The following is a 54,660-nucleotide window of genomic DNA, read 5'->3' as shown; positions in this document are numbered from 1 at the left end:
CCAGCTGATCCACGACGTGGCGCTGCAGAACCTGGACGTGACCTTCGCGCTCGACCGCGCGGGCCTGGTGGGCGCCGACGGCGCGACCCACGCCGGCAACTACGACCTGGCCTACCTGCGCTGCATCCCGAACATGGTGGTGATGGCCGCCTCGGACGAGAACGAGTGCCGCCAGATGCTGACCACCGCCTACCACTTCCCGGGCCCGGCCGCGGTGCGCTATCCGCGCGGCGCCGGCGTGGGCGCGGCGATCCAGCCCGAGCTGACCTCGATCGAGATCGGCAAGGGCGTGTTGCGCCGCGAAGGCAAGGACATCGCGATCCTGGCCTTCGGCTCGATGGTGGCGCCGAGCCTGGCCGCCGGCGAGGAACTGAACGCCACGGTCGCCAACATGCGCTTCGTGAAGCCGCTCGACGTCGAGCTGGTCAAGCGCCTGGCCAAGGACCACGCCTGCATCGTGACGGTGGAAGAGGGCTGCATCATGGGCGGCGCCGGTGCTGCTGTCGCGGAAGCGCTGGCGGCGGAAGGCCTGGCCAAGCCGATGCTGATGCTGGGCCTGCCGGACAAATTCATCGACCAGGGCGACCCGGCGGCGCTGCTGGCCTCGGTGGGGCTGGATGCCAAGGGCATCGCGGCGTCGATCCGCCAGCGGTTTGCGGGTGGGGAGCCGAGGCTGGTGGTGAACAATATCTGACGTTAACGTCGAAATGTGAAAAGGGGTTCCTGCGCAAGCGGAACCCCTTTGTCGTTTTAAGTGCCAGCCTAAAAGCCGTCATCCCCGCGAAGGCGGGGACCCAAGTTCGCGTGAGTGGCTGCGGCGCGAACTTGGATTCCCGCCTTCGCGGGAACGACGGTTTGGGGGCTAACGCAGAGAGCAGTGAAGCGGTGTGCTAACGCTCAAGCCTTCCCAAACAGCGTCTCCGCCCGCTGATACAAGATCCACGACGTCGCAATATACTTGTCCCCGCTCTTCGGCACATGCCCCTTGTGCGTATGCGTGAACCCCGCCGGTGCGATCACCAGGCGGCCCTTCTTCGGCGCCACCTTGCGCCCCTGGTAGAGGAACTCGGTCTCGCCGCCTTCCTCCACGTCGTTCAGGTAGAACTGCCACAGCAGCACCCGGTGCAGCGTCTCGCAAGACGCGTTCTGCGGGTAGATCTCGGAATGCCAGTGGTGGTAGCCGCCCGTGCCCTTCAGGTACTTCTGCAGGTTGACGCTGCCCGGACGGTAGAGCGTCTGCATCAGCTCCTCGATGTGCGGCTTGCCCACCTGGTCGAAGTTCTCCATCGAGAGTACGGTCGGCTTGCCGGTCTCCGGATGGGCCAGGGAAGGGGAGAGCGATCCCATCACCAGCATGCGGTAGCGGTCGATGTAGTCTTCCAGATGGCGCGACATGGTCTGCAGCAGCATGCCGGTCGCGTCGTTCCACTCGGGGAACTGGCTGATCGTGATGTCGTAGCTGTCCTTCTTTTCCACGTCCACGCCCATGCCGGTGCGCCCGCGGCCCACCTTGTCGCTGGCGTCGAAGCGCGCCACCAGGGCGTCGCATTGCTCCGGGCTCAGGGCGCCGTCGTATACTCCGATAAAGTCTTCCACTGCTGCGGTCTCCGTTGTGTTTTTTATCGCGGATCTTGATCGAATCAGCCGCGCTTGCGCTCGTGCTGCCACAGCACGTCCGCGCCGCCGGCGAAGCGATTCAGCACGCGCGCCAGTACGAACATCAGGTCCGACAGGCGGTTCACGTACTGACGCGGGTGGGCGTGGATCTGCTCGGCCTTGGACAGCGCCACGATGGCGCGCTCGGCGCGGCGGCACACGGTGCGGCACACATGGGCCGTGGAGGCGGCGCGCGAGCCGGCCGGCAGGATGAATTCCTTCAGGACCGGCAGGTCGGCGTTGTACTTCTCGAGCAGGCCGTCGAGGCGCGCCACGTGCTCTTCCTTGATCATCTGGTAGCCCGGGATGCACAGCTCGCCGCCCAGGTCGAACAGGTCGTGCTGGATCGAGACCAGCTCTTCGCGCAGCTCGGCCGGCATGTCCTCGCACAGCAGCAGGCCCACAAAGGAGTTCAGCTCGTCGACCTCGCCGAGCGCATGGATGCGTGCGCTGTCCTTGCCGGTGCGGCTGCCGTCGCCCAGGCCGGTGCTGCCGTCGTCGCCGGTGCGCGTCGCGATTTTTGAAAGTCGGTTGCCCATGATGTTGTGTAATGTAGAGTGTTAAAAAAACGATAGGCCGAGCATACGACAAAACGTGCCAAATGTGCTTACAATCTGAGCATGTCCGCCCACCATTTCCCTCACGCCGAACGACGCCGGCAGGTCGCCAGTGCGCTGCGTGCGCGGCTTTCCGAAGGCCGCGTGCTGTCCGATCCCGAAGACACCCGTCCCTACGAATGCGACGGCCTGGCCGCCTACCGCCAGCTGCCGCTGATCGTCACCTTGCCTGTCGACGAAAGCGAAGTGCTGGCGATCATGCAGGTCTGCCGCGAGCTCAATGTCCCCATCGTCCCGCGCGGCGCCGGCACCGGCCTGTCGGGCGGCGCGCTGCCGATCGCCGACGGGGTGGTGATCTCGACCGCGCGCATGAACCGCATCGAGCGCGTCGATCCCTACGCGCGCACCGCCGTCGTGCAGCCGGGCGTGCGCAACCTCGCGATTTCCGAGGCGGCCGCACCCTACGGCCTGTACTACGCACCCGACCCATCCTCGCAGATCGCCTGCACCATCGGCGGCAACGTGGCCGAGAACTCGGGCGGGGTGCACTGCCTCAAGTACGGACTGACCGTGCACAACGTGCTGCGCGTGCGCGTGGCCACCATCGATGGCGAGATCGTCGAGCTGGGCGGGGATAGCCTGGACGCGCCCGGCCTGGACCTGCTGGCCGTGTTCATCGGCTCCGAAGGCATGCTCGGCATCGTTCTCGAGGTGACCGTCAAGCTTGTGCCCAAGCCCGCCGTGGCCCAGGTCATCATGGCCTCCTTCGACGACGTGGTCACCGCCGGCAACGCGGTCGCCAACGTGATCGCGGCCGGCATCATCCCGGCCGGGCTGGAGATGATGGACCGCACTTCGGTGCGCATGGTCGAGCCTTTCGTGAAGGCCGGCTACGACCTGGACGCCGCCGCCATCCTGCTGTGCGAGGCCGACGGCACCGCGCTCGAGGTGGCCGAGGAAATCGAACGCATGAGCGCCGTGCTGCAGGGCGCAGGCGCGACCGCCATCGCGGTGTCGCAGAGCGAGGCCGAGCGCGTGCGCTTCTGGTCCGGGCGCAAGAACGCGTTTCCGGCGGCCGGGCGGATCTCTCCCGACTACTATTGCATGGACGGCACCATCCCGCGCAAGCAGCTGGCGCGGGTGCTGTCCGACATCGAGAAAATGGAGCAGACCTTCGGCCTGCGCTGCGCCAACGTGTTCCACGCGGGCGACGGCAACATGCACCCGCTGATCCTGTTCGACGCCAACCAGCCGGGCGAATTCGAGCGCGCCGAAGCCTTCGGCGCCGCGATCCTGGCGCTGTGCGTGGAAGTGGGCGGCACCATTACCGGCGAACACGGGGTAGGCATGGAGAAGATCAATTCGATGTGCGTGCAGTTCGGCCGCAAGGAGCTGGACGCCTTCTTCGAGGTCAAGCGCGCCTTCGACCCGGCCATGCTGCTCAACCCGGACAAGGCGATCCCCACGCCGCACCGCTGCGCCGAATTCGGCAAGCTGCACGTCCACGGGGGCGCCTTGCCGTTCCCGGATTTACCGCGTTTTTAAGAGAATCCATGCAGTCGATCGAACAATTACAGGAACGCGTGCGGGCAGCGGCGGCCGATGGCCGGAAGCTGCGCATCCGCGGCGGCGGCACCAAGGACTGGTATGGCCAGCGCCTCGAAGGCGAGATCCTCGACACGCGCGGCCACACGGGCATCGTCGATTACGAACCCACGGAACTGGTCATCACCGCGCGTTGCGGCACACCCCTGCGCGAGATCGAGGCCGCGCTGGCCGAACGCAGGCAGATGCTGGCCTTCGAGCCCCCGCACTTCGGCGAGGATGCCACCTTCGGCGGCGCCATCGCGGCCGGCCTGTCCGGCCCGCGCCGCTCGTCCAGCGGCGCCGTGCGCGACTTCGTGCTGGGCGCCAGGCTGCTGGACGGGAAGGGCGATGTCCTGTCCTTCGGCGGCCAGGTGATGAAGAACGTGGCCGGCTACGACGTCTCGCGCCTGCTGGCCGGCTCGCTCGGCACCCTGGGCGTGCTGCTGGAGATCTCGGTGAAAGTGCTGCCGCGCCCCTTCGCCGAGACCACGCTGCGCTTTCGCATGGGCGAGATCGACGCCATCCGCAAGCTCAACGAATGGGGCGGCCAGCCGCTGCCAGTGGCCAGCAGCTGCTGGCACGACGGCGTGCTGGCGCTGCGCCTGTCCGGCGCCCAGGCGGCGGTCGATGCGGCCGTACGCTCGCTCGGCGGCGAGGTGATGCCGGACTGCGGGCCGTTCTGGGCCAGCCTGCGCGAGCAGCGTCATCCCTTCTTCGCCGGCGAAGGCGCCTTGTGGCGCCTGTCGGTGCCGCCGACCACCGGGGCCATCGTGCTCGGCGGCGCCCAGCTGATCGAATGGGGCGGGGCCCAGCGCTGGCTGCGCGCAGAGGGTGACGCCGCCACTGCCGAGTCCATCCGCCGCACCGTGGGCGCCTGCGGCGGCCACGCCACCCTGTTCCGCGGCGGCGACAAGGGCGTGGGCGTGTTCCAGCCCCTGCAGCCGGCGCTGGCGAAAATCCACGAACGCCTGAAGTCCTCGTTCGATCCGTCGAACGTGTTCAACCCGGGACGGATGTACTAAGCCATGCAAACCAATCTCGCCGATTTCATCAAGGGCACGCGCGAAGGCGAAGAAGCCGAAGCGATCCTGCGCGCCTGCGTGCACTGCGGCTTCTGCACCGCCACCTGCCCGACCTACCAGCTGCTGGGCGACGAGCTCGATGGCCCGCGCGGCCGCATCTACCTGATCAAGCAGGTGCTGGAAGGCGCCGAGCCGACCCGCAAGACCCAGCTGCACCTGGACCGCTGCCTCACCTGCCGCAACTGCGAAACCACCTGTCCCTCGGGCGTCAAGTACGGCCGCCTGGTCGACATCGGCCGCCGCGTGGTCGAGGAACGCGTGGCGCGGCCCTTCAAGGACCGTGTCAAGCGCACCACGCTCAAGGAGTTCCTGCCGCGCACCGGCCTGTTCAAGCCGGCCTTCATGGCCGGGCAGGCGGCGCGTCCGCTGCTGGCCAAGGACCTGCAGGACAAGCTGCAGCCGGCGCGCCCGGCTGGGCGCTGGCCGACGCGCACGCATGCGCGCAAGATGCTGGTGCTGGACGGCTGCGTGCAGCCGGCGATGGCGCCCAACATCAACGCGGCCACCGCCCGCGTGCTCGACGCACTCGGGGTGCAGCTCATCAATGCGCCGAAGGCAGGCTGCTGCGGCGCCGTGCGCTACCACCTGAACGACCAGGCCGGCGGCCTGGACGACATGCGGCGCAACATCGACGCCTGGTGGCCCTACGTGGAGCAGGTGGAGGCCATCGTCATGACCGCCTCGGGCTGCGGCGTCACGGTCAAGGAATACGGCCATTTGCTGGCGCACGACGCGGCCTATGCGGCCAAGGCCCGGCGCATCTCGAGCATGACCAGGGACCTGTCCGAGATCCTGCCGCCCTTCCAGGACGAGCTGGCCGCAAAGCTGAAAGGCCGTATCGGCAAGCGCGTGGCCTACCATCCTCCCTGCACCCTGCAGCACGGCCAGCAGATCCGCGGCAAGGTCGAGGGCGTACTGCACGCGGCCGGCGTCGACGTGGTGCTGTGCGGCGACAACCACCTGTGCTGCGGCTCGGCCGGCACCTATTCGGTGCTGCACCCGGAGATCGCGCATGCACTGCGCGACCGCAAGCTGGCCAGCCTGGCGGCCACGGGCGCCGAAGAGATCGTCTCGGCCAACATCGGTTGCCTGACCCACCTGCAGTCCGGCACCCACACGCCGGTCACGCACTGGATCGAGCTGCTCGACCGCGCGCTGGCCTGAAGAGTGGTAGCATCGCGCCCTGTTTTGAAAGGAGGCGATGATGAGTTTTATGTTCCAGCTCCTGCGCGAGGACGAGGGCTTGCCGCCGGCCGTCGTCTTCGAGGACAGCACCAGCCCAGGCTTCGTGCCCTTGTGGGAAGAAATCGGCGTATATGAGGCCCTGTACAACAGCGACGGCAAGCGGGCGCGCGAGGTCTCGCGTGCGATCGCCTTCGGCGTGGACCGCGCCAGCGAGGAAGCCGCGCTCACGCGGCTGCTGCCGGCCGGCCTGACGCTGGAGGAGGCGGTGCGCTTCCTGGAGAACGTGCACCGTGGCTGCACCACCCATCCGGTTGCCGAAGTAAAGACACGCTAAAGCAACGCTCTTCCTTGCGTTGGTAGTCGAGTTACATCTTTTGTCTTATCATCGAAGCAAATCTACCGATGGAGAGGTAGTTTTGCTACCTCATCGGATAAGAACAGGAGACTCCCGCATGCACCTGCGCCGCATCGCCGCCGTCCTGGCGGCTTCCTTCACGCTCGGCCTGCCCGCCTGGGCGCAAGAGCTCATCGCCAGCGCCACGTCGCCCGACCAGCAGATCGGCGTCGAGGTGCAGCTCGACGGAGGCAAGCTGGCCTACACGGTCAAGCGCCGCGGCAAAGAGGTGATCGGGCTGTCGCGCCTTGGCTTCAACCTGGCCAATGCGCAGAAACTCGACGGCGGCTTCAGCCTGCGCGAACAGAAAATCAGCGAGCATGACGGCACCTGGGAGCAGCCATGGGGCGAGCGCCAGTTCGTGCGCAACCGCTACCGCGAGCTGCGCGTCGCGGTCGAGCAGAAGAACAAGGGCAATCGCCGCCTCGACATCGTATTCCGCATCTACGACGACGGCATCGGCTTCCGCTACGAATTCCCGGCCCAGCCCCAGCTGCGCGATGTCGAGATCCTCGACGAGCTGACCGAGTTCACGGTTGCCCAGCCGGCCACCGCCTGGTGGATCCCGGCCGGCGAGCTGCCGGGACTGGAAGAGCAGGTGCGCAAGGCGCCGCTCAAGGAGATCGGCATCGCCAATACGCCGCTCACCCTGCGCCTGGACGACGGCACCCACATCGCCTTCCACGAGGCGGCGCTGGTCGACTACGCCTCCATGTGGCTGCGCAAGGTCGATGGCCAGAAGCTGCGCGCCATGCTCGCGCCTTCGTCCTACGGCCCGGCCGTGGTCAAGCACGGCGCCTTCACCACGCCCTGGCGCACTGTGCAGATCGCCGACAACGCGGCGGGCCTGGCCATGTCGGACCTGATCCTCAACCTGAACGAACCGAACAAGCTGGGCGACGTGTCCTGGGTGAAGCCTTCAAAGTTCGTCGGCGTGTGGTGGGAGATGCACCTGCAGAGCGGCACCTGGAACGCGGGTCCCAAGCATGCCGCCAACACCGCCAACACGAAGCGCTACATCGACTTCGCCGCCAAGAACGGTTTCCGCGGCGTGCTGGTCGAAGGCTGGAACCAGGGCTGGGAAAGCGACTGGGGGCACGGCGGCGCGGACTTCAGCTTCACCAAGTCCTATCCGGACTTCGACCTGCCCCGTTTGGCCGCCTATGCGAAATCGAAGGGCGTACGCCTGATCGGTCACCACGAGACCGGGGCCAACGTGCCGGCCTACGAAAAGCAGATGGACGCGGCCTACAAGCTGTATGCCATGCACGGGGTCGACAGCGTCAAGTCGGGCTATGTGCACGAAGCGGGCAGCGCCCTGTTCACGGGCCGCGACGGCAAGCCGCGCTTCGGCCACTACGATTCGCAGGACGGCGTGCGCCACTTCCTGAAAGCCGTCACCGAAGCGGCCAAGTACCGCATCGCGATCGACACCCACGAGCCCATCAAGGACACCGGCCTGCGCCGCACCTATCCGAACTGGATGACGCGCGAAGGCGCGCGCGGCGTCGAGTACAACGCCTGGGGCAATCCGCCCAACAGCGTGGACCACGAGGCCAAGCTGGTGTTCACGCGCATGCTGAGCGGGCCGATGGACTACACGCCGGGCGTCCTGAGCCTGGTGGGGGCGGACGGCAAGGTGTTCAACTCGACCCAGGCCAAGCAGCTGGCCAACTTCGTGGTGATCTATTCGCCGCTGGTGATGGCGGCCGACCTGCCCGAGAACTACGAGAAATACCCGGCGGCCTTCAAGTTCATCCGCGACGTGCCGGCCGACTGGGCGGACACGCGTGTCCTGAATGGCGAAGTGGGCGAGTTCGCGACGATCGCGCGCAAGGCCAGGGGTTCGCAGGACTGGTACCTGGGCGCCGTCACCGACGGCCAGGCACGCACCCTGGCGCTGCCGCTGGGCTTCCTGGAGCAGGGCAAGCGCTACACGGCCGAGATCTACCGCGATGGTGATGCGGCCGACTACCGCACCGAACGCCGCTTCGACCTGGTGACCGAGACCAGGACCGTCACGGCGGGCGACACGCTGCAGCTGAAGCTGGCGCCGGGCGGGGGGCAGGCGATCCGGTTCTCGCCACAACCATGAGGTGATCGGCCAGTACGGTTGGCGGCGTAGCCGCCAACCGTACGGAGGTTTATTGCGCGAGCAGCTTTTCGATATCGCCGCTGATCTCTTCCGGCTTGGTCTGCGGCGCGTAGCGCTTGACGACCTTGCCGTCCTTGTCGACCAGGAACTTGGTGAAGTTCCACTTGATGCCCTCGGTGCCCAGCACGCCGGGGGCTTCGCCTTTCAGGTATTTGTAGAGCGGATGGGCGTCGGCGCCGTTGACCTCGACCTTGGCGAACATCGGGAAGCTGACCCCGTAGTTCTTCTCGCAGAAGGCGCCGATCTCGGCCTCGGTGCCCGGTTCCTGCTTGCCGAACTGGTTGCAGGGGAAGCCCAGCACGGCCAGGCCCTGGCCGGCATAGCGGCGGTGCAGCTCTTCCAGTCCCTTGTACTGCGGGGTGAAGCCGCATGCGCTGGCGGTGTTCACGATGAGCATGACCTTGCCGCGGTAGGCAGCGAGGTCGACGGGTTGTCCGTCCAGGGAGGTGGCCTGGAAATCGTGGGCGGTCATGGTCGTCTCCATCTTGTTTAAAAGAGGGAGTGTATGACAAGGGGGGAATGTTTGCTTTGGGGTGGTTCGGGCAAACCTGGGTCCCCGCCTTCGCGGGGATGACGTGTAGAGGTAGCGGACTACGACGACTGTGGTGGACTGCTGCTCTTGAACGTCATCCCCGCGAAGGCGGGGACCCAAGTTGACTTTCGTCGAACAGCTAAGGAATCAAACCAGACCAAGCGATTCCGTCCCCGCCGAAAAATCCCTGTCCTTCGCATGCTTGCTATTGAGCTTGATGTTCAAGCGCAGGTCATTCACCGAATCCGCATTGCGCAGCGCATCCTCGTAGGTGATCTTGTCCGCCTCGTACAAGTCGAACAACGCCTGGTCGAAGGTCTGCATCCCGAGCTCGCGCGACTTCTTCATGATCTCCTTGATCTCATGGACGTCGCCCTTGAAGATCAGGTCCGAGATCAGCGGGGAATTGAGCAGGATCTCCATCGCCACCACGCGGCCCTTGGCTGCCTTCTTCGGAATCAGGCGCTGCGAGATCAGGCCCTTCATGTTGAGCGACAGGTCCATCAGCAGCTGCTGGCGGCGCTCTTCCGGGAAGAAGTTGATGATGCGATCGAGCGCCTGGTTGGCGCTGTTGGCGTGCAGGGTGGCCAGGCACAGGTGGCCGGTTTCGGCGAAGGCGATCGCGTGCTCCATGGTCTCGCGGTCGCGGATCTCGCCGATCTGGATCACGTCCGGCGCCTGGCGCAGCGAGTTCTTGAGCGCGGCCTCGAAGCTGTCGGTGTCCACGCCCACTTCGCGCTGGGTGATCACGCAGTTGCGGTGCGGGTGCACGAATTCCACCGGATCCTCGATGGTGATGATGTGGCCGTAGCTGTGCTCGTTGCGGTAGCCCACCATCGCCGCCAGCGTGGTCGATTTACCCGAACCCGTGGCGCCCACCATGATGACCAGGCCGCGCTTGGTCATGATCACGTCCTTCAGGGTCTCCGGCAGGTCGAGGTCTTCGAACCTGGGGATGGTGGTCGTGATCACGCGCAGCACCATGCCCACGGCGCCCATCTGCATGAAGGCCGAGACACGGAAGCGTCCCAGGTCGCCCGGGCTGATCGCGAAGTTCGATTCCTTGGTCAGTTCGAAGCCGGCCGCCTGCTTGTCGTTCATGATGGCGCGCGCCAGGTCGGCGGTGTGCGTGCTGCTCAGGGCCTGGTTCGACACCGGCGTCATCTTGCCGTCGATTTTCATCGCCGGCGGGAAGCCCGCCGTGATGAACAGGTCCGAGCCGCCTTTCGCCGTCATCAGGCGCAGCAGGTCGAACATGAATTTGGATGCCTGGTCGCGTTCCATCGCCACTCCTTAGCCTGGGAAGTTTTCCGGAATCTTCGCGGCGGCGCGGGCCGCGGCGCTGGAAATCACGTTGCGGCGCACCAGGTCGGTCAGGTTCTGGTCCAGGGTCTGCATGCCGACGTTGCTGCCGGTCTGGATCGCCGAGTACATCTGCGCGATCTTCGCTTCGCGGATCAGGTTGCGGATCGCCGGGGTGCCGAGCATGATTTCGTGCGCGGCCACGCGGCCCGAGCCGTCCTTGGTCTTGAGCAGGGTCTGCGAGATCACGGCCTGGAGCGACTCCGACAGCATCGCGCGCACCATTTCCTTTTCCTCGGCCGGGAACACGTCGACGATACGGTCGATGGTCTTGGCGGCCGACGAGGTGTGCAGGGTGCCGAACACCAGGTGGCCGGTCTCGGCCGCCGACAGCGCAAGGCGGATGGTTTCCAGGTCGCGCAGTTCGCCCACCAGGATCGCGTCCGGGTCTTCGCGCAGCGCCGAGCGCAGCGCGTTGTTGAAGGACAGGGTGTGCGGGCCGACTTCGCGCTGGTTGATCAGGCACTTCTTCGGTTCGTGCACGAATTCGATCGGGTCCTCGATGGTGAGGATGTGACCCAGCTCGTTCTCGTTCAGGTGGTTGACCATCGCCGCCAGGGTGGTCGACTTGCCCGAACCGGTCGGGCCGGTCACCAGCACCAGGCCGCGCGGCTTGAGCGCCAGCTCGGCGAAGATCTTCGGCGCATTCAGTTCTTCCAGCGACAGGATCTTGGACGGAATCGTACGCAGCACCGCGGCCGCGCCGCGTTCCTGGTTGAAGGCGTTGACACGGAAGCGCGCCAGGCCCGGGATCGCGAACGAGAAGTCGCACTCCAGCACTTCCTCGTACTGCTTGCGCTGGCCGTCGTTCATGATGTCATAGATCATGCCGTGCACGTCCTTGTGCTCCAGCGCCGGCAGGTTAATGCGGCGCACGTCGCCGTGCACGCGGATCATCGGCGGCAGGCCGGACGAGAGGTGCAGGTCCGAAGCTTTGTTCTTGACCGAGAAGGCGAGGAGTTCCGAGATGTCCATTTATAATCCCTGTGCCGTATGGAAGCGGGACGCTTCGCGACGACTGAAAAATATTTCCTATAGAAAATCATTATGTCCATAATCGCCGAGAACTTGCAAGCTGTCGAAGCGACAATCGCAGGGGCTGCGCAGGCGGCGAACCGGCCCCGCTCGAGCATCCAATTATTGGCCGTATCGAAGACCTTCCCAGCGGAAGCGGTGCTGGAAGCGATGGCGGCGGGGCAGCAGGCCTTCGGCGAAAACTATCTGCAGGAAGCGCTCGACAAGATCGATCTCGTCGCGCGCGCGCAACCTGGGGTAGCCGCCGAATGGCATTTCATCGGCCCGATCCAGAGCAATAAGACAAGACCGATCGCGGCCAGCTTCCAATGGGTGCACACGGTCGAGCGGCTGAAGATCGCCCAGCGCCTGTCCGAGCAGCGGCCGCCGGAACTCGGCCCGCTCAATGTCTGCATCCAGGTCAACATCAGCGGCGAAGCCAGCAAGAGCGGCGCGCACGAGGACGAGGCGCCCGAGCTGGCGCGCCAGGTCGCGCAGCTGCCGAACCTGCGCCTGCGCGGCCTGATGGCGATTCCCGAACCCGAGACCGATCCGGCGCTGCAGCGGGCGGCCTTCGCCCGCCTGCGCGCGCTGGCCGAGCGCCTGCGCGCCGGCGGGCTGGCGCTCGACACCCTGTCGATGGGCATGTCGGGCGACATGCAGGCCGCGATTCTGGAAGGCGCGACCATCGTGCGCATCGGCAGCGCCATCTTCGGCGCCCGCCACTACGAATAGACAAGGACAACCATGACGATTGCGTTTATCGGCGGCGGCAACATGGCCACGGCCCTGATCGCCGGCCTGGCCGGACAACTCACCGAAGCCGGCCGCCTGCACGTGGTCGACCCGAACGCCGAGGCCCTGGCGCGCCTGGCGCAGCAGTACGGCGTGAGCGCGGCGTCCGGCATCGACGCCCAGGTGGACGATGCCGACGTGGTGGTGCTGGCGGTGAAGCCGCAGCAGATGCGCGAGGTGGCGGCCAGCCTGGCGCCGCACCTGGACAAGCAGCTGCTGCTGTCGATCGCGGCCGGCATCCGCATCGCCGACCTGTCGCGCTGGCTGGGCGGCTACGGCGCCATCGTGCGCTCGATGCCGAACACGCCCGCACTGATCGGCATGGGCATCACCGGCATGGTGGCCCAGGATGGCGTGAGCGCGGCCCAGCGCGAGGCGGCCGACCAGGTGATGCGCGCGGTCGGCAAGACCGTGTGGCTGGATGACGAGGCCCAGATCGATCCGGTGACGGCGGTGTCGGGCAGCGGGCCGGCCTATGTGTTCTACTTCCTCGAGGCGATGCAGCAGGCGGCGCTGGAGATGGGCTTGAATGCGGAGCAGGGCAGGGAGCTGGCGCTGGCCACCTTCACCGGCGCGGCGCAGCTGGCGGCGCAGTCGGGCGATCCGGTCGAGGTGCTGCGGCAGCGCGTGACCTCCAAGGGCGGGACGACGCATGCGGCGATTACCAGCATGGAGGGGGCGGGGGTCAAGCAGGCGATCGTGGAAGCGATGAAGGCGGCTGCGGCGCGGGGGCGGGAGCTTGGTGAGGAGCTCGGAAAAAATTGAAGTGTTGCCGGCGAGCCGGCAAATGTAAGGAAACTTGGGTTCCGGCCTCCGCCGGAACGACGGTCTTTAGGCAGGTAGTGACGGCATTGATCCTAGCCCGCTGCTTATGCACGTCGTCCCGGCGCAGGCCGGGACCCAAGTTCGCCAGCAAGCTGATAGCGCCTCAGTGAACCTCAAACCCCTTCCACCGCAACACCGGCAGCACCCGCTGCGCAAACTTGTACAGCGACACCCCGGCCGTCACCACGCCAACCGCCCACTTGGGTTTAGTAGCAAGAAAACCCGCCGCCACCCCCGCCACGATCAGCGCCGTCTTCTTGTGCTCACTGACATAAGCCGGCACCACCCCCAGCGTCTCGGGCGACTTCAGCACGGCGAATTCGTGCGCAACGACGGCGCGCTGGGCCGCGCACTGCGCCACCAGCGCCGCACGGCGCGCAGCCAGTTCCTGGGCATTAGCCATCGACCTGCTCTCCTTTCGCAAACCCGACGTCCTTGCGCAGCTCGGCCAGGGTGGCGCCGAGCAGCGGCGGACGCGCCGCCAGGCCGCCGCGCAGTTTCATGACCGCGAAGCCGCAGCCGAGTGCGAACAGCACGGCCATCCCGCCCACCGCCAGCAGGCGGTGCGTGTCCCAGAACAGCACCAGCACGAACAGCACCGCCAGGGCCAGGGCGCCCAGCGCCAGCACCGCGGCGGCCAGCGCCCAGGCGAGGTAGCCGAACAGGCGCTGCGTTTCCTCCTGCAGCTCGACCGCCGCCAGCTCCAGGCGCGTGCGCGCCATGGCCAGCACAGTGGTCCCGATCCGGCCTACGGCTGTGGAAATACTCATTACTTGCGGGCGATCAGCATGCCGACCACGACGCCGACCGCGGCGCCCAGGCCCACCGATTTCCACGGGTTTTCCTTGACGTATTCGTCGGTCGCCTTGGCGGCGTCGACCACGGTTTCCTGGTAGTGGGCCAGGCCGGCCTTGGCGCTGGCCAGGGTCGACTCGAACTTGGCTTTCAGCTCTTCGCCGCCCAGGGCGCCGCCGTTGCGCAGCCAGGCTTCGGCGTCATGGATCACGGTCTTCAGGTCGGTGACCAGTTGTTCGCGGGTGCCGGTTTGGGTAGGGATCTTGTCAATCATGATAAGCCTCTTTGCTTGGTTGAATGAATGCCTTTTGGACAATATTACCTGAATGCATAGTCGAGTGCGACACCGCTGAATAAGGCGGCGCCCAGCCAGTTGTTGTGGCGGAAGGCCTTGAAGCAGGCCATGCGCTCGCGCTCGCGGATCAGGGTGTAGTGGTAGAGCGCCAGCCCGGCCGCCACGGCCACGCCGGCCACGAACCACCAGCGCAGGCCCAGGTACCAGCCGCACACCAGGTCGATCGCCAGCGCGGCGCCGTAGCACAGCATCACGGCGGCCACGTCGAAGCGGCCGAAGGTGATGGCCGAGGTGCGAATGCCGATCTTGAGGTCGTCGTCGCGGTCGACCATCGCGTACTCGGTGTCGTAGGCTACCGCCCAGAACACGTTCGCCACAAGCAGCCACCAGGCCACGGCCGGCACCTGGCCCTGCACGGCGGCGAAGGCCATCGGGATGCCGAAGCCGAAGGCGATGCCCAGGTAGGCCTGGGGGATGGCGAAGAAGCGCTTGAAGTAGGGATAGGTGCCGGCCACCACCAGCGCCACCACCGACAGCTGCTTGGTCAGCATGTTAAGGGGCTGGATCAGCAGGAAGGAAACCAGGGACAGCACCAGCGCCACCATCACCGCCTCCCAGCCGCGGATCTTGCCGCTGGTGAGGGGACGGTCGACGGTGCGCTTGACGTGGCGGTCGAAGTCGCGGTCGGCGTAGTCGTTGATGGCGCAGCCGGCCGAACGCATCAGGGCCGTGCCGAGCACGAAGATCGCCAGCACCAGCATGTCCGGCACACCGCCGGACGCCATCCACAGCGCCCACAGGGTCGGCCACAGCAGCAAAAGGATGCCGATGGGCTTGTCGGCCCGGACCAGGCGGAAGTAAAGCGCCAGTTTGTTCATGGGAGGAATCGCGTCTTGCCGAGCAAGAACTGTTGAGCAGAAGACAGCGATTCTAAAGCTTTTGCCGCAAGCGCGGGCAGGCGGCGCAGCTCAGGAGCTGATGAGCAAGGCTTGCCATACACCAGTGTGGAAGGCGTCGAGCGCGCACCGTCATATCGCGGGGATTGCAGCGCCGGAGACGGGCTGGCTTGCTCTCATGACGAACGAGTTCTGCTCGAGAAGCTCGTCCGGAGAAACGGGGAATCAATAAAAGGTGCCGCTTCGGCACCTTTTATATGATTAGAGCTTACCTTTGACGGTGCACGAAATTTCCTTGGTGCCATCCGAACGGATCGTCACTTTGCACTCATATTCGACGCCGCCAGAAACTTCATTCAGTTCTGCGACATTCAGTTCACGGATGTTTTGTTCAGTAGCTGCGATATGGTTCATTTCTATTCCTTGTTTATCAAATATGTGACGAAAACGCGTCACAGGAAAATATTATGATGAAGGCTTTTTATTGGTCAAGGAAAAAAGCCATACAGTCTTAATTAAACCCAGGTGCATAAGCGAATGGCATAATGCGGTGCGTGCGAATAAAAACTGGGTATGCTGTCGATATATGGAGAAAATGCAGGAGATAGGCTTGCCGATCAGCGTAGCGATATTGTTTGCGGAGGGCAGGATCGAGTCGGGGTAGTGGCGCATTTTCCCTGGGTTCCAGCGCCGGTTGCCATTCATGCGGTATTTTCGCGTGAATGGCAATATAAAAGGTGCCGCGTGGGCACCTTTTACAGGACTTTAGAAAGTGCCTTTGATGGTGCAGGAAATTTCCTTGGTGCCGTCGGATTTGATCGTGGCTTTGCACTCCCATTCGACGCCGCCGGAAACCTCGTTGATTTCTGCGGTGTTCAGTTCGCGGATGTTTTGTGCAGGAGTTGCGATCTGTTTCATTTGTCTTCCTCTTTATTAAATTACGTGACAACAAGTGCGGCCACGGATCAATATTATGGTTAACGTTTTTGGTGGTCAAGGCTAAAAACATGGCCATCTTCAAAAAAATCTGAATGCATAAGCGAGGAGCATAATCAAGGATGTTGAAATCTCATCCGGGTAAAAAGTAGTGGCCACGATGCTCCACTACTTACGCGGAGGTAAATACAATATGGCCGTGGCTGGAATGCCCGGCTTTGCGGCGCGCGTAGCGAATGCCGCGGGAGATACAGTGGGGCCGAAAGGACGCGGATCGTCACCTGATCAATGCGATAGGTCGAAAGCGTCGGGTTTTTGTACCAGTCAGTTAATCGGCGAAGGGAACAGGATATACCGGCGCCGTGAAGGCGGAGGGAGGATTCTTGAAGAATGCGGAAGGATGGAAGCCCGGTGCGCCGCATCGCGGCTCCACAGGTAGCGAAGTCGGCACCGCAGGCGCCGGCTTCGCACCGGGCGAGCGGACAGGCTGTAAAAAAGTCGTCAGATCCGGCCCGTTGCAGCCTGCTACCGGGGCGATACTGAATCGTATTCCCATGCGAGCCGCGAGCCGGCGGATCGCTTACTTGAGACTGATTTGGTGTACCGTGAAATCCGAACTGATAAACTTGGGTTGCCAGGGCGGATTAACCACGCGAATATTCGACACGCCGAGTTTTTTAAATCCATCGACAGAAAAGGTCCATCCCAGGCTTTTCTCGTCCTTCCCGAAGCGTTGCGAATAATAGGGTGTTTGCCCGAGAGTGGTAATGCGTTGATCGACTTTGATCAGCGCAAAAAAATCCCGTTCCTCTTGCTCTTTGCTGGCTACCATCTTCTTGATTTCATCGTCCAGTTGCTTGCGGGCGGCCATCTGCTCTTCTTTTGACATCGCAGCGAAAATGGCCTCCTGTTCTGCATCGAGCTTGAAGCTCTTGCTGCTGAGTCCACCGTGAAATCCTATCACTGCAAAATTGCTGACGATTTTCTTCGGGGCGGCCGTAAAGACATAATTCGCGCAGGAGGAAAAGCAGAATTCCAGAACTTTTACGGTTAACCCATGTTTATGAACCCAGGTCCCAAGCGCGATGCCCGGATCGGTAGGGCCGCCGGGGCTGCGTATCGAAAGCCGTGTCGGTTTGGTGTCGAGGGAGGCAAACAGGTCGAAAACCTCCTTGTTGGCTTCCTGCGAAATTTCCCCGATGTAGTTTAATTCGCCGTTATCGAGGTACACCTGGGTTGCTTTTTCGGCGTGAACCAGTGAGATGTCAAAGGCGAGCGCCAGGAAAATCAAGGATTTCTTCATGAGACAGGCACGGATTAATAACTTGTTCTTGGGTAAAACGATCTCTCGATTCGAGCTTCGCCTGGGTATACTGTCATTACGCGATTTCAGTCCTGACATGCAGCTGGTGCATATCCGCGGCGCATTGCAGCGCACCACCTGCGTTGACAAACTCGTCATTGTGCTTCACACAGTACAGATGCTGAACTGGTTGCGACGTCGTGATTTTACTCAAAGCTGGCGGCTATAAACTATTAAATTCTCACAGTTATATTGCATAAGTCTGTCCCGGGAATGCTTTTCTCGCAATATTTCATAGATTCTTGGTTAAAGACCATGTAAGCCCGACAGGCGACAAATGGCTCTTGACTGGCGGATTGGCCCGTTTGTCGCCGACATTCTTCCGGCGCACTGCTGGCGAGCATCTGCGAGACCTGGACGACAGGCTGCAAGACATGCCGGCTGGCTTCTCGTCTAAGCAAGGGGAAAGACAGGACCTCGCTTCACGTCATGCAGCGATCTTTTTGTTGTCATTGAACCGACATTTTTGTTTGTTTAAATGCATCGGTCCGTGCCATGGGGGTGTGGACGGAAGGCATGCACAAAGATGGCGAGGATCAATGACTGACAAAGAATTGTCGCCGTCGCGACGCAATCTGCTCAAGGGCTTGGCCGGCGCCTCCGCGCTGCCCTTCGTCGGCGCGTTCGCCGCCATGCAGGCCCGGCAAGCGCTAGCCGCCAACGGATCCACCGCGCTGGTCGACAGCCCCTATGGCCCGATCGCCCCGGTCAAGGACCTGACGACCGGCCTGCCGCTGCTGCAGCTGCCTGCGGGCTTCAGCTACAAGAGCTTCGGCTGGCGCGGCGACACGATGACCGACGGCCACGCCTGCCCGGGCGGCCACGACGGCATGGGCGTGGTCCAGACACGCAAGCTCGGCCGCAGCACCGAGCTGGTGCTGGTGCGTAACCACGAGATCGGCGGCACCGGCGCCGCCAATTTCATCAATGCGGTCGGCGTCTACGACGGCGGCAAGCTCAACGGCAGCTCCGACAACGTGTTCGGCGGCGGCACCACCAACCTGCTGTTCCGCGACGGGAACTGGGTCAGCATGAGCCCGAGCCTGGGCGGCACACAGACCAACTGCGCGGGCGGCATCACTCCCTGGGGCACCTGGCTGAGCTGCGAGGAAGTCGGCTCGGACGCGGTCAGCGTCTCGGGCAGGAAGCACGGCTACGTATTCGAAGTCACGGCCGACCCGGCGCTGACGACCGGCCAGCCCATCGTTGGCATGGGCCGTTTCGCCCACGAAGCCGCCGCCGTCGATCCGGCTACCGGCTTCGTCTACCAGACCGAGGATTCCTCGGGCAAGTCGGGCTTATACCGCTATGTGCCGGACATCCGCACCGGGGCGCCGGGCTCGCTGGCGCGCGGCGGCATCCTGCAGATGGCGCGCGTGCGCGGCATCCAGAACGCCAACCTGGCTGTGGCGCCCGTGAACGCGAGTTACGAGCTCGAGTGGGTGCCGATCGCCAATCCGGACGCCAACCGCGGCAACGCCACCGGTCCATCCGGCGTGACCATCACCAATGCGGCCGGTCCCTTCGTGCAGGGCTGGCTGCAGGGCGCGGCGCGCATGAACCGCGGCGAAGGCATCTGGTATGCGCAGGGCAAGATGTACGTGATGGACACCTCGGGCGGCGCGGTGCAGCGCGGCGCCATCTGGGAACTGGACCTGGCCACGCAAGTCCTCACCTGCATCTACTCGAGCCCGAGCCCGCTGGTGGGCAACATGGGCGACAACCTGACTGTCAGCCCGCGCAACGCGATCCTGATCTGCGAAGACGCCTCGACCGCCGCCACCGACATGTACGGCTTCGGACAGCGCCTGATGGGCCTCACCGGCCAGGGCGACGCCTACATCTTCGCCAAGAACAATATCAACCTGACCGAAGCCCAGCTGCAGGGCGCGGGCAAGCTGGCCTCGCTCGCGGGCGACCAGCGCGGCAACGAGTTCGCCGGCGCCTGCTTCGACCCGACCGGCCGCTACCTCTTCGTCAACATCCAGACCCCGGGCGTGACCTTCGCGATCTCGGGTCCATGGGCCAAGGGCCCGCTGTAAGCGCCATCCACCATCACAGGGGAATTCACATGCATTTTCTTAAAATGATCGCCGCCGCCTTCGCGGCCCTGATGCTGTCCGGCGGCGCCCAGGGCGCGGTCCTGCTGTCGAGCTCCGGCTCGCCGGAAAACGCCGTCACCGACTACAGCGCGGCTGGCCTGGTGTCCTTCAACCTCGACCTGAAGAACTTCACCGGCACCACGCTGAACTTCGTGCTGGAAGAGGAAGACCTGCTCGGTCCCCTGCACCTGAGCGCCATGGTGCTGAACCTGCGCGGCCTGCCTTTCCCGCACTTCAGCTTCAGCCTGCAAGGCATTGGCTTCGCCGGCGCCGGCAGCGTGACGCCGGCCTTCGGCGTGCTGGGCAGCGTCACCCACGACAGCGGCAAGGCGGCCATCCGCTTCGTCCAGGCCGAACCGGCCGAGTTCCACTTCGGGAATCCGCTCGGCCTGCAGGGCCAGGCCGATTGGGTGCTGGATACCACCGGCCTGCGCGCGGGCGACAGCTTCGCCATCGTGGCCGAGGTGCCGGAGCCGTCGACCGTGGCGCTGCTGCTGCCGATGCTGTGCATGGGCAGCCTGGCGGTCGCGCGCCGCCGCAAGAAAGACTAAGCAGCAGAAGGAGTGGACATGTTCATGCGCCTGGCATTGCATTGACGCCGTGCGCATGCCAAGATCGCGCGCTTTCGGCCAGGATCCAGACATGTCCATCTCCACCCGCCTCGCATCGCACCACGATCTTCCCCGCATCGCGCAGCTGTTCGACCTGTACCGCCAGTTCTACGAGCAGGCGCCGGACGCGGAGCTGGCCCGGCGCTTCATCGGCGAGCGCTTTCACAAAGGAGAGTCGAAGCTGCTGGCCGCGCTCGACGAAGCCGGCGAGATCGTCGGCTTCTGCCAGCTCTATCCGAGCTTCTGCTCGGTGGAAGCGGCGCCCATCTATGTGCTCTACGACCTGTTCGTCGATCCCGCCGCGCGCAAGGGCGGGGCGGGGCGGGCGCTGCTGCTGGCCGCCGAGGCGCTGGCGCGCCAGGACGGCAAGGCGCGCATGGACCTGACCACGGCCAGGACCAACCACGCCGCGCAAGCCCTGTACGCCTCGCTCGGCTGGGTGCGCGACGAGGTGTTCCTGGCCTACAGCCGGCGCCCGGCCTCCTGACCTTCCTGCTTAGGGCAGGCCCTGCACGCTGCCTTCCTTCGGATAGCCGATCGCGTAATCGACCTTGAAGCGGGCCGTCTCGTTCGGCTTCAGGCTGCGCTCCCAGCCCACCAGGCCGCGCCGCTGCTGCCAGTCCCTGACGTTCGGTTCGGGGTCGAGCGAGATCTTGACGTGCACCTTGTCCGACTGGCTGACCGGCGTCGGCTCCAGCAGCAGGATGTCGACCGGCTGGCGGTGCGAGCTGGTCACCACATAGGTATCGGCGATGCGTTTCTCGTTGTCGCGCTTGAAGAAGCCGGTCTGGCCCGACATCTCGTCGCGGTGCTCGATGGCGACGCGCATCAGGGGATCGCGGCCGAAGGCGAGGCTCAGGCGTTCGCTGTCCTGCGGGTCCCAGTGCAGGGCGCCGACATAAGAGCCGTCGCGGCGCAGCTGCACCTGGCCGGGCAGCCACACGCCTTCGGGGCGCGCCGCATCCGCGGTCAGCACCGCGACCTCGTCGCTGCTGCGCGGCGCGATGCGCACGCGCTGCTTCACGGGCAGGCTTTGCGCACCCAGTCCCACCGAGATCTCGCGGCCGTCCGCGGCCAGGTCGACCCTGGCCGGCACCTCGAATTCGGTGCTGAAATTCCCCTGCGTCTCCAGCACCGGCGCCACGTAATTGTCCGCCGCGATCCGCGAACCCGACACGGCCACCGCCATCGGCGCCGGCGCCGGCGGAGGGGCGGGCGCGTAGGACATCTCGGCGACTACCTGGGGTGGTCGATAGCTCAGCAGCCAGGATGATGGATCCGGCGCCTGGGCCGACAGGCTGGGCTGGCCGGTCGACAGGCGCAGCTTGACCCGGCTCCAGTCCTCGCCCGTCTTTTGCGAGATCGTGGCCAGGCGCTCCAGTTCGATGGTCGAGGCATGCGAGTCGAGCGATGCGCGGTAGGCCGGCTTCCAGCCGGCGCGGTTGACCTGGTAGCTCAGCACCAGCTTGCCCGCCTGTTTGGCCGCGACGGCGATGGTCATGACGCGGCTGTCGCGCGTATTGGCCTGGAGCTTGGCGAGGTCGCGCCTGACGACCTCGAGCTGCCTGGCCAGGGCGCGCTTCTTCACTTCGTTGTTGTGCACACGTTCGAGCGCGTCGGCGCCGCCCTTGCGGATCGCGTCCAGGGTACCGAGCAGCGTTTTCGGATCGCCAGCCGCCCGCCCCGCGCCCGCTTCGCCGCCGCCCAGGCGTTCCAGGTAGCCCTGGACCAGCTGGGCCGATCTGGAATCGGCGTCGATCAGCGCGATCTGGTCCTGCAGCGCCTGCACCTTGCTTTCCAATTCCGCCGCGCGCGGGCTGGGGCTGTCGGCGCGGGGCAGGTCGCGCGTGACCACCTGGCCGACCTGGATGCCGGGATCCGCCTGCAGGCGCACGGAGTCGGTACTGAAGTTCGCCAGCAGGCCGGTGATCTCGACCTGGGTCGCGCCCGGCGCCACCTCGACCACGCGTTCGACGGTGGCGCTGCCCGGATACAGGGTCACGCTGCGGATGGGCGCCTCGATGGCCCAGGCGCTGAAGGGAGACGTCGCCGCGAGCGCCAGCAGGATCGTCTGTTTTTGTATGCTCGGCATGTGTTTTCTCGTGATGAAAGGCAATATTACGAGCGTAACAGATGCACTCGGAAAACACATTCCGGAACCGAACCACCAGGCCGCAAGCTCATCGCGGCTGGCGGCCTCCAGTATTGCCGATCGCCTTGTTGAGCGCCACATAGCGCACGGCCAGGCGCGTTTCGGAGGCAGCCAGCTCGCGGCGCGCCTGCAGGTGGCTGCGCTGGCTGTCGAGCACGGCGACGAAGTCCACGGCGCCGCCCTGGTAGCGCGCCTGCGTCAGGCGGTAGGCCTCGCCGCTGCTGCGCACGCGCGCCTGCAGGTCGTCCGCCTGCCGCTGCTCGGCCGCGTAGGCGCTCAGGGCATCGTCGATCTCCTGCCAGGCCTTGAGCACGACGCGCTGGTAGTCCACGGCCGCTTCCTGCTGTTCCAGCTCGCGCAATCGCACCGTGCTGCGGCGGCGCCCGCCGTCGAACAGGGGCAGGTCCAGGCTCGGTCCGATGGACCAGGTGCGGCTGCCCCATCCGCCGAAACGCTCGTCCAGGTAGGACTCGGCGCCGAAATGCGCGCCCAGGCGCACGCTCGGGTAAAGATCGGCCTGCGCGACACCCACTCTGGCCACGGCGCGATGCAGGCGCGCTTCGGCGGCGCGGATGTCCGGGCGGCGCAGGGCGACTTCCGACGGCAGCCCCAGCTGCAGGTCCGGCAGGGCGGGCAGGGCGCCGCCCGCCTGGTCCGAGGCCAGCATGCCGTCCAGGGCGCCGGGACGCTCGCCCAGCAGGAGGGCGATCTGGTTGATGCTGGCGCCTTCCTCGGCCAGCAGGCCCGGCAGGCGCACCCTGGCCGCGGCCAGTTCGGCGCGCTGGCGTTCCAGGTCGAGGTGGTCGCTGGCGCCGCTGCGAACCCGGGCTTCCAGGAGCCGCAGGCGCTCGCCGAGCGCGTCGACGTCCTCGTGTGCCAGCCGGATCTGGCGCCGCGTGCCGCGCAGTTCGAGGTAGTGGCGCGCCAGGTCGCTGGCAAGGCTCAAGCGGGCAAGGTCGAACAGCGCGGCCTGCTGCGCGACGCCGGCGTCGGCCGCTTCCACGGAGCGCTTGACCCTGCCCCACAGGTCCGGCTCCCATGAGGCGTCGAAGCCGGCCTGGTAGAGCGTGAAGGGCTGGCTCAGCGCGCCCGCCACGGTGTCGCGGTCGGCGGCGATGACGTCGCTCAGGCGCGTCCCGGCGCCGTATTCGCTCTGGCGCTGGCGCTGCACGCCGCCGCTGGCGCCGAGCTGCGGAGCACCCTGCGCCGGCGCCGCCGCGCGTTGCACCCGGGCCTGCGCGAAACGCAACGCGGCGCTGCGCAAATCCGGGCTGGCTTCCTGCGCCCGCTGCTGCAGGCTGTCGAGCATCGGGTCGCCGAAGGCCTGCCACCACTTCGCCGGCAAGGACTGCTCCGTACCGGCGGGGATGCGCAGCATCGGGTCCGCGCTGCGCCAGCTGCTCCAGTCCTCGGGGGCGGCTGGGCTGGGCTTGACGAAGTCGGGGCCCGCCACGCACCCCGCCAGCAGCAGGCCGCAAGCCAGTGACGCCGCCCGCCGGGAGCCTGGAAGGGAGGAGGAAAAAAGGAGAGTGAAAGTACGCATGGTCGACTCGTCAATCAGGAAAGGCGGTGCCGGAACAGCCAGGCCGCGAGAGGCAGGGTAATGGCCGCCAGCACCAGCAGGGGAACGAAATCGAGGGCGACGTCGGCCAGCACGGCGCCCTCCAGGTAGACGCGGCGCACGATGCCGATGCCGAAGCGTAGCGGGTTGGCATAAGTGGCGAGCTGCAGCAACTGCGGCATGTTGCGCACCGGCGTTAGCAGGCCCGAGAGCAGCATCATCGGCATGATCAGGAGGAAGGCATACAGCATGGCCTGCTGCATGGAAAGCGACAGCGCGGAAATCGACAGGCCCACGCCGACCGCCGCGATGGTGAAGACAAGCAGGCCGAGGTAGAGCAGCCCCACCGAACCGTTCATCGGGATGCCGAACCAGAAACGGATGATCAGGAAGATGACGGTCGACTGCAGCAGTCCGATGCCGATCGGCGGCAGGGCCTTGCCGACCAGGATCTGCAGCGGCGTGAAGGGTGTCACCAGCAGCTGGTCGAAGGTGCCTTGCTCGCGTTCCCTGGCCACCGACAGCGCCGCGAGCAGCAGGGTCTGCAGCATGCTCAAGGCCGCGATCAGGCCCGGCATCAGGTTCCAGCGCGATTCGAGATTGGGATTGAACCAGGCGCGCCGCTCGATGCTCACGCTGCCCCGGGCGCCGGGCGGCCCGTTGTAGGCCGCGACGACCGCGTTCACGTAGGCCGCCGCCATGGACGCGGTCGAGGAGTTGCGGCCGTCGAGGATGAGCTGGAGCGGCGCCCGCTCGCCGGCCGCCAGGCGCGTCTCGAAGTCGTCCGGGAAGCCGAGGAAGACGATGGCCTGGCCGGCGTCGATGACGCCGGCGATCTGGCGCGGCGATTCCAGGGTGGCGACCCGTTCGAACACGCCGGTGCCGTCCAGGCGCGCCAGCAGCGCCTGCGAGGCGCCGCTGCGGCTCTGGTCGAGCACCGCATAGGGAACGTGCTTGAGGTCGAAGGTGGCCGCATAGCCGAACAGCAGTGCCTGGACCAGGGCCGGCGCGACCAGGAGCGCGCGGCTGCTGGGCTCCTTCAGGAGCACCAGGATCTCCTTGCGCACTAGCGCGAATACCGGGGCAAGCGTGGCGAACAGCCGGGAGAAAAAGGCGGACATCGTGTCAATCCAGTGACTTGCGCAGCTGGCGCCGCGTGGCGGCGGCCAGCACGAGGGCATAGAGGGCAAGGATGGCAAGGCCGCGCCAGATGGTCGGCCAGTGGTTCCCCGCCAGGAAGAGGGTCTTGACCAGGTCCATGAAATGGGTGGCCGGCAGCGCCTGGCTGATGAGCCGCACGGCGGCCGGCACGTTGCGCAGGTCGAACACGAAACCCGAGAGCATCAGCGCAGGCATGAAGCTGACCAGCAGGGCCAGCTGGCTGGCCTGGAACTGGTTGCGGGTCGCGCCGGAAATGAACAGGCCCAGCAGCAACGACACGGCCAGGTAGAGCATCGAGGCGGCGACGACCAGCAGCAGCGAGCCGCGGATTGGCACCTCGAACAGGAAGCGGGCCGCAACCAGGCAGAAGGCCAGGTCGACGGCGCCGACCACCAGGTAGGGGGCCAGCTTGGCGAGGACCAGCTCCAGCGGGCGCACCGGTGTGACGAACAGCGCTTCCAGGGTGCCGCGTTCCCACTCGCGGGCGATCAGGAGCGAGGTCAGGAAGGCGCCGATCAGGGTGAGCACCAGCACGATCAGGCCCGGCACCAGGAACCAGCTGCTGTCGCCGGCTTCGTTGAACCACATGCGCTGCACCACCTCGACGCCGCCCGCGCCGGCATGGGCGGCGCCGGCGCGGTCGGCGCGCTGCCGGGCCCAGACGCCGAGCACGCCGTTGACATAGCCTTCGATGGTGGACGCCGTGCCGGAATCGACGCCATTGAGCACGAGCTGGATGCGCGCCGCGCCCGCAGCCATCTGCCGCGAGAAGTCGGCGGGGACGCGCACGATGGCGTCCACCTCGCCGGCGCGCAGGCGGGCTTCGGCCTCGCGCATGCCCGTCACCCGGACCGGCGCCACGAAGGGCGTCCCGTGGAAGCCCTGGACCACGTCCTGCGCCGCCGGCGAAGCGTCTTCCATGACGATGGCGAGCGGCGCCTCCCTGACGTCGAAGGACAGGCCGTAGCCGAACAGCAGGATCAAGACCACCGGCAGCAGCAGGCCCACGGCCAGGTTGCTGCGGTCGCGCAGCATCTGGCGGGTCTCCTTGCGCAGCAGCGCGAGGAAGCGGCTGCCGAAACGCGCGCCGTTCATGCCCCGGCTCCGGGCCGTGCGCGTGCGCCGGCGCGCGCCTGCTCGACGATGGCGATGAAGGCGGTATTCATGTCCATCCGCGCTTCGGCGCCGGCTTGCGCACGCACCTGTTCGGGCGTGCCCAGGGCCAGCACCTTGCCGGCGTCCTGGATCGCGATGCGGTCGCAGTACTCGGCCTCCTCCATGAAGTGGGTGGTCACGACGACCGTGACGCCGCCCTCGGCGAGGGCGGTGATGGTGCGCCAGAACATGCGCCGCGCGAGCGGGTCGATGCCGCTGGTGGGCTCGTCGAGGAACAGGACTTCCGGCTCGTGCAGCAGGGCGGCGGCCATGGCCAGGCGCTGCTTGAAACCGCCGGGCAGCTCGCCGCTGGCCGCGGCCGGGTCGAGTCCGAACTGGGCGACCAGGGCCTCCACGCGCTTGCGCAGCGCCGCGCCGCGCAAGCCATAGGCGCCGCCGAAGAAGGACAGGTTCTCGCCGACCGTCAGGTTGCCGTACAAGGCGAACTTCTGCGACACGTAGCCGATCCGCGCGCGGGCCCGGGCGCGCGCCCGGCGCAGGTCCAGGCCGGCGACTTCCAGGTGGCCGCTGCTCGCGGGTAGCAGGCCGCACAGCATGCGGAAGGTGGTGGTCTTGCCGGCGCCGTTCGGGCCGAGCAAGCCGAAGATCTCGCCGCGCGCCACCTTGAAGCTGGTGCTGGCCACGGCGGTGAAGTCGCCGAACCTGCGCACCAGGTCGCGCACCGCGATCACCGGCCCTTCGCCGGAGGCGTGCGCCGCGCCGCGCCGCGCCATCTCCGGCGGGAGCGCGGGGCGCGCTTGCGGCGCACCTTGCTGGTCCTGCTGCTGGCGCAGCAGCATCATGAAGGCGTCTTCCAGTTCATGTGCGCGCGGCGCGCGGCCGGCCTGGCCGAGCAATGCGTCCAGCGCCGGCCCGTCCGCCTGCGCTTGCCGGATCAGCCGGACGGCGCCGCCCTGGGGGACGGCGTCGACCACCAGTTCGCCGGCGTCGATCAGGGCCGCCTGCAGGCGGCGCACCCCCACGCCCGGGGCCGGCGTGGCGGTCCAGGTCAGGCCGCGTGCGCGCTCGGCCAGCGCGGCCGGCGTCCCGGCGGCCAGCAGCCGCCCTTCGTGCATCACGAATACCTGCGCGCAGCGCTCGGCTTCGTCCAGGTAGGCGGTGCTGACGATCACGCTCAGCTGCTCAGCTTCGACCAGTTGCTGCACGATGGTCCAGAGGTCGCGGCGCGACAGCGGATCGACGCCGACGCTCGGTTCGTCGAGCAGCAGCAGTTCCGGCGAGCGGACCAGGGTGCAGGCCAGGCCGAGCTTCTGCTTCATGCCCCCGGAAAGCTTGCCCGCGGGACGCGCGGTGAACGCGGCCAGCCCGGTCATGTCCAGCAGCCTGCCGAAGCGCTCGGCGCGCAGCCGGCGCGGCACGCCGTGCAGGTCCGCATACAAATCCAGGTTCTCCTGGACGCTCAGGTCCTCGTACAGGCCGAAGCGTTGCGGCATGTAGCCGATGCGCGACTGCAGGGCCTGGGGATCCTTGGCCGCGTCGATGCCCAGCACCTCGAGGCGCCCGGCGTCGGGCTTGAGCAGTCCGCTCATCATGCGCAGCAAGGTGGTCTTGCCCGCGCCGTCGGGGCCGACCAGCGCGCTCAGGGCGCCGGCCCGTACCGACATCGATACCGCGCGCACCGCGTGCAGGGCGCCGCCGGGCGCGGCGAAGCGCTTGCCCAGGTCCTCGGCGACGACGATGGCGCCGGCGTTCATCGCGGGGTCCCCGCATCCAGGCGCACCGTGGCGGGCTGGCCCAGGCGCAGCAGTTCCTGCTCGTCCTCGACCATCACCCTTACCTCATAGACCAGGCTGGTCCGGAGTTCTTCGGTCTGGACCGCCTTGGGGGTGAATTCGGCCACCGAGGAGATATACCCGACCTTGCCGGCGACCGGCCGCCCGGGATGACTGTCGGTCAGGACCCTGGCCGCCATGCCCGGCCGGACCCGGCCCAGGTCGGTCTCGCCGACATAGACGCGTATCCATTTCGGGCGCGCCAGGGCCAGCGCGAACACCGGGCGCTGGGGCGCGGCCATGTCGCCCGGCTCCGCCAGCCGCGAGCGCACCAGCGCATCGACCGGCGCCCGCAGTTCGCCCTGCGCGACCTGGTGCCGCAGGAGGGCCAGTTGCGCCTCCGAGGCCTTGAGCTGGGCTTCGGCCGCCGCCACGTCTTCCTTGCGGGCGCCAAGTTCGGCCAGGCCGAGGGCCTGGCGCTGTTCGTCGGCCTGGGCGGCCGCGACCTCGGCGGCGCTGCGCGCGCGGTCCAGGTCCTGGGCGCTGACGCCGCGCCCCCCGGTGCTGGCGGCAATCTCCTGCAGCCGCGCCAGATCCTGCCCGGCGCGCAGGGCGTTGGCCTGCGCCGCCTTCAGGCGGCTGCGCGCCTGGGCGATTTCCTGGGGGCGTAGGCCATTGCGCAGGCGCGCCAGCGCCTGGCGCTGGACCTCGGCCTGGGCCGCCGCCTGCTCCGCATGCAGGGCCAGGGTGCGGGTGTCGAGCGTGCCGAGCAGCGCGCCCGCCTTCACCCGGTCGCCTTCGTCCACATGCAGCGCGGCGATGCGCCCGCTGCCTTCGAAGGCCAGCGACACCTGGCGGATATCGACGTTGCCGTGCAAGACAAGTTCGCCGGCCGGCGCTGGGGCCCGGTGGGCCAGCCAGGCCCAGGTCGCGCCTGCGGACAGGACGAGCAGGGAAGCAAGAGCGATCTTTTTGGTGCGGGGAGCAAGTTTCATGGCGTGCTGGGCGTCGGCCTGGAGTTGAATGTGGTCATTTAATTTAAATCGAATTTAAATTATGCGCCGGCTTTCTTGGAATTTCAATTGAATTTAAATTTTGTCTGAGGGAAAATCGGCGCTAGTTGAATGAGTGGGATGAAACGATGAGAAGGACACCATGAGGAGCAAACGCGAACCCCGGACCGATGGGGAAGCGACCCGCAGCCGCATCCTCGAGGCGGCCGGCAAGCTGTTCAGCATGACCGGTTATGCCGAAACCTCGGGCAAGGCCATCGCGGCCGAAGCCGCCGTCGATGTCGCGTCGATCAACTACCATTTCGGCAGCCGCAGCGGTCTTTACCAAGCCGTCCTGTTCGAGGCCCATCGCCGCCTGGTCGATCTCGCCGACCTGCAGCAGCTGCTCGACAGCCCGCTGGCGCCGCCCGCCAGGCTGGCCAGGCTGATCGAGCGCCTGGTCGACGAGGCGCTCGGCGAGCCGCGTGGCTGGCACCTGCACGTGCTGGCGCGCGAAGTCATGGCGCCGTCCTCGCACCTGCACACGCTGATCCGGGATGCGGTCGGGCCCAAGCTGGCGGTCATCAAGCGCATCCTCAGCGAGATCACCGGCATTCCGGTGGACGACCCGGCGCTGCTGCGCTGCCTGATCAGCGTGGGCGCGCCATGCATGATGCTGCTGGTGGGCGGATCGCACGCGCCCGGCCCCCTGCACGAGGTGTTCAGGATGCCGCGCCAGGCGATCGTGGACCACCTGGTCTCCTTCGCCTTGAGCGGCCTCGAGACGATCGGCCGGGATTACGCGCGGCGGACGCGCTAGGCTGCACGGCGCCGCCCCTGTGGCGCGTGCAATGCGGCTACAATGGCCATCCGGCTGGCTTCCAGCATTCTTCCTTCCGCTCTCATGCACATCTGGGTCGACGCCGACGCCTGTCCCGCCGTCATCAAGGACATCCTGTTCCGGGTGGCCGAACGCCTGCAATTGAACGTCACGCTGGTGGCCAACCAGCTGATCCGGGTGCCCGGCTCGCGCTTCATCCGGGCGCTGCAGGTGCCGGCGGGCGCCGATGCGGCCGATGCGGAGATCGTCGAACGCGTGCAGGCCGGCGACATCGTCGTCACCGGCGACATTCCGCTGGCCTCGCTGGTGCTGGAAAAGGGCGGGCTGCCCCTGAACCCGCGCGGCGAGTGGTACACCAAGGACACCATCGCCCAGCAGCTGACCATGCGCGCCTTCATGGAAGAGCTGCGCGGCAGCGGCGTCGATACGGGCGGCCCGTCCGCCTTCAGCCAGGCCGACCGCCAGAACTTCGCGAATGCCCTCGACCGCGAGCTGGCGCGACGAAAAACGTATCGGTCCTGATAAAAAAGTGATTGGATCAGGTCCCGGGGCTTTCCGTACCATCGGAGCAGCCGCCGGGCGTAGGCTCACGCCCGGCGGGATAACCATACGGAGACCGAGCATGACCCTACGCCGCCTCGCCTGTGCGCTGGCCAGCGCCTCGATGCTGTCCGCGGCCGCCGCCGCGACCGATTTCGCCAACCCGCTGGTACTGCAACGCGCCGACCCCCACGTCACCCTGCATGCGGACGGCTTCTACTACTACACCGCCACCGTGCCGGAATACGACCGCATCGAGCTGCGGCGCGTGCGTTCGCTGAACGAACTGGGCAAGGCGGAGGCGAAGGTCGTCTGGCGCCGCCACGAGTCCGGGCCGATGAGCCGCAACATCTGGGCGCCGGAGCTGCACCACATCGACGGCAAGTGGTACCTGTATTTCACGGCGGGGCGCGCGGACGCGCCTTTCGACATCCGCCTGTACGTGCTCGAGAACGCGGCCGCCAATCCGCTCGACGGGCAGTGGGTCGAAAAAGGCCAGCTGAAGACGGGCTGGGAGTCGTTCGCCCTGGATGCGACGACCTTCTCCCTGAAGGGCCAGCGCTACCTGGCCTGGACCCAGCGCCCGCCGGCGTCAGGCAAGCACATGACGGCCGTGTATATCGCGAAGATGGACAGCCCGCTGTCGATCGCGGGGCCGGCGGTGCTGCTGACCAAGCCCGACTACGGCTGGGAAAAGATCAAGTTCGACGTCAACGAGGCGCCCGCGGTCCTGGCCAGGAACGGGCGCGTGTTCATGACCTATTCGGCCAGCGCCACCGACGCCAACTATGCGCTGGGCATGCTGAGCGCCAGCGACAGCGCCAACCTGCTCGACCCGTCCGCGTGGACCAAGTCGCCCACGCCGGTGCTGGCCAGCAGCGCGGCCACCGGCCAGTATGGTCCCGGCCACAATTCCTTCACCACCAGCCCGGACGGCAAGACCGACATCCTGGTCTACCATGCGCGCAACTACCGTGACATCACCGGGGATTCGCTGCACGATCCGAACCGCCACACGCGCGCGCAGGCGATCCGCTGGCGCGCCGACGGCACGCCGGATTTCGGGGTGCCGGTCGCCGACGCGGTCCGGTAGTTTTGCAGGTTCAGGCCGCGGCTTCGAGCGCCACCAGCTCGACGCCCGGCAGCCGGCATTCGCCGACGGCGCGGATGATGGCGTCGATCGCGGCGCGCCGGGTGAAGCTCTTGCGCCAGGCGATCACCACGCGGCGTGAGGGCGAGGGGGCGGAGAAGGGTACGTAGGTCAGCAGGCCGCTGCGGTCGTGCATGTCGGCCACCGAGGCGCGCGGCAGCACGGTCAGGCCGATGCCGCTGGCCACCATGTGGCGGATGGTCTCGAGCGACGAGCCTTCGAAGGTGCGCTGCATGCCGTTTCCGCCGGCCGAGAAGCGCGCCATTTCCGGGCACACCTCCAGCACCTGGTCGCGGAAGCAGTGGCCCGCGCCCAGCAGCAGCATGGTCTCGAGCTTGAGGTCCTCGGCCGAGATCTCCTTGCGGCTGGCCCAGGGGTGGCTGCGCGGCATGGCGACGATGAAGGGTTCGTCGTACAGCGGCTGCACCGACATGCCGTGGTCGGGCAGGGGCAGCGCCATGATGGCGGCGTCCAGTTCGCCCTGGCGCAGCATCTCGAGCAGCTTGTGGGTGTAGTTCTCCTGCAGCACAAGCGGCATCTGCGGCACGGTGTCGATCAGGTTCTTCACCAGGGGCGGCAGCAAATACGGGCCGATCGTGTAGATCACGCCCAGGCGCAGGGGGCCGGCCAGCGGGTCCTTGTTTTGCTTGGCCAGTTCCTTGATGGCGGCGGTCTGTTCCAGCACGCGCTCGGCCTGCGCCACGATCTGGGCGCCCAGCGGCGTTACCGATACCTCCGATCCGCCACGCTCGAACAGCGTCACGCCCAGCTCGTCCTCGAGCTTCTTGATGGCGACGGAGAGGGTAGGCTGGGCCACGAAGCAGGCTTCCGCAGCATGGCCAAAGTGTCTGGCGCGCGCGACGGCAACGATGTATTTCAACTCGGTCAGTGTCATAAGCGTTTCGTCTGGGAAAGGCGCGCCTGGCGCCTTGCGGGCAGCCGGTCAGCCGTGAATTATTATTTTAACGGGAATCTTAGTCGATATAATTGCCACGCAGGTCAGTTACCTGCACCTTTGAGAAAGAAAAGCCCGCATGTCCTCGACCTTCGGCCCGGCGGAAGCCCAGGCGTACATCCACAAGCTGCTGACGGTGATGCACCACCAGGGCGGATCCGACCTCTTCATCTCCGCGGACTTTCCTCCTAGCATGAAACACCAGGGCGCCATGAAGCCCCTGAGCCAGCAGCGCCTGAGCGGCGAGGTGACGCGGGCGCTGGCCATGTCCCTGATGAACGAGCGCCAGCGCGCCGAATTCGAGGCCGAGATGGAGTGCAATTTCGCGATCTCGCTGCCCGGCGTATGCCGCTTCCGCGTCAACGTCTTCGTGCAGCAGCAGAGCGTGGGCATGGTGGTGCGCACCATCGCCTCCGAGATTCCGAATTTCGAGAAGCTCGACCTGCCGGAAGTGCTGAAGGACGTGGTCATGACCAAGCGCGGCCTGGTGCTGGTCGTGGGCGGCACCGGCTCGGGCAAGTCGACCACCCTGGCGGCCATGATCGACTACCGCAACAGCAATTCGGCGGGCCACATCATCACGGTGGAAGACCCGGTCGAATACGTCCACAAGAACAAGAACTGCCTGGTCACGCACCGCGAGGTCGGCGTGGACACGCATTCCTGGCACAACGCACTGAAGAACACCCTGCGCCAGGCGCCGGACGTGATCCTGATCGGCGAGATCCGCGACACCGAGACCATGGAGCACGCGATCGCCTTTGCCGAAACCGGCCACCTGTGCCTGGGCACCCTGCACGCGAACAACGCCAACCAGACCCTGGACCGGATCATCAACTTCTTCCCGGAAGAGCGGCGCAACCAGTTGCTGATGGACCTGTCCTCGAACCTGCGCGCAGTGGTGTCGCAGCGCCTGATCCGCACGGAGGACGGCAAGGGCCGCAAGGCGGCCATCGAGATCCTGCTGAACACGCCGACCATCAGCGAGATGATCCTGAAGGGGAGCTTCCAGAACATCAAGGAGATCATGCACAAGTCGCGCGAGCTCGGCATGTGCACCTTCGACCAGGCCTTGTTCGAGCTGTACAACAAGGGCTACATCGGCTACGACGAGGCGATCCGCAACGCCGACTCGGCCAACGGCCTGCGCCTGCAGATCAAGCTCTCGGGCGACCGCAAGGGCCCGGACGCGGGCGGCGGCGCCAGGGCGACCGAGCTGTCGATGCAGATCGACGAAGAACCGGAAGACAACGAACCACCCAAGACCTGAACAACATGCCTGACTTCGAAAACAAGATCTGCGCCCGTGCCGAGCTGGCCGCGCGCGTCGCCAAGCTGCCCAAGCCGGTGGTGCTGACCAATGGCGTATTCGACATCCTGCACCGCGGCCACGTGACCTACCTGGCGCAGGCGCGCGAGCTGGGCGCCTCGCTGGTGGTGGCGGTGAACACCGACGCCTCGGTCAAGCGCCTGGGCAAGGGCGACGACCGCCCGCACAACAACCTGGCCGACCGCATGGCCGTGCTGGCCGCGCTGGAGGCGGTCAGCCTGGTGGTGGAGTTCGACGAGCGCACCGCCCTCGAGGTGGTGCAGGAAGCGCGCCCCGAGATCTACGCCAAGGGCGGCGACTACGTGATGAGCGAGATTCCGGAAGGGCAGGCCGTGCTGGCCTATGGCGGGCGCGCGGTGGCGATCGATTTCGAGCATGACCGCTCGACGACCAAGCTGGTGGCGAAGATCCGGGGATGAATCTTATCCGCGGCTGAACCGTAGGGTGGGCGGGTTTCCCGCCCACCTACGGTTAGCTAAAACTCTCTTCCACCCGGCGCCGCATCCGCAAGCAAATCCCCACCAGCCCCACCCCCAGCATCGCCCAGGTCCCCGGCTCCGGCGCCTGCGACATCATGGTCAGCCGCGTATCGCTGGTCCAGAGCAGGTGCCGCTCCTGCGTCCCGCCCGGATTGAAATCGTAGGCGTAATGCATGTCGCCGGTCGTGGTCAGGCGTCCGCCGCCCACCCAGCCTTCGGGGTCGCTGCCATAGGTGCCCACCGCGAACTGCAGGCCCGTATCGGGCGAGAACGAGAACGCGGTGGCGCCGCAGGTGTACCAGTCGTTGCTGCTGGCCGCGCAGGCGATGTAGTCGGTCTCGCCGACCACCAGGCTCAGGAGCTCGTTGCGCTCCAGCAGGCCGTCGCTGTCCAGGTCATTGCCCTTGAAGGAGCCAGCGATGGTCTCGTCGGTCAGGAAGACATTCGCTTCCTGGTCGTAGAAGCCGGCGAAGGAAAAGCCCCAGGAAACGGGGTCGGCATGGGCGGCGGCGCAGCCGAGGAGCAGGGCGCCGGTGGAAAGCAACTTCTTCATGGGATACCTCGAACAGAACAGGGGGCGCCGGGAGTGTGAATTGTGTCTGCCGCGTTTGTGAAAACGTGACAGTGACAAGCGTACTCCCGAAACCCCTAACTGTTGTGTTCGATGATTATCTTTTGTCGCAGCTCTGCCACAAGGCGGGCTTAGACGCCGCCGGCGTAGCCGTTCTGGCGCCAGGCTTCGTAGACGACCACGGCCACCGTGTTCGACAGGTTCAGGCTGCGGTTATCCGGGCGCATCGGCAGGCGGATGCGCTGGGCGGGAGGGAAGGTTTCGCGCAGGGCCGGGTCCAGGCCGCGCGATTCGGCGCCGAAGACGAAGACGTCGCCCGGCCTGAAGGCCGCCTGGGCGAAGGGCGAGGAGCCGTGGGTGGTCAGCGCGAACATGCGCGCCGGGTCGGGCCGGGCATCGGCCAGGAAGGCGTCCCAGTCCTTGTGTACCTTCATGGTGGCGTAATCGTGGTAATCGAGGCCGGCGCGGCGCATCTTCGCGTCGTCCAGGGGAAAGCCGAGCGGCTCGATCAGGTGCAGCTGCACGCCCGTGTTGGCGCACAGGCGGATGACGTTGCCGGTGTTCGGCGGGATTTCTGGTTCGACCAGGACGACGTGGAACAACGTGGACTCCTCAATGTTTATCGTAGGGTTGGCGGCTCTGCCGCCGACGCGTCCGGCCCATGCCCGCATGGCCGTGCAGGCGCGTGTCGAACGCGTCGGCGGCGAAGCCGCCAACCCTAACGGTGTGGCGGCGTGCGCGCGAACACGAAATTGGTCACGCGCACGGCGCCCGCCTGCTTCAGTACACGCGCCAGTTCATCCAGCGTGTGCCCGCTGGTCATGACATCGTCGACCACGCCCACGTGCTGGCCGCGCACCAGGGTGTCGTCCGCCACGGCGAAGGCGCCGCGCACATTGCGCCGGCGTTCCCCGGGCGCGACACCCGACTGCGCCGCCGTTTCCAGCACCCGCTGCGCCAGCCGCGGCGCCAATTCGGCGCCGAGCAGCCGCGCCAGGGGGCGCGCCACCTCCAGCGCCTGATTGTAGCCGCGCCCGGCCAGCCGGTGCGCGCCCAGCGGCACGGGGCACAGCAGATCGGGCGGCGGCAGGCCGGCGCGCCCGGCTTCGCGGTGCAGCGCGCGCGACATCCAGGGCGCCAAGGCCAGCTGGGCGCCGAACTTCAGCTGCAGCACCAGGCCGTCGAGCGGCGCGGCATAGTCGCAGGCGGCCAGCGTGGCGTCGAAGGCGGGCGGCGCGGCCAGGCAGGCGCCGCAGGGCAGGGCGGCGTCGAGCGCGCCCGCCGGATTGGCGCACACCGGGCAGCGCGGCCGCGCGGCGACGTAGGCATGCTCGCAGCCGTGGCAGACCCCGTCCTCCCCGCGCATGCCGCACAGCGCGCAGCAGGACGGCAACAGCCAGCGCAGCAGGGCGCCGGGCCAGCGCCGCCAGGGAGGGACCGCATCAAGCATCGGCTTGCTTCGTCATAAACGAGTAAACTTCCGCCATTATCTCATTTGTACGCACCCCTTCCATGGCTTCTCCTCAATCCCCGTCCACCATGAGCGCGCCGATCGACCTGGCGCGCGTGCGCGCGCTGTTCGCGCAGCCGGAGCGCATTGCGCCCTCGGACTTCCTGCGCCGCGAGATCGCCCAGCGCATGCACGAGCGCCTGCAGCTGGTGAAGATCGCCCCCAAACAGGTGCTGGATGCCGGCTGCGGCGCCGGCGCCGACCTGGCCCTGCTGCAGAAGACCTATCCGGCGGCCCAGATCCTGGGCCTGGATGCGGCGCCCGCCATGACCGCCGCCGCCGGCAAGCCGGCGCCCAGCACCCGCTCGCTCAACCAGATGCTCAGCCGTTTCCTGCCAGCAAAGGCGGGCCTGGACGTCCTGTGCGGGGACTTCGGCAACCTGCCCCTTGGCGCGAACTCGCTCGACCTGCTGTGGTCGAACCTGGCGCTGCACTGGCATCCGCTGCCGGACCGCGTGTTCGCGGAATGGCGCCGCGTGCTGCGCGTGGACGGCCTGCTGATGTTCTCGAACTTCGGCCCCGACACCTTCCAGGAGCTGCGCGCCGCCTTCGCCGCGCTCGACGACGCCCCCCACACTTTGCCTTTCGTCGACATGCACGATTTCGGCGACCAGCTGGTGGAGGCCGGCTTCTCGACCCCGGTGATGGACATGGAGCGCATCACCGTCACCTACGACACGGCCGAGGCGCTGCTGGCCGACGTGCGCGCCCTGGGCGGCAACCCGCTCGACAACCGCCGCCGCGGCCTGGTCGGGCGCGCCGCATGGCGCAAGGTCCTGGACGCGTTCGAGGCGCAGCGCCGCCCGGACGGCAAGCTGGCGCTCACCTTCGAAGTCATCTATGGCCACGCTTTTCTTCCCGCGCCCCGGGCCACGGCCTCGGGGGAGGCGATCGTGCGTTTCCACCCGCCGAAACCGCGCTGATTCAACATGCATACGACAGTCTGCCGGTGTCCCGATTTTCCTTGAATAAAAATTAGCAATTTCAGTATAATCAATCGCTATTTTTCTCTTCCGGACCAGAATAACGCTGAAAAAAACAGCAATCCGGGGAATAAATAGAACTGAATTGCAGCATCCGCAGAGAGACGCCGGTCCCTGCCAGCAGAGCGCTGGCCGGGCTCGGCGTGATGGTTTCCACCATTCCGCAGCGCAATTTTCGCGGGACGACCCGGCAGCCCTCTGCGAACAAGGTTCGGAGCGGCGGCGGTTTGTTCTCGAAAATCGCCGCCGTCTAAAAAATACTTTTATTTTTTTGGGTGGTTGGGGACATACATGACTTATGCATCGCGACTTGGGGCCATGCTGTTCGGCCTCGCTGTAACTGCCGGCATCCCTGCGTGGGCGGCACCGGAAATCACGGGCCGGCCGGTCGAGCACCAGCTCAACATGCAGGCCCCCGTGACCGGCGTCGGCGCCGACATCTATTCCCTCCACAACTGGATGATGATCGTCTGCCTGGTCATCTTCGTGGGCGTGTTCGGCGTCATGTTCTATTCGGTGTTCAAGCACCGCAAATCCCTGGGCCACAAGCCCGCCACCTTCCACGAATCGACCGCCGTCGAAATCGCCTGGACCATCGTTCCCTTCCTGATCGTCATCGGCATGGCCCTGCCGGCCACCAAGACCGTGGTCGCGCTGAAGGACACCTCGAACGCCGACATCACCATCAAGGCCACCGGCATGCAGTGGAAATGGGGCTACGACTACCTGAAGGGCGAAGGCGAGGGCATCTCCTTCCTGTCGAACCTGGCCACCCCGCGCGCCCAGATCGGCCTGCCGGGCGAGGAAGCCACCCAGCAGAAGGGCGAGAACTACCTGCTGGAAGTCGACAATGAAATGGTCGTCCCGGTGAACAAGAAGATCCGCATGGTCTTCACCGCCAACGACGTGATCCACGCCTGGACCATCCCGGCCTTCGCCATCAAGCAGGATGCGATCCCGGGCTTCGTGCGCGACGGCTGGTTCAAGGCCGAGAAGACCGGCGTCTACCGCGGCAACTGCGTCGAGCTGTGCGGCAAGGACCACGCCTTCATGCCGATCGTGGTGCGCGTCGTGACCGACGCCGAGTACACCGCCTGGGTCGACGGCAAGAAGAAGGCGATGGCCGCCCTGGCGGACGATCCGACCAAGACCTGGACCATCGACGAACTCAAGACCCGCGGCGAGCAGGTCTACAGCGCCAACTGCGTGGCCTGCCACCAGGCCAACGGCAAGGGCGTGCCGGGCGCGTTCGCGCCGCTCGAAGGCTCGGAAGTCGTGCTGGGCGCCAAGGCCCACCAGGTCGACGTGCTGCTGAACGGCCAGGACACGCCGAAGTACCCGGCCGCGATGCCGGCCTGGAAGCAGCTGTCCGACACCGAGATCGCCGCCGTGATCACCTACACCCGCAACGCCTGGTCGAACAAGGCCGCGGAAAACATCGTCCAGCCGGCAGAAGTCCTGGCCGCACGCAAATAACGCAGGCAACTGAGTTCGCTTCAAGGATATTGAAATGACTACCAGCACTATCGATCACGCACACGATCACGGCCACGATCACGCGCACGACCATCCGCACGGTCTGCGCCGCTGGCTCTTCGCCACCAACCACAAGGACATCGGCACCCTGTACCTGTGGTTCTCGTTCATCATGCTGCTCTCTGGCGGCGTGCTGGCGCTGATGATCCGCACCGAGCTGTTCCAGCCGGGCCTGCAGTACTTCCGTCCGGAGTTCTTCAACCAGCTGACCACCATGCACGGCCTGGTGATGGTGTTCGGCGCGATCATGCCGGCCTTCGTCGGCTTCGCCAACTGGATGCTGCCGCTGCAGGTGGGCGCCTCGGACATGGCATTCGCGCGCATGAACAACTTCTCGTTCTGGCTGCTGCCGCCGGCCGCGATCCTGCTGGCCGCGTCCTTCCTGTCGCCGGGCGGCGCCACCGCCGCCGGCTGGACCCTGTATGCGCCGCTGTCGACCCAGATGGGCATCGGCATGGACATGGCGATCTTCGCGATGCACATCATGGGCGCCTCGTCGATCATGGGTTCGATCAACATCATCGTCACCATCCTGAACATGCGCGCACCGGGCATGACCCTGATGAAGATGCCGATGTTCTGCTGGACCTGGCTGATCACCGCCTTCCTGCTGATCGCCGTGATGCCGGTCCTGGCGGGCGCGATCACCATGACCCTGACCGACCGCCACTTCGGCACCTCGTTCTTCAACGCCGCCGGCGGCGGCGACCCGGTCATGTACCAGCACATCTTCTGGTTCTTCGGCCACCCCGAGGTCTACATCATGATTCTGCCGGCCTTCGGCATCGTGTCGCAGATCATCCCGGCCTTCGCACGTAAACCCTTGTTCGGCTACGCCTCGATGGTCTATGCGACCGCGTCGATCGCGATCCTGTCCTTCATCGTCTGGGCCCACCACATGTTCACCACCGGCATGCCGGTGACCTCGCAGCTGTTCTTCATGTACGCCACCATGCTCATCTCCGTGCCGACCGGCGTGAAGGTGTTCAACTGGGTGGCCACCATGTGGAAGGGCTCGATGACCTTCGAGACCCCGATGCTGTTCGCGGTCGGCTTCATCTTCGTGTTCACCATGGGCGGCTTCACCGGCCTGATCCTGGCCGTGACCCCGATCGACATCCAGGTGCACGACACCTACTACGTGGTGGCGCACTTCCACTACGTGCTGGTGGCGGGCTCGCTGTTCGCGCTGTTCGCGGGCTTCTACTACTGGGGTCCGAAGTGGACCGGCCACATGTATCCTGAAACCGCCGGCAAGATCCACTTCTGGCTGTCTCTGATCACGTTCAACATCACCTTCTTCCCGATGCACTTCCTGGGCCTGGCCGGCATGCCGCGCCGCTATGCGGACTATGCCACCCAGTTCACCGACTTCAACATGATCGTGTCCATCGGCGCCTTCGGCTTCGGCCTGTCGCAGGTGTACTTCCTGTTCTTCGTGGTGCTGCCGACCATCCGCGGCGGCAAGAAGGCGGACGCCAAGCCGTGGGAAGGCGCGGAAGGCCTGGAGTGGACCGTGCCGAGCCCGGCGCCGTTCCATACCTTCGAAACCCCGCCGCTGGTGAAGTAATCATGGGCACCGAGGCAAACAAGCCCAGCAATCTGAAAACCGCCCTGGTCCTGGGCGGGATTGCGCTGTTCTTCTTCATCAGCGTGTTCGTCAAGTTCACGCTGCTGAGCTGAACCGGGGGCCGGGATGAACCCGACGAGCAGCCGCATCCGCCGCCTGAACCGGACCACCCTCGGGAAACTGGTGGTGGTGGCGGTGATGATGTTCGGTTTCGGCTACGCGCTGGTGCCGATGTACCGCCAGATCTGCGAGGTGCTCGGCATTAATGTGCTGACCCAGAAGGACGGGCTGGTCGAGGCGCCGACGAATACCCAGGTCGACCGTTCGCGCGTCATCACGGTCGAGCTGGACGGCAATGCGCAGGGACCGTGGCGGTTCCGTCCGACCCAGCGCAGCATTGAGGTGCACCCTGGCGAGCTGACCACCGTGGTCTACGAGGTGGTCAACACGCAGGGCAGGGTGGTCAAGGCGCAGGCGATTCCGAGCTACGCGCCGCAGTCCGCCACGCCGCACTTCAAGAAGGTCGACTGCTTCTGCTTCCAGGAACAGACCCTGAAGGCGAACGAGGCGCGCCAGATGCCGGTGGTGTTCTTCATCGATCCGGCGCTGCCGCGCGAAGTGAAGAACATCACCTTGTCGTACACCTTCTTCGAGATCGGCGGCATGAACGGCGCCACGACGGTGGCGGCAAAGTAAGGAAGGGACATGGAGGACAAACCGCACCAGCGCAAGGGAAGTTTCCTGGCTTCGATGAAGGCGGTGTTCTGGTCCTTCTTCGGGGTGCGCAAGCGCCGCGACTACGAGGACGACGCCGCCAACCTGAACCCGGTGCACGTCATCATCGCCGGGCTGATCGGCGCGGCGCTGTTCATCGGCGTGCTGCTGCTGGCGGTGAGGTTCGCGGTGTCGCAGTAAAAGGACAGTGAAAGAATAGGCAGATACGCGTTCCGGCCTCTGGCGCCGAAACGTCTTCCCCGCGAAGGCGGGGATCCAAGTTCTGGTAGAGCAGCCCAACAATTCAAAAAGCAGTTCGATTGAGGAGATGAAGATGAGTTCGCCAACAACCACGCCACACGGCGCGCCTTACTACTTCGTGCCAGGCCCGTCGCGCTGGCCCATGTTCGCCGGCATTTCGATGCTGACCACCATGGCCGGCGCCTCGGCCTGGGTCAACAGCCTGTCCTGGGGCCCGGCGGTCTGCCTGGCCGGCATCGTGGCCATGCTGATCGTGCTGTATTTCTGGTTCGGCGACGCGATCGGCGAATCCGAGCGCGGCATGTACAGCAAGCGCATCGACGTGTCCTACCGCTGGTCGATGAGCTGGTTCATCTTCTCGGAAGTGATGTTCTTCGGCGCCTTCTTCGGCGCGCTGTTCTATGCCCGCGCCGTCAGCATGCCCTGGCTGGCCGACCTGGACCACAAGTTCATCTGGCCCGACTTCGCGCCGGTCTGGGGCAACACCGGCCCGGCAGGCGTGGTCGACAACTTCCAGACCATGGGCCCATTCCCGATCCCGACCATCAACACCGCGCTGCTGCTGCTGTCTGGCGTGACCCTGACCATCTCGCACCACGCACTGCGCGCCGGCCACCGCTCGAAGACGGCGTTCTGGCTGTTCGCCACCATCCTGCTGGGCGCGATCTTCATGGGCTTCCAGGTCTATGAATACATGCACGCCTACTCGGAACTGAACCTGAAGCTGACCTCGGGCATCTACGGCTCGACCTTCTTCATGCTGACCGGTTTCCACGGCTTCCACGTGACCATGGGCGCGATCATGCTGTCGGTGATCCTCTACCGTGTGCTGAAAGGGCACTTCACGGCGGACAATCACTTCGGTTTCGAAGGCGCCGCCTGGTACTGGCACTTCGTCGACGTGGTGTGGCTGGGCCTGTACGTCGTCGTGTACTGGCTGTAAGCGCTACGGATTGACATGCATGGGGACGGTCACGGTGTGGCCGTCCCTATTGTTTTCGTGGGTGTGGGTGATGCGGGTTTGCGGTGCGCTTAACGGATACCGGTCGGCGCGATCCACCCCATCTTGTAGGCCGCAAGCAAGCTCAGGAACAACGCGATCGACAAGCCCACCCGCATCGCCAGCGCATGCACGGTGCGGTTGCTACGGCCCTTGTCGCGCATCAGGAAGAACAGGGCCGACCCCAGGCTGGCAAGGATCAGGATGAAGGCGATGGCAACAAAGAATTTCATGATGGGCCCGGGAAAGGTTGAGGCACCATTGTAATGCGCTTCGCCTTCCATTTCCGCCTCATTCCTTTCATCGCGGCAGTCATCGTTGCCGGCATCGGCATCCTGCTCGGCAACTGGCAGCAGGGCAGGGCGGCCCAGAAAACCGAACTCCAGGCGCGCCAGGCCGCCCGCGCCGCCGAGCCGCCCCTGGTGTTGGGCATGGCTGGCGTTCCCGCTGCGGGCCAGGACGCCGGCGCACTCGAATTCCGCCGCGTGCGCATGCGCGGCGAATTCGTCGCCACCTGGCCGGTCTTCCTCTCCAATCGCCCCATGAACGGCCAGACCGGCTATGTGCTCGCCATGCCGTTTAGAATAGCAGGCGGCGACACGCATGTGCTGGTGCTGCGCGGCTGGCTGCCGCGCCAGGCGGAATATGGCAAGCTGCCGCCGTTCTCCACGCCTGCGGGCGTGGTGACGATCGAAGGGCAGGTGGTCGCCTCGGCCGGCAAGGTGATGGAGCTCGGCGCCGCGCAGGCGCTCAAACCGGGCGAGCTGGTGCAGAACCTGGCGCCCCAGGACCTGGCGCGCGCCAGCGGGCTGGCCTTCGCGCCCTTCCTGGTGCAGCAGAGCGCCCCGGGCGCTGCGGGCGACACGCTGGCGCGCGACTGGCCGGCGCCCTCCAGCGGCATCGACAAGCATCGCGGCTATGCCTTCCAGTGGTATGCGCTGGCGGCCATGGCCATCCTCTTCTTTGTGATAACGGGATTTCGAAGTGGTTCAAAAAAACGTGATTGACCCCGGCGCGGCCGACCCGGCCAAGGCGCGCATCCGTGGACGCTGGAAACTGTTCCTGGTGCTGCTGGTATGCGCCTCGCCGCTGATCGCCTCCTACCTGGCCTACTACGTCATCAAGCCGGAAGGCCGCACCAATTACGGCGCCATCCTCGACCCGCGCCAGCACCCGATTCCCAAGCTGGATTCGACCACCCTGGAGGGCCAGCCGCGCAGCCTGGAGCAAATGGCGGGCAAATGGCTGATGGTCAGGAGCGGCGGCGGCGCCTGCCTGGCCGCCTGCCAGGAGCAGCTGCACGCCATGCGTCAATGGCGCCTGATGCAGGGCAAGAACATGGACCGCATCGAACGCGTGTGGCTGGTCACCGACGGCCAGCCGGTGGATAGCGCGGCCCTGCGCGGGTTCAAGGACGCCGAAGGAGCGCCCGCCGACCTGCTCGAGGGCGTCACGGTGCTGCGCGCCCCCGCCGCCGCGGTCGCCGGCTGGCTGCCGGTGGAGGGCGGCGCCAGCGCCTCCGACCACGTCTACCTGATCGACCCGCTCGGCAACCTGATGATGCGCTTCCCGAAGTCGCCCGATCCGCGCAAGGTGTACAAGGACATCGCCAAGCTGCTCAAGGCCTCGGCCATCGGATAAGACCATGCAAGCTTCCTCGATACTGCAGCTGGCCGCGATGGGCCTGCTGGTCGCCAGCCTGCCGCTGGCCATGGTCTGGATGTCCTCGGATGCGAATAAATACCGCAAGCTGGTCTGGATCGCGGTCTTCCTCACCTTCGACCTGATCGTGTTCGGCGGCTTTACCCGCCTGACCGATTCCGGCCTCGGCTGCCCCGACTGGCCGGGCTGCTACGGCATGGCCAACCCCTTCCTGGCGCACGAGGAGATCGCGGCCGCCGAGGCGGCCATGCCGACCGGCCCGGTCACCGTGGCCAAGGCCTGGATCGAGATGATCCACCGTTACCTGGCGATGGGTATCGGCGTGATCATCATGGCGCTGCTGTTCACCTCGATCATGCAATGGCGCCGCACCCGCCACCAGGCCTTCAAGCCGGCCATGCCCCTGCTGCTGTTCGTGTTCGTCTGCATCCAGGGCGCCTTTGGCGCCTGGACCGTCACCCTCAAGCTGCAGCCGGTCATCGTCACCATCCACCTGCTGCTGGGCATGGCCCTGCTGGCCATGCTGACCTGGCTGGGCGGGCGCGAGGACTTCCTGATCAAGCCCAAGGCAATGACGGGCGGCCTGCCCATCGCCGCGCCGGTGCTGCGCGGCCTGCGCCGCCTGGCCCTGCTGGCCGCCGTGGTGCTGGCCGTGCAGATCGCCCTCGGCGGGTGGGTGAGCACTAACTATGCGACCCTGGCCTGCGACGAATTCCCCCTGTGCGACGGCCAGGTGGTGCCGCCGATGGACTTCGAGCACGGCTTCCACCTGTGGCGCGAGCTGGGCAAGACCGCCGCCGGCCACTACCTGCCGTTCTCGGCCCTGGTGGCGATCCACTGGGTGCACCGCATGTCGGCGCTGGTGGTGGTGGTGGTGCTGGGCCTGGCGATCTGGAAGGCCTTGCCCTATGCCAGCCTGCGCCCGACGGCGCTGCGCCTGGCCCTGGTACTGGCGCTCCAGCTGTTCACCGGCATCGCCACGGTCTACTTCGACTTTCCGCTGGCGATCGCGGTCCTGCATAACGCCGGGGCGGCCCTGCTGGTCCTGCTGGTGACCATGTTAAACTACCGGGTGAAGTTCCAACTCGACATGGCCGGCGGCGCTGCTGCACGATCGTCCGCCGCGATAGCACGCGGCAGGCGCTAAGGTAGACGGCAGCGCAGCGCGGCAAGAAGCCAACCAATGACAACCCAGACAGCCATCCATAAAACCCCGAGCAGGTTCTCGCAGTACTGGAGCCTGACCAAGCCGCGCGTGACCCAGCTGGCGGTATTCTGCGCGGTGATCGGGATGTTCCTTGCCACCGACGGTTTCCCGGGCTGGCAGGTCCTGATCGCCGGTACCGCCGGGATCTGGCTGCTGGCCGGCGCCGCCTTCGCGGTGAACTGCCTGGTCGAGGCCGAGATCGACGCGCGCATGGCGCGCACGGCGCGCCGCGCCACCGCCATGGGCGAACTCAGCCAGACCCAGACCATCCTGTTCTCGAGCCTGATCGGCGGCCTCGGGATGTGGATCCTGTACGCCTTCGTCAACCCGCTCACGATGTGGCTGACCTTCGTCACCTTCGTCGGCTACGCATTCATCTATACTCTCCTGCTCAAGCCGAACACCCCGCAGAACATCGTCATCGGCGGCCTGTCCGGCGCCATGCCGCCCGCCCTGGGCTGGGCCGCGGTGGCGGGCGAGGTGCCGATGCAGGCCTGGCTGCTGGTCCTGATCATCTTCGTGTGGACCCCGCCGCACTTCTGGGTGCTGGCCATGTACCGCCGCGACGACTACGCCCGCTCCGGCCTGCCGATGCTGCCCATCACCCACGGCATGCGCTTCACCGGCCTGCAGGTGTGGCTGTACACGGTGGCCCTGGCCGCCACCACCTTGCTGCCCTACGCGGTGGGCATGAGCGGCCTGATCTACCTGGCGGCCGCGGTCGCGCTGAATGCGGTCTTCCTGCGCCACTCGTGGCGCATCCACCGCCACTACAGCGACATGGCGGCGCGCAAGACCTTCACCTGGTCGATCGTCTACCTCTCGCTGCTGTTCGCGGCGCTGCTGGTGGACCATTACTTCAGGTTCTAGGTTTTCCTCAACACGTTCCGACACAAGGCGAGCGATGAAGCGACTCCTGACCCTCCTGCTGCTGGCCGCGATGGCCGTGTTCAGCGCCGGCTGCGACAAGATGGCCGACAAGCCGGCCGCCTTCAACAACGTCGACGTGACCGGGCTCGACTACGCCAAGGGCTTCTCGCTGGTCGACCACCACGGCAAGCCGCGCACCCTCGAAGACTTCCGCGGCAAGCTGGTGGTGCTGTTCTTCGGCTACACCCAGTGCCCGGACGTCTGCCCGACCACGATGGCCGAGATGGCCGCCGTGCTGAAGGACCTGGGCCCGGCCGCCGACGAGGTGCAGGTGCTGTTCGTGACCCTCGACCCGGAGCGCGACACCCAGGAGCTACTGGCCAGCTACGTGCCGGCCTTCGACAAGCGCTTCCTGGGCCTGCGCGGCGACCTGGAAGCCACAGCGCGCACGGCCAAGGAGTTCAAGGTGTTCTATAGCAAGGTGGCGGGCGCCGAGCCATCGAACTACACCATCGACCATACCGCGGGCAGCTATGTGTTCGACCGCGAGGGCAAGGTGCGCCTGTTCCTGCGCCACGGCCAGGGCCCGGCGCCCATCGCGCACGACCTGCGCCAGCTGCTATGATGGTGTAAACACCACTTCACCGATAAGGCATGGAACAACGCGCAGGCCGCAACTACACCCGAATCGCCATCGTCGTCCTGCTGACGCTGGGCTGCCTCTACGTCCTCAAGCCTTTCCTGGCCGCGATCCTGTTCGCGGCCGCCGTCGTCATCTCCTCCTGGCCGCTGTACCAGCGCCTGCTGCGCGCGATGCGCGGGCGCCGCAGCCTGGCGGCGCTGACGATGACGCTGACCCTGACCTTCCTGATCATCTTCCCGCTGTCGATGGTGGCCTACAACCTGGCCGACGACGTCGCCCGCGGTTTCGAGGAATTGCGCACCCTGGTCGAGCACCGCGAGCTGCTGCCGCCATCCTGGATCCGCGACATCCCGCTGGTGGGCGAAGCGGCCGATACCTACCTGCGCCAGCTGATCGCCAGCCGCGAGCGCATGGTGGAGCTGGCCCAGCGCATGGTGGAGCCGGCGCGCCGCTGGCTGCTGGCCGGCGGCATCATGCTCGGCACCGGCGTAGCGCAGATGAGCCTGGCGGCCTTCGTGAGCTTCTTCTTCTACCGCGACGGCCAGGCGCTGCTCGACGTGATCGCCGTAACCATGCGCAAGGTGATGGGCGAGGGCGCCGAATCGGTCTCGCACACCGTCAGCCAGACCGTGCGCGGCGTGATGTACGGCCTGCTGGGCACCGCCCTGGCCCAGGCCGTGGTGGCGGCGATCGGCTTCTTCATCGCCGGCGTGCCGGCGGTGCCGCTGCTGTCGGTGATGGTGTTCCTGTCCTCGCTGGTGCCGGTCGGTCCGCCGCTGGTGTGGGGCGGGGCTTCGCTGTGGCTGTTCGCCCAGGGCGAGACCGGCTGGGGCATCTTCATGGTGGTCTGGGGCGCGCTCCTGATCAGCGGCGTGGACAACGTGGTGCGCCCGATGCTGATCAGCCGCGGCAGCAGCCTGCCTTTCCTGCTGACCCTGCTCGGGGTACTGGGCGGAGTGATCGCCTTCGGCTTCGTCGGCATGTTCATCGGCCCGGTCCTGCTGGCGGTGGGCTATTCCCTGATGAGCGAATGGACCGGCACCGCGGACCCGATCGTGCGCCAGGACCAGCCCTAGGCCGCCAGCATCCGTCCCAGCCGCTCGAAATCGATCGGCTTCGTGAGGTGATGGTCGAAGCCGGCCTCGAAGGCCAGCCGGCGGTCCTTTTCCTGTCCCCAGCCGGTGGCGGCGATCAGGTTCACCTCTTGCCAGCCGGGCAGGGCGCGCAGCCGGCGCGCCAGTTCGTAGCCATTCATGTCCGGCAGGCCGATGTCGAGCAGAGCGGCCTGCGGCGTGAACGTCGCCGCCAGGTCGAGCGCGGCCGCCGCCGTGTGCACGATCCTGGTCTCGCAGCCGAACAGCTCCAGCGCCATGCCGAGGGTCTCGGCGGCGTCCTCGTTGTCGTCCACGATGAGGATGCGCCTGGCCGTGGGCTGCACCGCCTCCGCCTGCGCGGAGGCCGGGCAGGCGGCGCCCAGCGCAAGCGGCAGTGAAATCTCGAATTCGCTGCCGCGTCCAGGTCCGGCGCTATGGGCGTTCACGGTGCCGCCATGCAGCTCGACGATGCCGCGCACCAGCGCCAGGCCGATGCCGAGGCCGCCTTTCGAGCGGTCCAGGGCCGGTTCGAGCTGCGAGAACATGTCGAACACGGTCGCCAGCGCCTCTTCCGGGATACCGATGCCGTTGTCGCGCACGCTGATCCGGGCGTGGCCGGGATCGCAGTCCAGTTCGAGGTCGACCAGCCCGCCCTCGGGGGTGTACTTGGCGGCGTTGGTCAGCAGGTTGATGACGACCTGCGCCAGCCGGGTCGCGTCGCCGTCGACGACGACCGGCGGCTGGGCGATGTGCAGCCGCAGCGTATGGCGCGCCGCGGTCATGATGGCGGCGACGTCGCCGGCGGCGCTGCGCACCAGCGCGCTCAGCTCGACCGGCTCGCGGCGCAGCTGCATGCGCCCCTGGGTAATGCGCGATACCTCCATCAGGTCGTCCACCAGCCGGGTCATGTGGCGCAGCTGGCGGTCGAATGCCTGCAGCAGCCGCTCGTCGGCGCCGGCGCCGAACTTCAGCTTGAGCACCTCGAGCGCGCTGCGCATGGGCGCCAGCGGGTTGCGCAGCTCGTGCGAGAGGGTGGCCAGGAATTCGTCCTTGCGCCGGTCGGCATTCGACAGCTGCGCATTGAGCTCCTGCAGCTTGGCCTCGGCGCCGAGGCGCGCTTCGAGCGCCGCCTCGGCCGCCTTGCGCGCGGTCAGCAGTTCGCGCTCGTAGGCGCGCCGGTCCGACGCCTTGAACAGCGCCCACTGGTCGAAGACTTCGTCCCCGTCCTGGAAACGCACGATGTTGATCAGCATGGGAAGACGCTCGCCGGGGCGGTTGCGCATCTCGACCTGGATCTCGGCGACCGAGCCCTGTACCTGCAGGATCGGCAGGCAATGCGTGTAATGGAACAGGCGTGCGCCGACCGGCAGCAGGTCGAGCAGGCGAAGCCGCCCAACCAGCTCTTCCTCCTCGTAGCCGAGCCAGCGGCGCGCGGTGCCGTTGGCCCGCAGGACCAAACCGGCCTTGTCGGTCAGCATCAGGCCGCAGGCCGCATGCTCGAACAGGAAGTCGCTTCCGGGGAGGGCGCCGGCCACGTCAGCGCAGCGTCTGGGCGAGGAAGGCGTCGATTGCTTGCGAGCTCTCGGTCGGCGCGCTCAGGTGGGGGCAATGACCGATGTTGTCGATCACGTGGAGGGTGCTCGCCGGCAGGTGGCGGTGCAGGTAGTCGCCTACCGACAGGGGCGCGATCATGTCGTCGCTGCACTGCAGGATCAGGGCCGGCACCCGCGACAGGGGCAGGTCGGCGCGATGGTCGGACAGGAAGGTGACGCGGGCGAAGTGCTTGGCGATCTCGGGATCGTTGCGGCAGAAACTGTCGGTCAGCTCCCGGCCCAGCTCCGGCCGGTCCGGCGCGCCCATGATGGCCGGCGCCATGCTGCTCGACCAGCCGAGGTAGTTCGCATCCATCGTCTCGAGCAGCTCGTCGATGTCGGCGCGGCTGAAGCCGCCGACATAGTCGCCGTCGTTGATGTAGCAGGGCGAAGGCCCCACCATCACTTGGGCAGCGAAGCGTTCGGGCGCCTTGATCGTCGCCAGCAGCCCGATCATGGCGCTGACGGAATGGCCGACGAAGACCACCGGGCCGGCGCCGCAGGCGTCGAGGATTTCCAGCACGTCGTCGGCATGGCCGTGCAGGCTGCCGTACTTGTCGCGGTCGTAGGCGCCGAGGTCGGAGCCGCCGCTGCCGGTGAGATCATAGGTGACGGTGCGGAAAGCACCGGCGAAGCTGGGGGCCAGGAAGCGCCACATCGTCTGGTCGCAGCCGAAGCCATGCGCGAACACCATCGTCGCCGCGCCATCGCCCGTGATGCGGACATTATTTCTGGTAAAGAGGGACATGATACTCTCGGTAGGGGAGCGAAAAGCTGCTCGGCAAGGGCGGATTATACTGTTTATACAATACTTTTCGAGGGCGCGAGATGTATCGTGCGCCTGTATGTATGTCAGCGCAAGGAGGCGTCCAGGAATGCGTCGATCTCGCGCACGCAGGCGCCCGGTGCGCTCATGTGCGCGCAGTGGCCGATGTTCTCGATCATGCGCAGGCTGGCATGGGGCAGGCGCCGGTGCAGGAATTCGCCGGCGGTGCGCGGCGCGATCAGGTCGTCGCTGCATTGCAGGATCAGGGCCGGCGTGGTGGACCGCGGCGCGTCCTCGCGGTGGTCGGACAGGAAAGTCACGCGCGCGAAGTGGCGCGCGATGTCGGGCCGGCTGCGGCAGAAGCTGTCGGTCAGTTCCTGGCCCAGGGCCGGCTGGTTGGGCGCGCCCATGATCAGGGGCGCCATCGCGGCCGACCACTCCAGGTAGCTGGCTTCCATCTTGGCCAGCAGCTCCTCCAGGTCGGGCCGGCTGAAGCCGCCCATGTAAAAGCCGTCGTTCAGGTAGCAGGCCGAGGGGCCGACCATGACCTGGGCCGCGAAGCGTTCCGGCGCCTTGATGGTGGCCAGCATGCCGATCATCGCGCTCACCGAGTGGCCGACGAAGACCACCGGCCCGTCCGCGAATTCGTCCACGATCTCGAGCAGGTCGTCGGCATGGCCGTGCAGGCTGGCGTACTTGTCACGGTCGTAGGCCGCGTGGTCGGACTGGCCGCTGCCGGTCAGGTCGAACAGTACCGTGCGGCAGCGCCGCGCGAAGTGCGGCGCCAGGAAGCGCCACATGCCCTGGTCGCAGCCGAAGCCGTGCGCGAACACCATGGTGATGTCGCCGCTGCCTTCGACCCGCACATTGTTGCGCCGTTCGACGCTCATGCCCGCATCCTCATCCGCGCCTCAATCCTGGTCGTCATCGCCGTCGCCGCGCGTGAGCCGCGGGAACACCTTGACCAGCAGGATGCGCGGGCCGTTCATCTTCTTGACCACCACGTCGAAGCGCGGGAACTCGATGCGCTGTCCCTGCTTGGGGATGTCGCCCAGCTTGGCCATCAGCAGGCCGCCGACCGATTCGACATCGTCCAGGCCCATCTCCTCGTTGTCGATGTCGATGCCCAGCACGCGCTCGAGCGAGAAGATCGGCAGGCTGGCCTTGCCGATGTAGGTGCCGTCGGCCTGCTTGAGCCAGTCGTTCTCGTTGAGGCGGAATTCGTCGCGGATCTCGCCCACCATCGCCCCCAGCAGGTTGTCGAGCGTGATGAAGCCGACCGGGCGCTTGCCCTTTTCGCCGATCAGGGCGAAGTGCGGCGCGCCGCTGCGGAAGCGCCGGAAGATGTCCTGGGCCGGGGTGCGCGCCGAGATCGTCTCCACCGGGCGCAGGAACTGGGTCAGGTCGGTGATCTGGCGGCCCGCCTGCAGGGCGAAGAACAGGTCCTTCAGGTGGATCACGCCCAGCACCTCCTCGCCGTCCTGGTCGAAATAGGGATAGCGCGAGAAGCGGTTGCGGCGCACCGTCTCCAGGTTCTGCTCCAGGCCGCGGCTGGCGTACAGCGCGCTCACCTCGTTAATCGGGCGCATCAGGTCGGACACGGCCAGCTGGCTGAAGTCGAGCGACTGCGCCAGGATGTTGCGTTCGTCGTCGGTGAATTTCGCGCCCGAGCTTTCTCCCGTCGTGGTGCTGGTGTTGGTGCGCAGGATGAGCTTGAGCTCGTCGGTCGAATAATGCGTGTCGTGGCTGCCGGCGCCGGCCAGGCCGGCCAGGCGCAGCACCATGTTGGCGCTGGCGTTGAGCAGCCAGATTGCCGGGTACATGGCCCAGTAGAAGGCGTACAGCGGCAGCGCGCACCACAGCGCCACCGCCTCGGGCACGCGGATCGCCAGCGTCTTCGGCGCCAGCTCGCCCACTACGATGTGCAGGAAGGAGATCACCGAGAAGGCGACGATGAAGGACACGCCGTGGATCACTTCCGGCGAGGTCACCCCGGCCAGGGCGAACAGGGGTTCGAGCAGGCTGGCGAAGGCCGGTTCGCCGACCCAGCCCAGGCCCAGCGAGGCCAGGGTGATGCCCAGCTGGCAGGCCGACAGGTAGGCGTCGAGCTGGCCGTGCACCTTGGCCAGGATGCGGCCGCGCAGCCCCGCCGTCTTGGCGATGGCCCGCACCCGGGTCTTGCGCAACGTGACGATGCCGAATTCGGCCGCCACGAAGAAGCCGTTCAGCGCCACCAGGAAGAGCGCGAGAACGACAAATAGAAAGTTTTGCATAAACGTGGTTAGTTAACAAAAGGCAAAGCCGTCACCATTGTACCGTCCCGCAGCCAACTAGGCGTCGGCAAGTGCGCCGCCGTGCACCGCGTTCAGGATCGCCTCCACCGCCGGGTGCTTGATCTTGCGTTCGTTCGAGATCGCGTAGAAGTGCTCGCGCACCTCGGGCACGCGGCCGACCAGGGCGGCGCCCAGCTGGAGCTCGATCTCGGGCAGCGGCGCCGCCGGCGTGAAGAACAGGCCCAGGCCGCGCCGGCCGAAGGTGTTGAGCAGGGCGTTGTCCTCGAACTCGCCGGCCACGTCGGGATGGATGCCGTGGCGCTCGAACCAGGCGTCGATCTTGCCGCGCAGGGCGGTATCGCGGGTCGGCAGCAGGAAGGGCGCGCCGTGCAGGGAGCGCGGGAAATCCTGCTGGTAGGCCTGGGCCAGCGCCGGGGCGCCCACCACGAACATCTCGCTCTCGTACAGCAGGTGGCTGAACACGCGCAAGGTCGTGCCGGTGGGCACTGCGCGGTCGGTCAGCACCACGTCGAGCTTGTGGAGCGCCAGGTCGCCCAGAAGCGCCTCATACTGGTCTTCGTAGCAGACCAGCCTGACGGGTTTGTCGAGCTGGGTGGTCACTTCGAGCAGGCGGTAGGCGGTGAACTTGGGCAGGGAATCGGAAATGCCCACCGTCAGGCGCACGCGCGAACTGCCGGATTCGTCCAGCGCTTCCTGCATCTGCTCGCCCAGCAGGAAGATCTGGTCGGCATAGTTCAGCACCATGCGGCCCGCTTCGGTCAGGACCAGGCGCCGGCCCTGCTGGGTGAACAAGGCTTTGCCGAAAGATTGCTCGAGCAGGGCCAGCTGGGTGCTGACGGTCTGGATCGCCAGGCCAAGGCGCTCGGCCGCGCGCGTGATGCTGCCTTCCTTGGCGACCACCCAGAAATAATGCAGGTGGCGGAAGTTCGGAGGGCTGTTTTTCATGTCTTCTGTTTTTCGGAAGTAATTCTTCGATTATCTTCGCTTTTTCATGATATTGCAAAGAACTACACTGCGCCTATTCGATTTTTAAAACGATGTATTCATCAAGGGGAGAAACAACAATGAAGCACTTCACAGGGTCATTCATCGTGACCTTCATCTGCCTGGCGCTCGCCGGCTGGTGGGGCTACGAACATAGCGGCCTGGCCGGTGCGATGACCGCGATCGGTATCGCGGCCATCCTGTCGATCATGGAGGTCTCGCTGTCCTTCGACAACGCCGTGGTCAACGCCTCCGTGCTCAAGGGCTGGGACGAATTCTGGCTCAAGCTGTTCCTGGGCCTGGGCATGATCATCGCCGTGTTCGGCATGCGCCTAGTGTTCCCGCTGGTCATCGTCGCCGTGGCGGCCGACCTGGGCATGATGGACGTGTGGAACCTGGCGCTGTCGGATCCGAAGGCGTTCTCGTCGCACCTGACCAACCACCACGCGGAAGTGGCGGCCTTCGGCGGCATGTTCCTGCTGCTGGTGTTCCTGAACTTCCTGCTGGATGACGAGAAGGAAGTCCACTGGCTGGGCCACTTCGAGCGCAAGCTGGGCGCGCTGGGCAAGGTGTCGTCGATCGCGGTGATGATCTCGCTGGCCACCCTGATGTTCAGCATGACCTATGTCGACGAGGCCCAGAAGATGGTGGTCCTGATCGCCGGCCTGTGGGGCATCCTGGTCTACGTCGGCGTGGACATGATCTCCAGCCTGCTCGAGAAGGGCGAAGAGGGCGGCGGCGAAATGGGCGACATGGTCAAGCGCGGCGGTATCGGCGGCTTCCTGTACCTCGAAGTGCTGGACGCATCGTTCAGCTTCGACGGCGTGATCGGCGCCTTCGCGATCACCACCGACGTCGTGATCATCATGCTGGGCCTGGCGATCGGCGCGATGTTCGTGCGTTCGATGACCGTCTTCCTGGTGAAGAAGGGCACGCTCGACGAATTCGTGTACCTGGAGCACGGCGCGCACTATGCGATCGGTATCCTGGCCGTGATCATGCTGGCCTCCATGAAGTTCCACGTGCCCGAGCTGGTGACCGGCCTGGTGGGTGTGGCCTTCATCCTGGCTTCGCTGTGGAGCTCGCTGCGCCACAAGAAGCAGCAGGCCGCGCTGGAAGCGAATGGCGGCGAGAAGCTGCCGGCGTAATCGGAATCATCGGTAACGCCGGCTGTAGGGTGGGGGGGGGCCCCCCCCCCCCGGGGGGGGGGGG

Annotated in this window: 57 protein-coding genes (1 of these 57 only partly in view); 29 read left to right on the top strand and 28 right to left on the bottom strand. The window is 66.2% G+C overall.

Annotated elements, in window-relative coordinates; all coding sequences use genetic code 11:
- Nucleotides 1-694, top strand: partial view of a 1-deoxy-D-xylulose-5-phosphate synthase gene (gene dxs / locus KBW98_RS10965; RefSeq protein WP_211520171.1) — the 3' portion only. 1,178 nt of this gene lie to the left of the window's left edge; only the last 694 of its 1,872 coding nucleotides appear in the window; the start codon falls outside the window, past its left edge; it ends in the stop codon at nt 692-694.
- Between the two features lie 203 nt (nt 695-897).
- Here the strand turns inward: dxs and KBW98_RS10960 are convergent, their stop codons facing one another.
- Nucleotides 898-1,596: a 2OG-Fe(II) oxygenase gene (locus KBW98_RS10960; RefSeq protein ID WP_211520170.1), complete on the bottom strand. Its 699-nt coding sequence runs from the start codon at nt 1,594-1,596 to the stop codon at nt 898-900.
- Between the two features lie 44 nt (nt 1,597-1,640).
- Complete coding sequence (locus tag KBW98_RS10955) at nt 1,641-2,195, bottom strand: cob(I)yrinic acid a,c-diamide adenosyltransferase (protein ID WP_211520169.1); 555 nt, start codon at nt 2,193-2,195, stop codon at nt 1,641-1,643.
- Between the two features lie 81 nt (nt 2,196-2,276).
- Here KBW98_RS10955 and KBW98_RS10950 point away from each other — a divergent pair, with 81 nt between their 5' ends.
- The 5 genes from KBW98_RS10950 to KBW98_RS10930 all read left to right on the top strand — a co-directional run bounded on the left by KBW98_RS10950 (nt 2,277) and on the right by KBW98_RS10930 (nt 8,556).
- The gene (locus tag KBW98_RS10950; RefSeq protein WP_211520168.1) at nt 2,277-3,758 is read left to right on the top strand and encodes an FAD-linked oxidase C-terminal domain-containing protein; all 1,482 of its coding nucleotides are present in this window, start codon (nt 2,277-2,279) and stop codon (nt 3,756-3,758) included.
- 8 nt (nt 3,759-3,766) lie between these two features.
- Complete coding sequence (gene glcE / locus KBW98_RS10945) at nt 3,767-4,822, top strand: glycolate oxidase subunit GlcE (RefSeq protein ID WP_211520167.1); 1,056 nt, start codon at nt 3,767-3,769, stop codon at nt 4,820-4,822.
- Between the two features lie 3 nt (nt 4,823-4,825).
- A complete protein-coding gene (gene glcF, locus KBW98_RS10940; RefSeq protein WP_211520166.1) occupies nt 4,826-6,046 on the top strand; it encodes a glycolate oxidase subunit GlcF in 1,221 nt (406 codons plus the stop codon).
- Between the two features lie 37 nt (nt 6,047-6,083).
- Nucleotides 6,084-6,401, top strand: coding sequence for a hypothetical protein (locus tag KBW98_RS10935; protein ID WP_229429118.1), 318 nt, complete (start codon nt 6,084-6,086; stop codon nt 6,399-6,401).
- A 118-nt stretch (nt 6,402-6,519) separates the two neighbouring features.
- Entirely contained in the window at nt 6,520-8,556 is a 2,037-nt protein-coding gene (locus KBW98_RS10930) for a glycoside hydrolase family 97 protein (RefSeq protein WP_211520165.1), read from the top strand.
- Between the two features lie 49 nt (nt 8,557-8,605).
- Here KBW98_RS10930 and KBW98_RS10925 read toward each other — a convergent pair whose 3' ends face one another.
- From KBW98_RS10925 to KBW98_RS10915, 3 genes are all read right to left on the bottom strand, one after another.
- Nucleotides 8,606-9,088 carry a glutathione peroxidase gene (locus tag KBW98_RS10925; protein ID WP_211520164.1) on the bottom strand — a complete coding sequence of 161 codons (483 nt, stop codon included), beginning with the start codon at nt 9,086-9,088 and terminating at the stop codon, nt 8,606-8,608.
- Between the two features lie 207 nt (nt 9,089-9,295).
- Nucleotides 9,296-10,432, bottom strand: coding sequence for a PilT/PilU family type 4a pilus ATPase (locus KBW98_RS10920; protein WP_211520163.1), 1,137 nt, complete (start codon nt 10,430-10,432; stop codon nt 9,296-9,298).
- Nucleotides 10,433-10,441: 9 nt separating this feature from the next.
- The gene (locus KBW98_RS10915; protein WP_211520162.1) at nt 10,442-11,485 is read right to left on the bottom strand and encodes a type IV pilus twitching motility protein PilT; all 1,044 of its coding nucleotides are present in this window, start codon (nt 11,483-11,485) and stop codon (nt 10,442-10,444) included.
- Nucleotides 11,486-11,557: 72 nt separating this feature from the next.
- On the opposite strand from KBW98_RS10915, the gene KBW98_RS10910 reads away from it, so the two are divergent.
- Nucleotides 11,558-12,259 (top strand): YggS family pyridoxal phosphate-dependent enzyme, encoded by a 702-nt coding sequence (locus KBW98_RS10910; protein WP_211520161.1) that lies wholly within the window; start codon nt 11,558-11,560, stop codon nt 12,257-12,259.
- A 12-nt stretch (nt 12,260-12,271) separates the two neighbouring features.
- Entirely contained in the window at nt 12,272-13,084 is an 813-nt protein-coding gene (gene proC / locus KBW98_RS10905; protein WP_211520160.1) for a pyrroline-5-carboxylate reductase, read from the top strand.
- 163 nt (nt 13,085-13,247) lie between these two features.
- Here the strand turns inward: proC and KBW98_RS10900 are convergent, their stop codons facing one another.
- The 7 genes from KBW98_RS10900 to KBW98_RS10870 all read right to left on the bottom strand — a co-directional run bounded on the left by KBW98_RS10900 (nt 13,248) and on the right by KBW98_RS10870 (nt 17,369).
- Entirely contained in the window at nt 13,248-13,547 is a 300-nt protein-coding gene (locus KBW98_RS10900) for a hypothetical protein (protein ID WP_211520159.1), read from the bottom strand.
- Complete coding sequence (locus tag KBW98_RS10895) at nt 13,540-13,914, bottom strand: phage holin family protein (RefSeq protein WP_211520158.1); 375 nt, start codon at nt 13,912-13,914, stop codon at nt 13,540-13,542. Before KBW98_RS10895 ends, KBW98_RS10900 begins: the two co-directional genes overlap by 8 nt.
- Nucleotides 13,914-14,213 (bottom strand): YqjD family protein, encoded by a 300-nt coding sequence (locus KBW98_RS10890; RefSeq protein WP_211520157.1) that lies wholly within the window; start codon nt 14,211-14,213, stop codon nt 13,914-13,916. Before KBW98_RS10890 ends, KBW98_RS10895 begins: the two co-directional genes overlap by 1 nt.
- Before the next feature lie 44 nt (nt 14,214-14,257).
- On the bottom strand, nt 14,258-15,112 hold the full coding sequence (gene ubiA / locus KBW98_RS10885; protein WP_211520156.1) for a 4-hydroxybenzoate octaprenyltransferase: 855 nt from the start codon (nt 15,110-15,112) through the stop codon (nt 14,258-14,260).
- A gap of 279 nt (nt 15,113-15,391) precedes the next feature.
- Nucleotides 15,392-15,544, bottom strand: a complete 153-nt coding sequence (locus tag KBW98_RS10880; RefSeq protein WP_211520155.1) for a hypothetical protein — start codon at nt 15,542-15,544, stop codon at nt 15,392-15,394.
- 351 nt (nt 15,545-15,895) lie between these two features.
- Nucleotides 15,896-16,048, bottom strand: coding sequence for a hypothetical protein (locus tag KBW98_RS10875; RefSeq protein ID WP_211520154.1), 153 nt, complete (start codon nt 16,046-16,048; stop codon nt 15,896-15,898).
- A gap of 598 nt (nt 16,049-16,646) precedes the next feature.
- On the bottom strand, nt 16,647-17,369 hold the full coding sequence (locus tag KBW98_RS10870) for a hypothetical protein (protein WP_211520153.1): 723 nt from the start codon (nt 17,367-17,369) through the stop codon (nt 16,647-16,649).
- 599 nt (nt 17,370-17,968) lie between these two features.
- Between KBW98_RS10870 and KBW98_RS10865 the strand changes: the two genes are divergently transcribed.
- From KBW98_RS10865 to KBW98_RS10855, 3 genes are all read left to right on the top strand, one after another.
- Nucleotides 17,969-19,471 carry a PhoX family phosphatase gene (locus tag KBW98_RS10865; RefSeq protein WP_211520152.1) on the top strand — a complete coding sequence of 501 codons (1,503 nt, stop codon included), beginning with the start codon at nt 17,969-17,971 and terminating at the stop codon, nt 19,469-19,471.
- Between the two features lie 29 nt (nt 19,472-19,500).
- The gene (locus KBW98_RS10860; protein WP_211520151.1) at nt 19,501-20,082 is read left to right on the top strand and encodes a PEP-CTERM sorting domain-containing protein; all 582 of its coding nucleotides are present in this window, start codon (nt 19,501-19,503) and stop codon (nt 20,080-20,082) included.
- Between the two features lie 91 nt (nt 20,083-20,173).
- Entirely contained in the window at nt 20,174-20,629 is a 456-nt protein-coding gene (locus KBW98_RS10855) for a GNAT family N-acetyltransferase (protein ID WP_211520150.1), read from the top strand.
- 9 nt (nt 20,630-20,638) lie between these two features.
- Here KBW98_RS10855 and KBW98_RS10850 read toward each other — a convergent pair whose 3' ends face one another.
- From KBW98_RS10850 to KBW98_RS10825, 6 genes are all read right to left on the bottom strand, one after another.
- Entirely contained in the window at nt 20,639-22,234 is a 1,596-nt protein-coding gene (locus tag KBW98_RS10850) for a DUF4139 domain-containing protein (protein WP_211520149.1), read from the bottom strand.
- A gap of 88 nt (nt 22,235-22,322) precedes the next feature.
- The gene (locus tag KBW98_RS10845) at nt 22,323-23,837 is read right to left on the bottom strand and encodes an efflux transporter outer membrane subunit (RefSeq protein WP_211520148.1); all 1,515 of its coding nucleotides are present in this window, start codon (nt 23,835-23,837) and stop codon (nt 22,323-22,325) included.
- A 14-nt stretch (nt 23,838-23,851) separates the two neighbouring features.
- Nucleotides 23,852-24,976 (bottom strand): ABC transporter permease, encoded by a 1,125-nt coding sequence (locus KBW98_RS10840; protein WP_211520147.1) that lies wholly within the window; start codon nt 24,974-24,976, stop codon nt 23,852-23,854.
- Between the two features lie 4 nt (nt 24,977-24,980).
- Nucleotides 24,981-26,111, bottom strand: coding sequence for an ABC transporter permease (locus tag KBW98_RS10835; protein ID WP_211520146.1), 1,131 nt, complete (start codon nt 26,109-26,111; stop codon nt 24,981-24,983).
- Nucleotides 26,108-27,886: an ATP-binding cassette domain-containing protein gene (locus KBW98_RS10830; RefSeq protein WP_211520145.1), complete on the bottom strand. Its 1,779-nt coding sequence runs from the start codon at nt 27,884-27,886 to the stop codon at nt 26,108-26,110. Before KBW98_RS10830 ends, KBW98_RS10835 begins: the two co-directional genes overlap by 4 nt.
- Nucleotides 27,883-28,899 carry an HlyD family efflux transporter periplasmic adaptor subunit gene (locus KBW98_RS10825; protein ID WP_211520144.1) on the bottom strand — a complete coding sequence of 339 codons (1,017 nt, stop codon included), beginning with the start codon at nt 28,897-28,899 and terminating at the stop codon, nt 27,883-27,885. Before KBW98_RS10825 ends, KBW98_RS10830 begins: the two co-directional genes overlap by 4 nt.
- A 160-nt stretch (nt 28,900-29,059) precedes the next feature.
- Here KBW98_RS10825 and KBW98_RS10820 point away from each other — a divergent pair, with 160 nt between their 5' ends.
- The 3 genes from KBW98_RS10820 (at nt 29,060) to KBW98_RS10810 (ending at nt 31,370) form a co-directional block, all read left to right on the top strand.
- Complete coding sequence (locus KBW98_RS10820) at nt 29,060-29,716, top strand: TetR/AcrR family transcriptional regulator (RefSeq protein WP_211520143.1); 657 nt, start codon at nt 29,060-29,062, stop codon at nt 29,714-29,716.
- An 84-nt stretch (nt 29,717-29,800) separates the two neighbouring features.
- Complete coding sequence (locus KBW98_RS10815) at nt 29,801-30,259, top strand: YaiI/YqxD family protein (protein ID WP_211520184.1); 459 nt, start codon at nt 29,801-29,803, stop codon at nt 30,257-30,259.
- Nucleotides 30,260-30,359: 100 nt separating this feature from the next.
- A complete protein-coding gene (locus KBW98_RS10810) occupies nt 30,360-31,370 on the top strand; it encodes a family 43 glycosylhydrolase (RefSeq protein WP_211520142.1) in 1,011 nt (336 codons plus the stop codon).
- 10 nt (nt 31,371-31,380) lie between these two features.
- On the opposite strand, the gene KBW98_RS10805 is transcribed toward KBW98_RS10810, so the two are convergent.
- The gene (locus tag KBW98_RS10805; protein ID WP_211520141.1) at nt 31,381-32,322 is read right to left on the bottom strand and encodes a hydrogen peroxide-inducible genes activator; all 942 of its coding nucleotides are present in this window, start codon (nt 32,320-32,322) and stop codon (nt 31,381-31,383) included.
- Nucleotides 32,323-32,461: 139 nt separating this feature from the next.
- Here KBW98_RS10805 and KBW98_RS10800 point away from each other — a divergent pair, with 139 nt between their 5' ends.
- Together KBW98_RS10800 and rfaE2 are read left to right on the top strand one after the other, a co-directional pair.
- Complete coding sequence (locus KBW98_RS10800; RefSeq protein ID WP_211520140.1) at nt 32,462-33,652, top strand: PilT/PilU family type 4a pilus ATPase; 1,191 nt, start codon at nt 32,462-32,464, stop codon at nt 33,650-33,652.
- Nucleotides 33,653-33,657: 5 nt separating this feature from the next.
- Nucleotides 33,658-34,131 carry a D-glycero-beta-D-manno-heptose 1-phosphate adenylyltransferase gene (gene rfaE2 / locus KBW98_RS10795; protein ID WP_211520139.1) on the top strand — a complete coding sequence of 158 codons (474 nt, stop codon included), beginning with the start codon at nt 33,658-33,660 and terminating at the stop codon, nt 34,129-34,131.
- A 52-nt stretch (nt 34,132-34,183) separates the two neighbouring features.
- Here the strand turns inward: rfaE2 and KBW98_RS10790 are convergent, their stop codons facing one another.
- The 3 genes from KBW98_RS10790 to KBW98_RS10780 form a co-directional block, all read right to left on the bottom strand.
- Complete coding sequence (locus KBW98_RS10790) at nt 34,184-34,744, bottom strand: PEP-CTERM sorting domain-containing protein (protein ID WP_211520138.1); 561 nt, start codon at nt 34,742-34,744, stop codon at nt 34,184-34,186.
- A gap of 149 nt (nt 34,745-34,893) precedes the next feature.
- The gene (gene trmL / locus KBW98_RS10785) at nt 34,894-35,364 is read right to left on the bottom strand and encodes a tRNA (uridine(34)/cytosine(34)/5-carboxymethylaminomethyluridine(34)-2'-O)-methyltransferase TrmL (protein WP_211520137.1); all 471 of its coding nucleotides are present in this window, start codon (nt 35,362-35,364) and stop codon (nt 34,894-34,896) included.
- A 116-nt stretch (nt 35,365-35,480) separates the two neighbouring features.
- A complete protein-coding gene (locus KBW98_RS10780) occupies nt 35,481-36,212 on the bottom strand; it encodes a ComF family protein (protein WP_211520136.1) in 732 nt (243 codons plus the stop codon).
- Nucleotides 36,213-36,274: 62 nt separating this feature from the next.
- On the opposite strand from KBW98_RS10780, the gene KBW98_RS10775 reads away from it, so the two are divergent.
- The 6 genes from KBW98_RS10775 (at nt 36,275) to KBW98_RS10750 (ending at nt 42,279) form a co-directional block, all read left to right on the top strand.
- Complete coding sequence (locus KBW98_RS10775) at nt 36,275-37,195, top strand: methyltransferase domain-containing protein (protein ID WP_229429117.1); 921 nt, start codon at nt 36,275-36,277, stop codon at nt 37,193-37,195.
- Between the two features lie 351 nt (nt 37,196-37,546).
- Nucleotides 37,547-38,731: a cytochrome c oxidase subunit II gene (gene coxB, locus KBW98_RS10770; RefSeq protein ID WP_211520135.1), complete on the top strand. Its 1,185-nt coding sequence runs from the start codon at nt 37,547-37,549 to the stop codon at nt 38,729-38,731.
- A 34-nt stretch (nt 38,732-38,765) separates the two neighbouring features.
- Complete coding sequence (gene ctaD / locus KBW98_RS10765) at nt 38,766-40,361, top strand: cytochrome c oxidase subunit I (protein ID WP_211520134.1); 1,596 nt, start codon at nt 38,766-38,768, stop codon at nt 40,359-40,361.
- Nucleotides 40,362-40,487: 126 nt separating this feature from the next.
- On the top strand, nt 40,488-41,057 hold the full coding sequence (locus KBW98_RS10760; RefSeq protein ID WP_211520133.1) for a cytochrome c oxidase assembly protein: 570 nt from the start codon (nt 40,488-40,490) through the stop codon (nt 41,055-41,057).
- Between the two features lie 9 nt (nt 41,058-41,066).
- Nucleotides 41,067-41,276, top strand: coding sequence for a DUF2970 domain-containing protein (locus KBW98_RS10755; protein ID WP_211520132.1), 210 nt, complete (start codon nt 41,067-41,069; stop codon nt 41,274-41,276).
- A gap of 133 nt (nt 41,277-41,409) precedes the next feature.
- Nucleotides 41,410-42,279, top strand: a complete 870-nt coding sequence (locus KBW98_RS10750) for a cytochrome c oxidase subunit 3 (RefSeq protein WP_211520131.1) — start codon at nt 41,410-41,412, stop codon at nt 42,277-42,279.
- 89 nt (nt 42,280-42,368) lie between these two features.
- Here the strand turns inward: KBW98_RS10750 and KBW98_RS10745 are convergent, their stop codons facing one another.
- On the bottom strand, nt 42,369-42,569 hold the full coding sequence (locus KBW98_RS10745) for a twin transmembrane helix small protein (RefSeq protein WP_211520130.1): 201 nt from the start codon (nt 42,567-42,569) through the stop codon (nt 42,369-42,371).
- Between the two features lie 33 nt (nt 42,570-42,602).
- Here KBW98_RS10745 and KBW98_RS10740 point away from each other — a divergent pair, with 33 nt between their 5' ends.
- From KBW98_RS10740 to KBW98_RS10715, 6 genes are read left to right on the top strand one after another with little or no spacing between them, the layout of a single operon-like run.
- On the top strand, nt 42,603-43,343 hold the full coding sequence (locus KBW98_RS10740; protein WP_211520129.1) for an SURF1 family protein: 741 nt from the start codon (nt 42,603-42,605) through the stop codon (nt 43,341-43,343).
- On the top strand, nt 43,336-43,977 hold the full coding sequence (locus KBW98_RS10735) for a cytochrome C oxidase subunit I (RefSeq protein WP_211520128.1): 642 nt from the start codon (nt 43,336-43,338) through the stop codon (nt 43,975-43,977). Before KBW98_RS10740 ends, KBW98_RS10735 begins: the two co-directional genes overlap by 8 nt.
- 4 nt (nt 43,978-43,981) lie before the next feature.
- A complete protein-coding gene (locus KBW98_RS10730) occupies nt 43,982-45,145 on the top strand; it encodes a heme A synthase (RefSeq protein WP_211520127.1) in 1,164 nt (387 codons plus the stop codon).
- 36 nt (nt 45,146-45,181) lie between these two features.
- Entirely contained in the window at nt 45,182-46,075 is an 894-nt protein-coding gene (cyoE, locus tag KBW98_RS10725; protein ID WP_211520126.1) for a heme o synthase, read from the top strand.
- 34 nt (nt 46,076-46,109) lie between these two features.
- Nucleotides 46,110-46,700: an SCO family protein gene (locus tag KBW98_RS10720; RefSeq protein WP_211520125.1), complete on the top strand. Its 591-nt coding sequence runs from the start codon at nt 46,110-46,112 to the stop codon at nt 46,698-46,700.
- A gap of 29 nt (nt 46,701-46,729) precedes the next feature.
- On the top strand, nt 46,730-47,794 hold the full coding sequence (locus KBW98_RS10715) for an AI-2E family transporter (protein WP_211520124.1): 1,065 nt from the start codon (nt 46,730-46,732) through the stop codon (nt 47,792-47,794).
- On the opposite strand, the gene KBW98_RS10710 is transcribed toward KBW98_RS10715, so the two are convergent.
- From KBW98_RS10710 to nhaR, 5 genes are all read right to left on the bottom strand, one after another.
- Complete coding sequence (locus KBW98_RS10710) at nt 47,791-49,347, bottom strand: ATP-binding protein (protein ID WP_211520123.1); 1,557 nt, start codon at nt 49,345-49,347, stop codon at nt 47,791-47,793. The genes KBW98_RS10715 and KBW98_RS10710 overlap by 4 nt on opposite strands.
- 1 nt (nt 49,348) lies before the next feature.
- Nucleotides 49,349-50,152: an alpha/beta fold hydrolase gene (locus KBW98_RS10705; protein WP_211520122.1), complete on the bottom strand. Its 804-nt coding sequence runs from the start codon at nt 50,150-50,152 to the stop codon at nt 49,349-49,351.
- A 104-nt stretch (nt 50,153-50,256) separates the two neighbouring features.
- The gene (locus KBW98_RS10700; protein ID WP_211520121.1) at nt 50,257-51,060 is read right to left on the bottom strand and encodes an alpha/beta fold hydrolase; all 804 of its coding nucleotides are present in this window, start codon (nt 51,058-51,060) and stop codon (nt 50,257-50,259) included.
- A 21-nt stretch (nt 51,061-51,081) separates the two neighbouring features.
- Nucleotides 51,082-52,443 (bottom strand): hemolysin family protein, encoded by a 1,362-nt coding sequence (locus tag KBW98_RS10695; protein WP_211520120.1) that lies wholly within the window; start codon nt 52,441-52,443, stop codon nt 51,082-51,084.
- Between the two features lie 57 nt (nt 52,444-52,500).
- Nucleotides 52,501-53,409: a transcriptional activator NhaR gene (gene nhaR, locus KBW98_RS10690; protein ID WP_211520119.1), complete on the bottom strand. Its 909-nt coding sequence runs from the start codon at nt 53,407-53,409 to the stop codon at nt 52,501-52,503.
- A gap of 119 nt (nt 53,410-53,528) precedes the next feature.
- On the opposite strand from nhaR, the gene KBW98_RS10685 reads away from it, so the two are divergent.
- Nucleotides 53,529-54,596 carry a DUF475 domain-containing protein gene (locus KBW98_RS10685; RefSeq protein WP_211520118.1) on the top strand — a complete coding sequence of 356 codons (1,068 nt, stop codon included), beginning with the start codon at nt 53,529-53,531 and terminating at the stop codon, nt 54,594-54,596.
- Nucleotides 54,597-54,660: the final 64 nt, after the last annotated feature.

The organism is Massilia sp. ST3, from assembly GCF_018119405.1.
Taxonomy (GTDB): Bacteria; Pseudomonadota; Gammaproteobacteria; order Burkholderiales; family Burkholderiaceae_D; genus Telluria.
The sequence above is the reverse complement of the archived record's forward strand: the minus strand, read 5'-3'. Positions and strand labels throughout refer to the sequence as shown.

Coding starts and splice junctions, on each gene's coding strand:
- KBW98_RS10955 (WP_211520169.1), bottom strand. CDS start 2,195: ATGGGCAACCGACTTTCAAAAATCGCGACGCGCACCGGCGACGACGGC.
- KBW98_RS10950 (WP_211520168.1), top strand. CDS start 2,277: ATGTCCGCCCACCATTTCCCTCACGCCGAACGACGCCGGCAGGTCGCC.
- glcE (WP_211520167.1), top strand. CDS start 3,767: ATGCAGTCGATCGAACAATTACAGGAACGCGTGCGGGCAGCGGCGGCC.
- glcF (WP_211520166.1), top strand. CDS start 4,826: ATGCAAACCAATCTCGCCGATTTCATCAAGGGCACGCGCGAAGGCGAA.
- KBW98_RS10935 (WP_229429118.1), top strand. CDS start 6,084: ATGATGAGTTTTATGTTCCAGCTCCTGCGCGAGGACGAGGGCTTGCCG.
- KBW98_RS10930 (WP_211520165.1), top strand. CDS start 6,520: ATGCACCTGCGCCGCATCGCCGCCGTCCTGGCGGCTTCCTTCACGCTC.
- KBW98_RS10925 (WP_211520164.1), bottom strand. CDS start 9,088: ATGACCGCCCACGATTTCCAGGCCACCTCCCTGGACGGACAACCCGTC.
- KBW98_RS10920 (WP_211520163.1), bottom strand. CDS start 10,432: ATGGAACGCGACCAGGCATCCAAATTCATGTTCGACCTGCTGCGCCTG.
- KBW98_RS10915 (WP_211520162.1), bottom strand. CDS start 11,485: ATGGACATCTCGGAACTCCTCGCCTTCTCGGTCAAGAACAAAGCTTCG.
- KBW98_RS10910 (WP_211520161.1), top strand. CDS start 11,558: ATGTCCATAATCGCCGAGAACTTGCAAGCTGTCGAAGCGACAATCGCA.
- proC (WP_211520160.1), top strand. CDS start 12,272: ATGACGATTGCGTTTATCGGCGGCGGCAACATGGCCACGGCCCTGATC.
- KBW98_RS10900 (WP_211520159.1), bottom strand. CDS start 13,547: ATGGCTAATGCCCAGGAACTGGCTGCGCGCCGTGCGGCGCTGGTGGCG.
- KBW98_RS10895 (WP_211520158.1), bottom strand. CDS start 13,914: ATGAGTATTTCCACAGCCGTAGGCCGGATCGGGACCACTGTGCTGGCC.
- KBW98_RS10890 (WP_211520157.1), bottom strand. CDS start 14,213: ATGATTGACAAGATCCCTACCCAAACCGGCACCCGCGAACAACTGGTC.
- ubiA (WP_211520156.1), bottom strand. CDS start 15,112: ATGAACAAACTGGCGCTTTACTTCCGCCTGGTCCGGGCCGACAAGCCC.
- KBW98_RS10880 (WP_211520155.1), bottom strand. CDS start 15,544: ATGAACCATATCGCAGCTACTGAACAAAACATCCGTGAACTGAATGTC.
- KBW98_RS10875 (WP_211520154.1), bottom strand. CDS start 16,048: ATGAAACAGATCGCAACTCCTGCACAAAACATCCGCGAACTGAACACC.
- KBW98_RS10870 (WP_211520153.1), bottom strand. CDS start 17,369: ATGAAGAAATCCTTGATTTTCCTGGCGCTCGCCTTTGACATCTCACTG.
- KBW98_RS10865 (WP_211520152.1), top strand. CDS start 17,969: ATGACTGACAAAGAATTGTCGCCGTCGCGACGCAATCTGCTCAAGGGC.
- KBW98_RS10860 (WP_211520151.1), top strand. CDS start 19,501: ATGCATTTTCTTAAAATGATCGCCGCCGCCTTCGCGGCCCTGATGCTG.
- KBW98_RS10855 (WP_211520150.1), top strand. CDS start 20,174: ATGTCCATCTCCACCCGCCTCGCATCGCACCACGATCTTCCCCGCATC.
- KBW98_RS10850 (WP_211520149.1), bottom strand. CDS start 22,234: ATGCCGAGCATACAAAAACAGACGATCCTGCTGGCGCTCGCGGCGACG.
- KBW98_RS10845 (WP_211520148.1), bottom strand. CDS start 23,837: ATGCGTACTTTCACTCTCCTTTTTTCCTCCTCCCTTCCAGGCTCCCGG.
- KBW98_RS10840 (WP_211520147.1), bottom strand. CDS start 24,976: ATGTCCGCCTTTTTCTCCCGGCTGTTCGCCACGCTTGCCCCGGTATTC.
- KBW98_RS10835 (WP_211520146.1), bottom strand. CDS start 26,111: ATGAACGGCGCGCGTTTCGGCAGCCGCTTCCTCGCGCTGCTGCGCAAG.
- KBW98_RS10830 (WP_211520145.1), bottom strand. CDS start 27,886: ATGAACGCCGGCGCCATCGTCGTCGCCGAGGACCTGGGCAAGCGCTTC.
- KBW98_RS10825 (WP_211520144.1), bottom strand. CDS start 28,899: ATGAAACTTGCTCCCCGCACCAAAAAGATCGCTCTTGCTTCCCTGCTC.
- KBW98_RS10820 (WP_211520143.1), top strand. CDS start 29,060: ATGAGGAGCAAACGCGAACCCCGGACCGATGGGGAAGCGACCCGCAGC.
- KBW98_RS10815 (WP_211520184.1), top strand. CDS start 29,801: ATGCACATCTGGGTCGACGCCGACGCCTGTCCCGCCGTCATCAAGGAC.
- KBW98_RS10810 (WP_211520142.1), top strand. CDS start 30,360: ATGACCCTACGCCGCCTCGCCTGTGCGCTGGCCAGCGCCTCGATGCTG.
- KBW98_RS10805 (WP_211520141.1), bottom strand. CDS start 32,322: ATGACACTGACCGAGTTGAAATACATCGTTGCCGTCGCGCGCGCCAGA.
- KBW98_RS10800 (WP_211520140.1), top strand. CDS start 32,462: ATGTCCTCGACCTTCGGCCCGGCGGAAGCCCAGGCGTACATCCACAAG.
- rfaE2 (WP_211520139.1), top strand. CDS start 33,658: ATGCCTGACTTCGAAAACAAGATCTGCGCCCGTGCCGAGCTGGCCGCG.
- KBW98_RS10790 (WP_211520138.1), bottom strand. CDS start 34,744: ATGAAGAAGTTGCTTTCCACCGGCGCCCTGCTCCTCGGCTGCGCCGCC.
- KBW98_RS10780 (WP_211520136.1), bottom strand. CDS start 36,212: ATGCTTGATGCGGTCCCTCCCTGGCGGCGCTGGCCCGGCGCCCTGCTG.
- KBW98_RS10775 (WP_229429117.1), top strand. CDS start 36,275: ATGGCTTCTCCTCAATCCCCGTCCACCATGAGCGCGCCGATCGACCTG.
- coxB (WP_211520135.1), top strand. CDS start 37,547: ATGACTTATGCATCGCGACTTGGGGCCATGCTGTTCGGCCTCGCTGTA.
- ctaD (WP_211520134.1), top strand. CDS start 38,766: ATGACTACCAGCACTATCGATCACGCACACGATCACGGCCACGATCAC.
- KBW98_RS10760 (WP_211520133.1), top strand. CDS start 40,488: ATGAACCCGACGAGCAGCCGCATCCGCCGCCTGAACCGGACCACCCTC.
- KBW98_RS10755 (WP_211520132.1), top strand. CDS start 41,067: ATGGAGGACAAACCGCACCAGCGCAAGGGAAGTTTCCTGGCTTCGATG.
- KBW98_RS10750 (WP_211520131.1), top strand. CDS start 41,410: ATGAGTTCGCCAACAACCACGCCACACGGCGCGCCTTACTACTTCGTG.
- KBW98_RS10745 (WP_211520130.1), bottom strand. CDS start 42,569: ATGAAATTCTTTGTTGCCATCGCCTTCATCCTGATCCTTGCCAGCCTG.
- KBW98_RS10740 (WP_211520129.1), top strand. CDS start 42,603: ATGCGCTTCGCCTTCCATTTCCGCCTCATTCCTTTCATCGCGGCAGTC.
- KBW98_RS10730 (WP_211520127.1), top strand. CDS start 43,982: ATGCAAGCTTCCTCGATACTGCAGCTGGCCGCGATGGGCCTGCTGGTC.
- cyoE (WP_211520126.1), top strand. CDS start 45,182: ATGACAACCCAGACAGCCATCCATAAAACCCCGAGCAGGTTCTCGCAG.
- KBW98_RS10720 (WP_211520125.1), top strand. CDS start 46,110: ATGAAGCGACTCCTGACCCTCCTGCTGCTGGCCGCGATGGCCGTGTTC.
- KBW98_RS10715 (WP_211520124.1), top strand. CDS start 46,730: ATGGAACAACGCGCAGGCCGCAACTACACCCGAATCGCCATCGTCGTC.
- KBW98_RS10705 (WP_211520122.1), bottom strand. CDS start 50,152: ATGTCCCTCTTTACCAGAAATAATGTCCGCATCACGGGCGATGGCGCG.
- KBW98_RS10700 (WP_211520121.1), bottom strand. CDS start 51,060: ATGAGCGTCGAACGGCGCAACAATGTGCGGGTCGAAGGCAGCGGCGAC.
- KBW98_RS10695 (WP_211520120.1), bottom strand. CDS start 52,443: ATGCAAAACTTTCTATTTGTCGTTCTCGCGCTCTTCCTGGTGGCGCTG.
- nhaR (WP_211520119.1), bottom strand. CDS start 53,409: ATGAAAAACAGCCCTCCGAACTTCCGCCACCTGCATTATTTCTGGGTG.
- KBW98_RS10685 (WP_211520118.1), top strand. CDS start 53,529: ATGAAGCACTTCACAGGGTCATTCATCGTGACCTTCATCTGCCTGGCG.